Here is a 57,129-nt window from a genome sequence, read left to right as displayed (position 1 = left end):
CCCCGTCGTGTTTCCGGAGAACACCGCCGCCGTTTCCGCCGACGAACAACGGCTCCGCGAACTGGGCTACACCCAGGAACTGGCCCGTTCGATGTCGGGTTTCTCCAACTTCGCCGTCTCCTTCTCCATCGTCTCGATCCTCTCCGGCTGCCTGACCCTCTACGGGACGGGCATGAAGACCGGCGGCCCGGCCCTGATCATCTGGGGCTGGCCGGTGGTCGGCCTGTTCACCCTCTTCGTCGGCCTCGCCATGGCCGAGATCTGTTCCGCCTACCCGACCGCCGGCGGCCTGTACTACTGGGCGGCCAAGCTGAGCCGCAGCCGCGGGCCCGCGTGGAGCTGGTTCACCGGCTGGTTCAACTTCCTCGGCCAGGTCGCGGTGACCGCCGGCGTCGACTTCGGCGCCGCGTTCTTCGCCAACGCCTTCCTGACGCTGCGCTTCGGCGTCGAGGCGAGCCCGGTGCACACCATCGAGATCTTCGCCGTCATCCTGCTGGTGCACGGCCTGCTCAACACCCGGGGGGTGCGCCTGGTCGCCGTCCTCAACAGCGTGTCCGTGTGGTGGCACCTGGTGGGTGTCGCGATCATCGTCGGCGCGCTCGCCGTGCTGCCCGACCAGCACGCCTCGGCCTCCTTCGTGCTCACCGAGTTCGTCAACGGCACGGGCTTCCAGAACCAGTTCTACGTCGCGATGCTCGGCCTGCTGATGGCCCAGTACACCCTCACCGGCTACGACGCCTCCGCGCACATGACCGAGGAGACCCACGACGCCGCCCGCTCCGGCCCCCGCGGCATCGTCAACGCCATCACCGTCTCGCTCGCCGCGGGCTGGATACTCCTGCTCGGCATCACCTTCGCGATCCGCGACTACGACGGCGCGCTCAACAGCGACACCGAGGTCCCGCCCGCGCAGATCTTCATCGACGCGATCGGCTCCGGCGGCGCCCAGGTCCTGCTGCTGATCGTCATCGGCGCCCAGTTCTTCTGCGGCATGGCGTCCGTCACCGCCAACTCCCGCATGATCTACGCCTTCTCCCGGGACGGCGCGCTGCCCGGCTCCCGCCTGTGGCACCGGATCGACCCCCGCACCCAGACCCCGACCAACGCGGTCTGGCTGGCGACCGGCGGCGCGCTGCTGCTCGGCCTGCCCGCGCTCTGGAACAACACCGCCTACACCGCCGTGACCTCCATCTCCGTCATCGGCCTGTACATCTCCTACGTCATCCCGGTGTACCTGCGGCTGCGCCAGGGCGGGGACTTCGACCGCGGCCCCTGGCACCTCGGGCGCTGGAGTCGGCCGATCGGCATCCTCGCGGTCGCCTGGACGGCGCTGATCACCGTCCTGTTCATGCTGCCCACCACCAACCCGATCACCGCCGAGAACTTCAACTACACCCCCGTCGCGGTGGCCGTGGTGGTCGGCTTCGCCGGCGTGTGGTGGCTGGCCTCCGCCCGGCACTGGTTCACCGGGCCGCACGTCCAGGGCCCGCCGACCGCACCCGACGCCCGCGACACCGAACTGGAGATCCGATGACCAGCCCCCGGCTCACCCTCGACGAGCTGCGCGCCCGCGTCGCCGACGGGTCCGTCGACACCGTCGTGCTCGCCATGACGGACATGCAGGGCCGCCTGCAGGGCAAGCGCCTCGCCGCCGACTACTTCCTCTCCGACGTGGTGCCCGGCGCCGCCGAGGGCTGCGGCTACCTGCTGGCCGTCGACGTCGACATGAACACCGTCGACGGGTACGAGGTCTCGTCCTGGGAGAACGGCTACGGCGACCTCGTGCTGCGCCCCGACCTCGCCACCCTGCGGTCGGTGCCCTGGCACCCCGCCACCGCCATGGTCCAGTGCGACGTCGTCCACCACGACGGCACCCCGGTCAGCGTCTCGCCACGGCAGGTCCTGCGGCGCCAGCTGGACCGGCTGGCCGGCTACGGCTGGCACGCCAAGGCCGCCACCGAGCTGGAGTTCATCGTCTTCCGGGACAGCTACGAACAAGCGTGGGACAAGGACTACGCCAAGCTGACCCCCGCCAACCAGTACAACGTGGACTACTCCGTCCTCGGCACCGGCCGGATCGAGCCGCTGCTGCGCCGGATCCGCAACGGCATGGCCGGCGCCGGGCTCACCGTCGAGTCCGCCAAGGGCGAGTGCAACCTCGGCCAGCACGAGATCGCCTTCAAGTACGCCGACGCCCTCACCACCTGCGACGACCATACCGTCTACAAGACCGGCGCCAAGGAGATCGCCGCCCAGGAGGGCTGCAGCCTCACCTTCATGGCGAAGTACGACGAGCGCGAGGGCAACTCCTGCCACATCCACCTCAGCCTGCGCGACGAGCAGGGCGCGCCGGTGTTCGCCGGGGACCGTCCGCACGGCTTCTCCCGCACCATGGAGCACTTCCTCGCCGGACAGCTCGCCTGCCTGGCCGACTTCGCCCTGCTGCTCGCCCCCACCGTCAACTCCTACAAGCGGTACGTGCCCGGCAGCTTCGCGCCCACCGCCATCGCCTGGGGCCGCGACAACCGCACCTGCGCCCTGCGGGTGGTCGGCCACGGCCCGTCGCTGCGCTTCGAGAACCGCGTCCCCGGCGGCGACGTCAACCCGTACCTCGCGGTGGCCGCGCTGATCGCGGCCGGACTGCACGGCGTCGAGCAGCAGCTGGAGCTCGAACCGGAGTTCACCGGCAACGCCTACGCCTCCGACGCTCCCCGGGTGCCCGCCACCCTGCGCGACGCGGTCGACGCCTTCGAGCGCAGCGCCGTCGCCACCGAGGCCTTCGGCAAGGACGTGGTGCGGCACTACACCCACGCCGGACGCACCGAACTCGCGGCCTACGAACGCGCGGTGACCGACTGGGAGCGGCGCCGCGGATTCGAGCGGCTGTGATCCGCGACGACCGCCGCCGACCGCTGATCGGCATCACCAGCTACCAGGACGAGGCCGCCTGGTCCGTCTGGAGGCAGCGGGCCTCCCTGGTGCCGCAGACCTACGTCGACGCCGTGGTCGGCGCGGGCGGCACCCCGGTGCTGCTGCCCCCGCAGCCCGGCGGGGCCGAGCACCTGCTCGACGCCCTGGACGGACTCGTCCTGGCCGGCGGATCGGACATCGACCCGGCGCGCTACGCGGCGGCCCCCGACCCGCGCACCGGTCCGCCCAACCGGGCCCGGGACGACTGGGAGAGCATGCTGCTGCACTGCGCCCTGACCCGGGACCTCCCGGTGCTCGGCATCTGCCGCGGCATGCAGCTGCTCAACGTCGAACTCGGCGGCACCCTCGTCCAGCACCTGCCCGACGGCAGCCACCAGGTCGTCCCGGCCCGCTTCGTCCGGCAGCGGATCGAGCTGGTGGACGGCAGCCGGCTGGCCGGCCTGCTCGGACCGGACACCGAGGTCTCCTGCTACCACCACCAGGCCGTGGACCGGCTCGGCGCCGGGCTGCGGGCCACCGCCCACAGCGCCGACGGCACCGTCGAGGCCCTCGAACTGGACGGCCACCGCTTCGCGCTGGGCGTCCAGTGGCACCCCGAGACCGACCACGACGACCTGCGCCTGTTCCACGCCCTGATCGCCTCCGCCACCCCCTGATCGCCTCCGCCACGCCCTGACCGGCCCGTCCACCGCCCCGACCCCTCGTCCACCGCCCTGACCACCGCCAGCCCCGGGAGAACCGCCCATGACCGAACCGGACCTCTTCGAGGTCGTCAACCCCGCCACCGAGGAGGTGATCACCACCGTCGAACTGGCCGGCCTCGCCGAGACCGACGCCGCCGTCGCCCGCGCCCGCACCGCCTTCGACAGCTGGCGCCGGGTGGCGCCCGCGGACCGGGCCCGGCTGCTGCGCGCCTTCGCCGCCGCCGTCGACGCCGACCGCGAGCACCTCGCCGCCCTGGAGGTCGCCAACGCCGGCCACACCCTCGGCAACGCCCGCTGGGAGGCCGGCAACGCCCGCGACGTCATCGAGTACTACGCCGCCGCCCCCGAGCGGCTGTTCGGCCGGCAGATCCCCGTGGCCGGCGGCATCGACGTGACCTTCCAGGAACCGATCGGCGTGGTCGGGGTGATCGTCCCCTGGAACTTCCCGATGCCGATCGCCGCCTGGGCGCTGGCCCCGGCGCTGGCCGCCGGCAACACCGTGATCGTCAAGCCCGCCGAGCTCACCCCGCTCACCGCGCTGCGCCTGGGCGAACTCGCCCTGCAGGCCGGGATCCCGGAGGGCGTGCTGCAGATCCTGCCCGGCCGCGGCCCGGTGGTCGGGCAGCGCTTCGTCACCCACCCCGACGTGCGCAAGGTGGTGTTCACCGGCTCGACCCGGGTCGGCAAGGAGATCATGGCGGGCTGCGCCGCGCAGGTGAAGCCCGTCACCCTCGAACTCGGCGGCAAGAGCGCCAACATCGTGTTCGCCGACGCCGACCTCGCCAAGGCCGCCGCCACCGCGCCGTACGCCGTCTTCGACAACGCCGGCCAGGACTGCTGCGCCCGCTCCCGGATCCTGGTCGAGGCCTCCGTATTCGAGGACTTCCTGGCGCTGCTGGAGCCCGCCGTCCGCGGGGTGCGGGTCGGCGACCCGAACGACGAGAAGACCGAGATGGGTCCGCTGATCTCGGCCGCCCACCGGGCCCGGGTCGCCTCGTACGTGCCGGACGGCGCGGCCGTCGCCTTCCGCGGCAGCGCGCCCGAGGGGCCCGGCTTCTGGTACCCGCCGACCGTCCTCGCGCCGGTGGCGCACGACGACCGCGCCTTCACCGAGGAGGTCTTCGGCCCGGTCGTCGCGGTCGTCCCGTTCCGCGACGAGGAGGACGCCCTGCGGATCGCCAACGCGACCGAGTACGGCCTCTCCGGCTCCATCTGGACCAGGGACCTCGGGCGGGCCCTGCGGGTCTCCCGCGGGGTCGAGGCCGGCAACCTCTCCGTCAACTCGCACTCCTCGGTGCGCTACACCACGCCCTTCGGCGGCTTCAAGCAGTCCGGGCTCGGCCGCGAGCTCGGCCCGGACGCCCTGGACGCCTTCACCCAGACCAAGAACGTCTTCATCTCCACGGAGGAGTGATCAGCATGACCCAGCGACTCGACGGCCGGGTGGCCGTCATCACCGGCGCGGGCAGCGGCATCGGCCTGGCGACAGCCCGCCGGTTCGCCGCCGAGGGGGCGAAGGTGGTCTGCGTCGACCTCGACGCCGAGACCGGAGCCAAGGCCGCCAACGAGGTCGACGGCCTGTTCATCCAGGCCGACGTCACCGACGAGGCGGCGGTGCGCGACCTCTTCCAGCGCGCCGTCGACGAGTACGGCCGGCTCGACATCACCTTCAACAACGCGGGCATCTCCCCGCCGGACGACGACTCCATCCTGACCACCGGCCTGGACGCCTGGAAGCGGGTCCAGGAGGTCAACCTGACCAGCGTCTACCTGTGCTGCAAGTACGCCATCCCGCACATGCAGCGCCAGGGCAAGGGCTCGATCATCAACACCGCCTCCTTCGTCGCGGTGATGGGCGCGGCCACCTCGCAGATCTCCTACAGCGCCTCCAAGGGCGGGGTGCTGGCGATGTCCCGCGAGCTGGGCGTGCAGTTCGCCCGCGAGGGCATCCGGGTCAACGCCCTGTGCCCCGGCCCGGTGAACACCCCGCTGCTGCAGGAGCTGTTCGCCAAGGACCCGGAGCGGGCCGCCCGCCGCCTGGTCCACATCCCGCTCGGCCGCTTCGCCGAGCCGGAGGAGATCGCCGCGGCGGTGGCCTTCCTGGCCTCCGACGACTCCTCCTTCATGACGGCCAACACCTTCCTGGTGGACGGCGGCATCTCCGGCGCCTACGTGACCCCGCAGTAGCGGGCGGCCGGGGCGGACCGCCGAGGGCGCCGGACGACGCGGACGACGCGAGCCGCCGGGGTGCGATGTCACCCCGGCGGCTCGCGTCGTCGGTACGGCTCAGGCCGCGGGCCTGGCCTCGGCGAGCGCCGGGATGTCGGCGACGCTGTCCAGCACGTAGGTGTGCGGGTGGCCCTCGAAGTCGGCGCGGGAGAGCTCGCCGGTCAGCACGCTGACGACGACCCCGGCCCCGGCGTTGGCGCCGGCCTCGGCGTCGACGACGGTGTCACCGGCGACCAGCACCCGGCGGGTGTCGATGACCCCGGTCTTCTCCATCGCCCGGTGGATCATGTGCGGCGCCGGGCGCCCGCGCGGCACCTCGTCCGAGGTGACGACCGCGTCCAGGTTGCCGCCCTCGCCGACCGACCAGCCCAGCGACTCCAGCAGCGGATAGGCCACGTCGTCGCTGAAGCCGGTGGTCAGCGCCACCTTGATGCCGCGCCGGCGCAGCTCGGCCAGGGCGGCCTCGACGCCCGCGATGGCCTGCGGGGGAGTGGTCCGGTAGGCCTCGCGCAGGTACGCGGCGAACGCCGCGTAGCTCTCCTCGACCAGCTCCGGGGTCGGGGTGCCGCCGCCGAGGCGGACCAGGGCGGCGATGGCCTCGCGCTTGTCGGTGCCCATCCAGGTCTGCAGGTCGGCCTCGGCGACGGTGACGCCGGTCCGCTCGACGGCGGTGCGCAGCGCGCGGTAGACGGCACCGGCCTCGTCGACGGTGGTACCGGCCATGTCCAGGGCGGCGAGCTCGATCACGGTGTCAGTCCTCTTCGGTGCGGTAGCGGCCGATGACGGTACGGCCTTCGATGGTGTTCTCGATGGTGAAGGTGGCCATGGCCGGCAGGTAGCGGTCGTCGGCGTCCTCCAGGGGCACGCCCCGGCTCGACGTGGTGAGCCGGCGCACGCGCAGCAGCGGCGCCCCGGCGGCGACCCGGAGCAGCTCGGCGTCCTGCGGCCCGGCGGCGACGGCGTCGATGGTGTGCCGGGCGTGGTGCAGGTCGACCTCCCGGCGCAGCAGTTCCTGGTAGACGGACCCGGTGTCCGGGTCGAAGTCGAACAGGAAGCGCCCGACCTCGTGGACGAAGGTGGAGCGCTCCAGCATGGCCGGAACGCCGTCCAGCAGCCGCAGCCGGAGCAGTTCGACGACCGCTTCGCCCTCGTCGAGGCCGAGCCGGGCGGCCACCTCCGGGGTCGCCCGGCGGCGGGCCACCTCGATGGTCGTCTGCCCGGGCTCGCGGCCGATGGTGCGGGCCCACTGGGTGAAGGACAGGAAGGTGCCGAACGGCTGGGAGGGGGCCGCGCGGCGGGCGACGGGCGGTTTGCCGCGGCCGCCGGACAGGCTGCCCTCGTTGCGCAGTATGGCCAGGGCCTGGCGGACCGGCCCGCGGGAGGTGCCGAACTCGGCGCAGAGCTGGGACTCGCTGGGCACCGGCTCACCCTCGGGCCATTCGCCGGTCTCGATGCGCCGGCGGAACTCGGCGCCGAGCCGCTGGTGGAGGGGGAGGTCCTCACTTGTCTTCACAAGTTGACTATGGCACCCGCGGATGGGACTTCTCAAGCCGGTCCACCTGGTCTTTTCCCAGGACAACCGGCACCGTCCGGTGGCCGTCGGGGAGATGAACGAACGGTAACTTGTATAGACACGTCTTGACCGGCGAGGTCGACAGTGATCGAATCCGGTGTCATGAGCAGCAGCACCGCACCCACCACCGCCTCCGCCACCCCCCGTACGCCCGCCGGCGACCCCGGCCGCAGCGACGTGGTGATCGTCGGCGCCGGCATCATCGGCCTGGCCCACGCCTTCGAGGCGCTGAGCCGTGGGCTCTCCGTCACCGTCGTCGAGCGCGACCGGCAGCCCGTCGGCGCCTCGATCCGCAACTTCGGACACTGCTGCATCAGCGCCCAGGACGGCCAACTGCTCGCCCTCGCCCAGCGGTCCCGCCCCGGCTGGCTGCGCGCCGCCGAGGCCGCCGGCATCTGGGCCGCCGAGGCCGGCACCCTGGTGGTGGCCCGGTCCGCGACCGAGGCGGCCGTCCTGGAGGAGCTGCGCGCCGAGCGCGGCGGCGACGCCGTCGAGCTGCGCACCGCCGCGCAGACCGCCGACCTGCTCGGCCGGGCCGACGGCACGGCCGACGACCTGGTGGGCGGCGCGCTGCTGCCCGCCGACCTGCGGGTGAACCCGCGCGAGGCGGCGCCCGGCCTGGCCCGCTGGGTGGCCGGGCAGCCGCGCGGCCGCGTCCTGTGGGGCACCGCCGTCACCGGCGTCGAGTCCGGGACGGTCCACACCACGCGCGGCCCGGTGCACGGCGACCGGATCCTGATCTGCGTCGGCCACGACCTGGACTACCTGTTCCCGGACATCGCCGAGGACCACGGGATCCAGCGCTGCCGGCTCACCATGGCCCGGGCCGAAGCCCCGGCCGGCTTCCGCACCGACTCCGCGGTGCTGACCGCCACCTCGATGCTCCGCTACGACGCCTTCACCGCCCGCCCGTCGGCCGCCCGGCTGCGCGAGGAGGTCCTGGGGCACAGCGCCGACCTGCTGGAGATCGGCGCCAACGTGATGTTCACCCGGCTCCCGGACGGCACGGTGCTGGTCGGCGACTCGCACCACTACGACGCCACCACGCCGCCGTTCGTCGACGAGCGCACCCACGAGCTGCTGACCGGCGCGGTCGCGGAGGTCCTGGGCGTCGAGCGGCTGCGGATCCTCGAACGCTGGCAGGGCGTCTACGCCAGCAGCTCCCGCCGCCCCCTGCTGGTGCGCGACCTGGCTCCCGGCGTCCGCGCCCTCTCGGTCACCTCGGGCATCGGCATGACGCTGTCCTTCGGACTCGCGGCCGCCACCTTCGACGACACCCTCGCCCCGACCACCTGAGCCGTCCGCCCGGACCCCGCCCCGACCCCGTCCCGACGCGACCCGATCCCGTTCCGACCCCGTCCCGATCCGTCCCGATCCCGTCCGGGACCGCCCGGCGGCCCCCGCCGCCGGCGCCGGCGCCCCCCGCGGGGAACACCGGCGCCGGCTCGCGGGCTTCACCCCGGCCGACCGATACCGTACGGGCATCACCGCAGACCAGAGCCCCCTTCCCGGCGGGACACCTGGCAGCCGGGCCCTCCGGCGGGCGGTAACCTGGGGTGCCCGGGGAACGGGCGGACCAGACCCGAGGGGGATGAGGAGTGGCGCAGGACAGGCGGCTTCCGAGCCTGGTCGGACGGCAGCGCGAGACGGAGCTGCTGACCGCCGCGCTGGTCCAGGCCGTGGACGGCGGGAGCGGTTCCACGGTGCTGCTGCGCGGCGAGGCCGGCGTCGGCAAGAGCACGCTGCTGGCCTGGGTCGAGCACGCGGCGCGCGAGCGCGGCTTCACCGTGCTGCGCGCCGTCGGCGCGGAGGCCGAGACGGACCTCGCGTTCGGCGCCCTCCACCAGGCCTTCTGGTCCCCGCTCCAGCGTTCCGGCGCCCTGTCCGCCCACCAGCGGGAGGCCCTGGAGAGCGCGCTCGGCGTCCGCTCCGGCACGCCGAGCGGCTTCGCCGTCGGCGCCGCCGCCCTGGTGCTGCTGGAGGAGGCGGCGCGGACCGCACCCGTCCTGCTGCTCCTGGACGACCTGCACTGGTTCGACTCGTCGAGCGCGACCGTCTTCGCCTTCCTGCACCGGCGCTGCGCCGACCTCCCGGTGGTCATCGTCGGCGCCACCCGCCCGGACGGGACCGCCGCCCAGACCTGGTCGGCCGAGGCCGTCGACCTCCAGGCGCTGCCCCGGGCGGACGCCGCGCTGCTGCTGGGCACCAACCACCCCGAACTCGCCCCGCCCGCCCGGGAGCGCGTGCTGACCGAGGCGGCCGGCAACCCGCTCGCCCTGGTCGAGCTGCCGCGCCAGCTGGCGGCCGCCCAGCAGCGGGGAGCCGCCCCGCTGCCCGAGCGGCTGCCGCTGGGGCGCAAGCTGGAGCGGATGTTCGCCGAGCGGCTGGAGGCCGTGACGCCCGAGGTCGGCCGGCTGCTCCTGCTCGGCGCGCTGGCCGCCGGCTCCGAGTCCGGCAGCGGCGAGTGGCTGCGCGCCCTCGCCGACGACAACGCCCGGGAGATCCTGGAGCGGATCGAGGCGGACGGCCTGGCCCGGCTCGACCCGGCCGGGCAGCTGGTGTTCCGTCACCCCCTGGTCCGCACCGCCGTCGTCTCCGCCGCCTCCGACACCGAACGCCGGGAGGCGCACCGCGCGCTGTCCGAAGCCCTGGCGCCGGACGACCCCCGGCGGCTGGTCCACGAGGCGTCCGCCGCCCTGCTCCCCGACGCGGACCTCGCGCACCGCCTCCAGGAGGCCGGCCGCGACCTCGCCGACCGCGGCGGCGACGCCGAGGGCGCCCTGCTGCTCGAACGCGCCGCCGCGCTCAGCCCCGGCTCCTGCGACCGCGTCCGCCGGCTCACCTGGGCCGCCGTCATGTCCGCCCGCGGCGGCCAGCTGCGCCACACCGCCGCGCTGGTGGAGGAACTGAAGAGCAGTACCGTCCCGCCGGACATCGCCCCGCTGTTCTCGTACGCGGTGGTCTACGCCGACCAGAGCCACCACGTCGACTTCGAGTCCTCGGCCGCGCTGCTGCCCGCGGCCCTCGACACCCTGACCGCGCCGGGCGCCGACACCTTCGGCGGGCTGGTCGAGCAGGCCTACTTCAAGCTCCTGCTGGCCGCCACCTACACCGACGACCCGTGGGCCTGGCGCGCCCTGGAACGGCACCGGGAGAACGTCTCGGAGGCGGGCCGGCTCTGCCTGCGGGCCTGGACCGACCCGGGCCCGGACGCGGCCGCCGCGCTGCGGACGGTGGCCGAGGGCATGACGCAGGAACAGGAGGCCGGCGCCGCCTGGCTGCTGCTGTGGACCGCCTCGGCGCTGGACTGCCCGGTGGGCGACCTGTGGCAGCGCTTCACCGGACTGCACGGCTACGCCACCCAGGGCTCGGTGGCCAAGGCCAAGTGCCACCAGGACTACCTGCTCGGGCACTGGGACCGCGCGGCCGTCTGCCTGCGCGAAGCCGAGATCGCGGACGAGCTCGGCTACCACACCAACGCCCTGATGTTCCGCCAGTACCACGCCCACTTCCTGGCCGGGCGCGGGGACGAGGCCGGGCTCCGGGAGGTCGAGCGGACCATCCGACCGGTCGCCACTCGCGCCCGGATGCGGTACGTCCTCGACCGGCTGACCCACCTGCGCGGCCTGGCCGCGCTCGCCCACCGCCGCTACGAGGAGGCGTACGCCCACTTCTGCGAGCTCACCCCGCCCGGCCGCGTGATCGGCGGCCCGCCCTGGCACCACGCGCTGGTCCTCGACCTGGTGACGGCCGCCGTGCACACCGGCCGGCGCGAGGAGGCCCGCGCCCATCTGGCGGCCGGAGCCGCCGCCCGCTCGGCGGAGATCTCCGACCGCCACGCCTTCCTGTACGCGGCCGCCACCGCGCTGGCCGCCGAGGACGACGAGGCCGACGCCGCCTACCGCGCCGCCTACGCGGTGCCGGGCGCCGAGCAGTGGGCCTTCGACCTCGCCCGCCTGCGGCTGGCGCACGGGTCCTGGCTGCGCCGGCGCCACCGGCCCGGCGCCCGGGAGGCGCTGCGCGCGGCCCGCCACGTGTTCCGCCGCCTCCAGGCCGACCCCTGGGCGGCGTGGTGCGAGGAGGAGCTGCGGGCCGCGGGCGACTCGGTGGCCCAGGCGCCGGACGCACCGGCCGAGGGTGCCGCCGAGCTGACCGGCCAGGAACTGCGGATCGCCCGGCTGGCCGCGACCGGTCTGACCAACAAGGAGATCGGGCGCCGGCTGCAGTTGTCGCCGCGCACCGTCGGGGCCCACTTGTACAAGATCTTCCCGAAGCTCGGCATCACCACGAGGGCGGCCCTCGCCCACGCCCTCGACGGCGACTGACCCCCACGCGCCGACTCGGCAGTCCACCCTGCGCCCCCTCCGGCGCACCCGTCAGCCCACCCGCCGCAGCACCCTCCCGACCTGCCGGAACACCCGGCCGGGCGCCCCGTGCCGCCCGCCTCCACCGGGCCCCGCCGTCCGCCGTCCGAACACGACAGTCAGATGACCTACCGGCCCGTCGCGCGGACCCCCCAGGCTGGGACCGTGCGGGAGGTCCGGCGGCGGAAGGACGGTGAGACGGGCGTGCGGGTGACGACGGCGGCGGTCGCGGACGGTGAGAAGGCGGCTTTCTGGAGCGGGGCGGTGTCGCGGACGCTGGTGCCCCTGGAGGTGCGCCCGCACACCGGTCGCCCGTTCGACGGGCTGCTGGAGTCGCACCGGCTCGGGTACGTGCGGATCTCCACCCTGGAGGCGGACGCCGCCCGGCTCACCCGTACGGCCGCGCTGATCGCCCGGGTGCCGCGGAGCGAGCCGCAGGTCGGGGTCGGCGTCCAGGTCTCCGGCCGGGCCGTGCTGGAGCAGGACGGGCGGCGCGCCGAGGTGCCGCCGGGCGGGCTGGTCCTGTACGACACGGCGCGGCCGTACGCCGTGGACTACCCGGAGCGGTTCCGCACCCACCTGTTCCACGTGCCGCGCCGCCTGCTGGGGGTGCCGGAGAGCGAGCTGCGGCACGCCTCGGCCACGGCCGTCGGGCCGGCCGAGGGGTGCGGACCGGTGCTGCTCTCCGTGCTCGGCGTCCTCGCCTCCTCCGCGCCCAGCTACCCCACGCCGGTCGGGGACCGGCTGGCCGGCAGCGTCGCCGACCTGTTCAGCGCGCTCATCGCCCAGCTGGCGTCGGCCCGCACGGCGGACGAGCCGGTCGGCCCCAACGCCCACCTGGTGGACCGGATCCGGGCCCACATCGACCGGCACCTGGGCGACCCGGGCCTCACCCCCGAACGGATCGCGCAGGCCCACCACATCTCGGTGCGCTACCTGCACCGGCTCTTCGAGGGCGAGGGCGTGACGGTGAGCCGCCTCGTCCAGCAGCTCCGCCTGGACGCCTGCGCCCGCGAACTCGCCCGGCGCGGCCGCGCCGTCCCCACCGTGTCGGTGGTCGCCCAGCGGTGGGGCTTCGTCAACCCGGCGCACTTCAGCCGGACCTTCCGGGCCGCGTACGGCGTCTCGCCGCGCGAGTGGCGCGCCCTGCGGCACGACGACGCCGGCTGACGAGCCGCCGACCCGCCCGCCGAAGGGCACGAACAGGCCACCACGGCCGGGGCACACACGGAACCGCGTGCCCGTCGACCGAAGCCAGGAGCGAAGAGTTGTCCGACCCCACCCCCCAGCCCGACCGGCGACCGGTCCTCGACCGGGCGCTCCAGGAGTTCCTGGACGCCGGAGCCGGCCGGTCCGCGACGGAACTGCCGGACCTCTCCTTCCTCACGCCGCCCGATGCGCCGGCCGATGCGCCGCCCGACGGGCGCCCCGGCCGGTGCCCCGACGGCCTGTCCGCCGGGCCTTCCGGCACCCCTTCCGGCGGGCCGGCCGGCCCGCCGGACGACACGCGCGGCGCGGACCCGGACGACGACGACCCCTACGGCACCACCAGCGAATGGCTCGCCCTGCCCTGCGGACCGACCGGTCGGGTGCACGTCCAGGTGACCAGACCCGTCGGCGCCGTCGAGCCCAGCCCGGTGGTGCTGTTCCTGCCCGGCCTCGGCTGGTCGCTCGGCGACGCCGCCTGCTACGCCCGGCTGATCCGGGAGTTCGCGCTGGGCACCGACGCCGCCGTGGTCTACGTGGACTACGCCCGGGCGCCCGAGGCCCGCTACCCGGTCGCCGTCGAGCAGTGTTACGCGGCGGCCCGGTGGATCCACGCGCACGGCCACGAGATCGGACTGGAGGGGCGGCGGATGGCCGCCGTCGGCGACTCCGCGGGGGCCAACCTGGTGGCGGCGCTGACCCTGGTGGCCCGGGAGCGCGGCGGTGTGCCGCTGCTCCACCAGGTGCTGCTGTGCCCGGTGACCGACGCCGACTTCGACACGCCGTCCTACCACCGGTTCGCCACGGGGTACTTCCTGCACCGCGACCACATGCGCCGGTTCTGGGACGACTACCTGCCCGACCTTCGGCGCCGGGCGGAGGCCACCGCCGCGCCGCTGCGCGCCTCCCTGGAGCGGCTCGCCGGACTGCCGCCGGCGCTGGTGGTCACCGCCGAGGCCGACGTGCTGCGGGACGAGGGCGAGGCGTACGCGGCCAGGCTCCGGGCGGCCGGGGTGCCGGTGGTGGCGATGCGCTACCAGGGGGCCGTGCACGGCTTCCTGCTGCTCGGCGCGAGCCGCCCCACCGGCACCGCCCGCGCCGCGCTGGTCCAGGCCGTCGACACCGTGCACGTCGCCCTGCACGACCGCGCCTGGTGACCCGTTCCCACTTGCCCGTTCCCGCTGTTTCCGCCGGCCGTTCCCGCCGGCCCGTTCCCGCTGCTTCCGCCGGCCGTTCCCGCCGGCCCGTCCCCGGTGACCGTTCCCGTGCCCCGCGCTCATGACCGGCTCCGGGGCCCGAGCAGTACGGAGGAGTACCGATGTCCGTCGTTCTCGACACCGCCCGGGTGCCGTCCGCCGACCGCGCCGAGTACTGGCACGCGGCCGTCGCCCGCACCTTCATGCCGCTGGACGTGACCCTGCTCGAACCGGAGCCGGCCCCCGCGACGATCACCAGCCACCGCCTCGGCTCCCTCCAGGTCTCCCGGGTGCAGGCCGGCCCGCAGCGGGCCGAGCGCAGCGCCGGGCTGATCGCCCGCGGCGGCGAGGACCACCTCACCCTCGCGCTGCAGCACCGCGGCACCGCCCGGCTGGTCCAGGACGGCCACCGGGTGGAGCTGCGGCCGGGCACCTTCGCGATCTCCGACGCCGGGCGCCCGTTCACCAAGGAGCTGCCGGATCCGTTCGCCTTCACGGCCTTCCACTGGCCGCGCTCGGCGGTGGGCGTCTCGGAGGAGGACCTGCGGGTGCTCACCGCGACGGCCTTCGACACCCGCGAGGCCACTCCGCGGCTGGTCGCCGCGTACCTGGAGTGCCTGTCCCGCTCGGCCGACACCATGGAACCGAAGCTGGCCTCCTGGCTCGCCGTCACCGCGCTCGACCTGCTCGCGGCGCTCGCGGACGAGCGCCGCGGCCGGTTCGCCCCGGAGGCGCCCGATGCGGCGCTGGCCACGCTGGCCCGGGTGAAGGACCACATCCTGCGCCACCTGGGGGATCCGGAGCTGTCCCCGGAGCGGATCGCCGCCGCCCACTTCGTCTCGGTGCGCCACCTGCACAAGCTGTTCCGCTTCGAGGGGGTGACGGTCGCACGCTGGATCCAGCGCCAGCGGCTGGACATGTGCCGCCGGGACCTCGCCCGGCCCACCTCGGGCCGGCCGACCGTGGCCGCGGTCGCGGGCCGCTGGGGCTTCGTGAGCGCCAGTCACTTCAGCCGGGCGTTCCGGGCCGCTTACGGGGTCACCCCGCGGGAGTGGCAGGCCTGGGCGGGCACCGGCCTCACCCCGGAGGCCGTACGCCCGGCGCCGACGGAGGACGGCCCCGCGCGGGCGGTCACCCCGTCCCGGTACGGCGTCGCGGTCTGAGCCCGGCGCCGGCCGGCCTGCCGTGGCGTCCGCGCGGGCGGGTGGCGGCGCTGCCGGCTCAGGGGGAGTCGAGGGCCGCCAGGAGTTCCGGGCCCGACCAGCGGCGGGCGGTGCCCGGGGCCGCCCGCTCGGCCTCGCGGACCAGCGCAGCCAGCCGGGTGTTGGCCGGTACGGGCAGCCCGTGCCGGGCGGCGAGGGCGATCACCTCGCCCTGGAGCGAGTCGATCTCGGTCGGCCGGCCGCGCTCCAGGTCCTCCCACATCGAGGAGCGGGCGCGGGCGTCGATCCGCAGACTGGCGGCGGCCACCCGGCGGAACAGCGCGTCGGGCAGCCCGAGGACAGGCGGCATCCAGTGCGGCGGCACCGGGCCGAGGCGGGCGGGCGCGATGCCCGCCGCACGTAAGACGGCGAGCGCCTCCCGCTGGCACCGGGCGAGGCAGGCGCGGTAGGCCCGGGCGCCGAGCTGCTCGCGCAGCGGAAGGCCGGAGAGGGCGTTCACCGCGTTGTTCAGGTTCATCAGCAGCTTCGCGGCCTGCACCCCGGGCATGTCCGGGCGGAGCTCCAGCCGGAGCCCTCCGGCCCGGGCCGCCGCGGCGAACGGGCGGGCGACCGGATCCTCCTCGACCATGAGCGCACCGCCACTGCCCTGGTGGACGGCGGCCGGGCCGGTGCGCAGCACGTTGTAGGGGACCATGCCGGCGAGCACCCGCCGGCCCGGCAGCTCGTTGCGCAGCTCCTCGGGGTTGTGCAGGCCGTTCTGGAAGCTGATCACGACCGCGCCGGGTGCCAGCCGCCCGGCCAGCTCGCGGCCGGCCGCCCGGGTGTCGGCGGACTTGACGGTGACCAGCACGTAGTCCGCCGTCGCGGCGGCGGCCGCGTCGGTGGCGACGCGCAGGCCCCGCACCGCCCGCCGGGCGGGGCCGGGCCCGGTGAGCGTCAGCCCGTCCCGCTCGACGGCCGCCATCGCCGCGGGCCGGCCGATCAGCGTGACCTGCGCCGGGCCGGCCAGCATGCCCCCGAGGTGGCAGCCGATGCTGCCCGCGCCGAAGACCGCGATCCGGGGTTCCTCGTTCACTCGTGGCGTCCTTCGTGGCGGGAGAGAGGGGCGGGCGGGCAGGCGGGCGGGTGTGCGGGCGGGCCGGTGCGACCGAGTGGTCAGTCCACCAGGTCAGTCCACCAGGTCCGGATCGCTCGCGGCGATCTGCTCGAACAGCGGCTGGGCCTGGAACCAGCCGGCCAACCCGCTGCCGACCTGCCCGCGGGTGATCAGCGCGGTCTCCCGGTCGATGTGCTTCGGGGTGCCGGCCGCCATCGCGAGCAGCTGGGCCTGGCAGGAGCGCTCCATCGTGACGAACCACCACACCGCCTCGGCGACCGACCCGCCGACGGTCAGCAGCCCGTGGTTCTGCAGGATCACCGCCTTGTACGTGCCGAGCGCCGCCGCGATCCGCTTCCCCTCGTCGACCTCGTTGACCACGCCGCGGTAGTCGCTGTACAGCCCGTGGTCCTCGAAGAAGGCGCAGGCGTCCTGGGTGAGCGGGTCGAGCGCGATGCCCAGGCTGGAGAAGGCCTTGCCATGCAGCGAGTGCGCGTGGGCGGCGGCGACCGCGTCCGGGCGGGCGGCGTGCACCTGGGAGTGGATCACGAACGCGGCCCGGTTCACCGGCCGACTGCCGTGCAGCAGGGTGCCCTCGTGGTCGACCAGGACCAGGTCCGAGGCCTTGATCCTGCCGAAGGGCATCCCGAAGGGGTTCACCCAGAAGCGGTCGGGGTGCTCGGGGTCGCGCACGGTGATGTGCCCGGCCACCCCCTCGGAGAACCCGAACCGGCCGAACAGCCGGAATCCGGCCGCGAGTTGTTCCTTGCGGTACCGGCGTTCGGCGGCCGGTGAGTCGAAGCTCGGCGGCAGCGGCAGGGTGACACCGGCGGGCAGCGGACCGACGGCGGAGGCGAGCGCGGCGGGCAGCGCGGTGCCCGCGCCGGAAGGCGGTGGGGTGCTCATGGCCAGAAGATACAATGATGTATCCGATACGCCAATGGATCCGATCGACCGTTCTCACGGCCGGCGGCACTCCGACCGAACCGGGACGCCACGATGCCCAAGGGTGAGACCAAACGACGCCCGCGCACCCGCGCGGCCCTGCTCCAGGCCGCCCTGGAGACCTTCGCCGAGCACGGCTTCCGCGCCGCCACCATCGAGCAGATCTGCGAGCGGGCCGGCTACACCCGGGGCGCCTTCTACTCCAACTTCAGCAGCAAGGAGGAGCTGTTCCTCGCGCTCTTCGACGCGCACAGCGACCGGATCGTCCGCCGGATGACCGACCTGGTCGACTCGATCGCCACCGAGGACCTCACCGTGCAGGCCCTGGTCGACGTCCTCTGCGAGGTCGAGCCCGCCGAACGCGACTGGTACCTGGTCACCACCGAGTTCACCCTGCACGCCATCCGCGACCCGCAGGCCGCCTGGGTGCTCGCCCGGCACGACGCCCGGCTGCGCGCCGAACTGGCCCGCGCCCTCACCGACCACCTCGCCCGGGCCGGCCGCACCCTCACCGCCGACCCCGACGACGTCGCCCGCCTGCTGATCGCGATCCGCGAGGGCGGCCTCGCCCAGAGCTACGTCGAACCCGAACGGCTGCCGCCGGGCCGGCTCGAACAGCGCTTCCTGGCGCCCCTGCTGACGGCGCTCACCACGGACGCCCGGACGCCTTGAAGCGGGCCCTCGCGGGCGTCGCGCCGCCGTCCGGCGGGAGTCGTGCGGGTGGTCCGTGTCCGCGCCACCGCCGGCCGTCGGGTGGCGGACCGGTGAGCGCCGTGTGAGCGTTTCGCGACCAGCGGGCGGGCTCCCGCCCGCACGCGCGCCCGCTCCGCCCCGACCCGGGCCCGCAACCGTGCCCCGGGCGCATCTGCGCAGGTGGGGGCGGGATACTGGCTGCCATGGCACGGGTACAGCTGATCGAGGACGACGACTCCGCACGCGCGGCGCGGGCACCGGGCCCGCGCCGGCGGGGGGACGTCCGCCCGGCCGGGCGCGGCTCCGACGACCGGTGCGGAGCGCTGTGACCACGGAACCCCTGCCCCCGCGGCGCCTCCCGCGCACGGTCCGGCTGCGCCGCGCCGCGGCCGGCCTGCGGCCGCGGCTGCTGGTCGCCTTCGTCGCCGTCGCCGCGCTGAGCGCACTGGCCACCGCCGCGCTCACCTACCGGGCCGCCACCAACTCCACCCTCGACCTCACCCAGGACACCACCCTGGACGAGCTGCGCCGGCGCATCGACGTGCTCGCCCCGGCCCTGCCGTTCCCGCCGACCCAGGGTGAACTCGACCTCCTGGCGAGCGAGTTGTCCGGCACCGGCGGGTTCCGCGACTGGCGCGTCATGGCCGCCTACGGCACCGAGCGCTCCCAGTGGAGCCAGCCCGTCGCCGTGCCGTCCGCCCTGCAGGCCACCGTCCGCGCCGGCCACGCCGCGTTCCAGCGCTTCAGCGCCGACGGCCACCCCTGGCTCGCCGCCGGCGTCCCGGTCACCGCCGCCGCCGCGCCCGGCGCCCCCTCGGGGCTCACCGTGTACGCCGTCCTCCCGCTCGACCGCGAGCAGAGCGCCGCCGACGCCCTGCTGGCCGGCGCCGCCGGGGCCGGGGCGATCGCCGCGGTCCTCGCCGCCGGGCTCGCCCTGCTCGCCGCCCGCCAGGTCCTGCGGCCGGTGCGGGCCCTGGGCGGCGCCGCCCACGCCCTCGCCCAGGGCAAGCTCGACACCCGCCTCACCGTCACCGGGCACGACGAACTCGCCCAGCTCTCGAAGACCTTCAACCACACCGCCCGCACCCTCCAGGGCACCATCGAGGAACTGCGCGCCGTCGAATCGCAGGGCCGGCAGTTCGCCGCCGACGTCTCCCACGAACTGCGCACCCCCCTCGCCGCCATGCTCGCCGTCACCGACATCCTCGACGAGGACGCCGAACACCTCCCCCCGGACACCGCCACCGCCCTGCGCATGATCAGCACCGAGACCACCCGGCTCACCCGCCTCGTCAACGACCTCATCGAGATCTCCCGCCTCGACGCCGGCGCCGCCCCGCTGCGCACCGAGACCATCGACGCCGCCGTCGCCGTCCGCGAGACCCTCGACCTGCGCGGCTGGAGCGACCGGGTCGACCTCGACCTGCCCGCGGCCCTGCCCGCACGGCTCGACCCGCGCCGCTTCGACGTGATCGTCGCCAACCTGGTCGGCAACGCGCTGCGCCACGGGCGCCCGCCCGTCCGGCTGACCCTGCGGGAGGCCGCGGACGGCGACCTGCTGCTGACCGTCACCGACCGCGGACCGGGCATTCCGACCGCCGAACTGCCCTACCTGTTCGACCGGTTCTACAAGGCCGACAAGGCACGACGGCGCTCCGAGGGCAGCGGGCTCGGCCTCGCCATCGCCCAGGAGAACGCCCGGCTGCACGGCGGGTTCATCGAGGCCGCCAACTCCCCGCGCGGCGGCGCGGTGTTCACCCTCGTCCTGCCGCGCGGCATCCTCACGGAGGAGAAGTGACCAGAGGAGACGTCGCCGGAGGAGCACGGGTGGGCGCGGAGGCGGCCGGCGCCGCGGTGTCCCTCCGAGGCCGCCTGCTCCCCGTCGCCGCGGCCGTGGTGCTGCTGACGGCCTCCGGCTGCTCGATCGCGACCACCGACCCGGTGAAGAGCGGGCGGCCCGCCACCGGCGTCAAGCCCGGCACCCGGCTGTACTTCCTCGACCAGCACGGCATCCGGCTGACCATCCGGCCGGGCGCCCAACGCCAGGGCCTGCAGCAGACCCTGGACACCCTGGTGGCCGGGCCCGACCGGTCCGAGGCGCACTCCGGGCTGTACAGCGAGCTGCCGGCGGGCGGCCGGGTCCAGGCGAGCGCCGTGCCCGGCTCCATCACGCTGCGGCTGTCCTGGCCCGCGGCCTCGCTGTCCGCCGCCGCCATCCAGCAGCTGGTCTGCACCGCCGAGGACGCCCCCGCGCAGAGCGGGGCCGTCCCGAAGGTCGCCATCGTCAGCAGTGACGCGCCGTCCGCGATCCAGCAGCCCTGCGACCTGCACCGCGAGGGCTGACCGGGTCGCCCTCCCCGGTGCCGAGGTCAGGCCGGGCGGCGGCCCCAGGCGGTGACCATGCCGGGGGAGAGCTCGGCCAGCTCGGGTGAGGACAGGTACTCCAGGGCCCGGTCGAGTCCGCCCGGCGCCAGGGCGGGTCCGCCGTCCGGCGCGACGGCGGCCTCCAGGGCTTCGCGCATGCTGAGCCAGGTGGAGCGCCAGAACGCGGTGACGGGCGCGTCGGGGGTCAGCGGCGGCACGTGCAACTCCGCGCCGACCTCCCGCAGCCCCAAGCCCCGCAGGAGGTGCGGGTAGCGCGCCACCCAGCCGGTGTCCGTGCCGATCCGTTCGCGCAGGACCTGCCACATGGCCGCCATGGCCCGCCGGTAGACGGGCTCCGGCGAGTCGGCCGTGGTCAGGTCGACGGCGTCGCCGACCACCAGCCAGCCGCCCGGCGCCACCCAGTCGGCAAGCCGGGCCAGCACCTCGGCGTGCTGCGGGAGGTGCATCAGGACGAACCGGCAGTGGACCAGGTCGAAGCGGCCGGGCGCCAGCGACGGGTCGGTGAGGTCGGCGGCCGTCGTGCGGAGCCGGCCGGTCGGGCGGGCGTTCACGAAACGCGGGTCGCGGTCGAGCGCCAGCACCTCGTCCACCCCGGCCTCCTCGGCCAGCCAGCGGCTGATCGTCCCGGTGCCGGCGCCCACGTCGAGGCAGCGCCAGCCCGGACCGACGCCCAACGCGGTCAGCCGGGCGCGGCTCACCGCGTCGTAGGCCAGGGCGCCGTAGTCGATGCGCTCGCCCTCGCCCGTCCCGTCCGGGGCGAAGAGGTCCGTTCCGTACTGCCCGTCCTCCGGGCCGGACGGCGTCCGGGACGGCGGGGGCGGGGGAGTCGGGGGAGCCGGGGACGTCGGGGGATCAGTGGGAAGTTCGGGCACAGGGGCTCCTCCGGCCGTCGGCGAACCGACAGCAGTCCCCTCCGCGGTGATCGTCAAACGCTCGCCCGGCCGAGCCGACCCGAACGGCTCCGTCAGAGCCGCCATCCGCGCAGGCTGTTCCGGGTGACGGTCGGCAGCCGGCCCTCGCCCGGGTCCCGCACGGCCGCGATCCGGCCGCCCAGCCGCTCTCACCCGGCCACCCGCCGTCGCCGTCCAGGTGGTCTCGGCCACCGGGCGGCTGCTGTTCCCCCGGTGTTCAACCGCCTTCCACCGCGTGCTCCGGACGGCGCCCCGTCAACGCCCTAGCGTCCCGGGGGGACTGGCGGGAAGGGCCTATGAACGACAAGCAACCGGCCGTACGCGCACGCGGGTTGACGAAGTGCTTCGGTGACGTCGTGGCACTCGACGGGGTCGGGCTGGAGGTGGCGCCCGGGCGGATCCACGGGCTGGCCGGGCCGAACGGCGCCGGGAAGACGACGCTGCTCGGGCTGCTGCTGGGGCTGGCCGTCGCCGACGGCGGCGCCGTGGAGGTGCTGGGCCGGCCGGTCGGGCGGGCGTCGGCGCCGGACGGGGTGGCCGGGTTCGTGGACGGCCCCGGGCTGTACCCGTCGCTGACCGCGCGCCGGAACCTGACCGCACTGGCGGCACTGCGCCGCCCGGGCGTGCGACCCGGCCGGATCGACGAGGTGCTGGCCGAGGTCGGGCTGACGGAGGTCGCCGACGACCGGGTGCGCGGCTTCTCGCTGGGCATGCGCCAGCGCCTCGGACTGGCCGCGGCGCTGCTCACGGACCCGCGGCTGCTGGTGCTCGACGAGCCGTCCAACGGGCTGGACCCGGCGGGCAAGCAGCACGTGCACCGCGCGCTGCGCCGGCTCGCGGCCGACGGGGTCTCGGTGGTGCTGTCCAGCCACCGGATGGACGACCTCGAGGCGCTGTGCGACGAGGTGACGATCCTCGCCACCGGACGGGTCCGCTACTCCGGCCCGCTGGGCGGACTGGCGGACGAGCGCCGGGAGTCGGACCACCGCCTGCTGACCTCCGACCCGTCGACCGCCCGCCGGGTGGCCGCCGGATCCGCCGGGGTGCGCACCGTGGCGGAGGCCGCGGCCTGGCGCGGGTCCGAGGCGCTGGTGGTGCGCGCCTCGGGCCCGGCCGTCGAGGAGCTGGTGGCGGCGCTGGTGCGCGCCGGGGTACGGGTGCGCGAAGTCGCCCCCGCGGTCCCGCCGTTGGAGGCCGCCTACCTGGCCCTGACCGGCCGGCAGGAGCACCAGGAGCACGAGGAGCCGCAGGAGCACCAGGACGAGCGGGAGCAGCCGAGGGCGGGGGAGCGATGAGGACGGCCACGCGCGCAGAGACCGGGGCCGCCGACGCGCCCCGGGGGCCGGCCGGCCGGACGCCGGTCGGCCGGGTGTACCGCTTCGAGCTGGTCAAGCTCGTCTCGCAGTGGCGGATCCGCCTCCTGGTCCTGGCCTGCTGGACCGCGCCCGGACTCTTCGTGGCCGCGGTGGCCCAGCAGGGGACGCTGCCGTCCGACACGCTGTTCGGCCGCTGGATGCACACCACCGGCTGGGCCGGCCCGCTGGTGGTGCTGGGCTTCGCGGGCACCTGGGCGCTGCCGCTGCTGACCTCCGTGGTCGCGGGTGACGTCTTCGCCGCCGAGGACCGGCTCGGCACCTGGCGGCACCTGCTGGTGACGGTCCGCTCCCCACGCCGGATCTTCGCGGCGAAGGCGTTGGCCGGCGCCACGGTGATCGTGCTGCTGGTGGCCGGGCTGGTGGCGTCGAGCACGGCCGGCGGGCTGGCCGCGGTCGGCGACGAACCGCTGGTCGGGGTGGACGGGCACCTGCTGGCGCCGTCGGACGCGGCCGGCAGCGTGCTGCTGGCGTGGGGGTGCGCGGTGGCGCCGACGTTGGCGCTGGCAGCGCTCGGGCTGCTCGGCTCCGTCCTGCTGGGGCGCTCGCCGATGGGTCTGCTCGTGCCGGCGCTGGCGGCGGTCGCGATGCAGCTGGCGCAGATGCTGCCGCTGCCGGTGGCGCTGCGCCTGGCGCTGCCCGGCTACGCCTTCGTCTCCTGGAACGGTCTGTTCGCGGATCCGGCGCGGCTCGACGAGCTGCTGATCGCGGTCACGGTCAGCCTGCTCTGGGCCGCAGTGGCGACCGGGGCGGCCTACCGGCTGTTCGTCCGGCGGGACTTCACCACCGGCAGCGAGGACGGCGCGGGCCGCCGCGCGCTCGCCGCCGGGCTGCTGCCGCTGGCCGGACTTCTGGCGCTGACCGCGGGGGCGGTGGCCGCGGCCGCGCCCTCGACGGGCTCGGGGATCTCGCAGGCGAAGGTGCAGCGTTCGGTCGCCACCGCGTTCGCGCACCTCTACCGGCTGCAGACCGAGCAGTTGCACCGCCCAGCCGTCACCGAGGAGCAGCTGCGGGTCTCGGCGGCCTGCGACCGGGGTGCCGGCCGGACCGACCCGGTGGGGCCGGGCAACGACTGGCGCTGCGTCGTCACCTGGCACCTGCCCGGCACGGACGCGCCGGGCACGGCGATCTACCAGCTGGACGTCGCCTCGGACGGACGGCTGACGGCCGACGGCGACGGTCCGAAGGAGGTGAACGGCTACTTCCTGGTGCACACCCCGGCCGGGGACGCCCCCAACCCGCTCTGGCAGTTCGACGGCCAGGTCGACCTGCTCTCCTCCTCCTGAACCGCAAGCCCCGGTCCGAAGCCACAAGCCCAGCTAAGAAAGCCGCGAGCCACGGTCCGAAGCGCAAGCCCCGGTCCGAGCCGGAAACCCCGCCCCTCTCCCGCACGAGCGCAGCCAACCCCCGCAGGCACCCAGCCGCCTCACCGAGGCGGCCTCCACGCAAGGAAGGGATGACGCCATGCAGGTGACGCGTCGTCGACGTCCCCAGCAGGAGCACTTCGTCCTCCTCGGCCGACGGGTGGGCCGTCGCGCCACGCTCGCCACGGCCTGCATCACGGCGGTGGCCGTGGCGACGGGCACCGCCGTCGCGACCACCCAGCCGTTCGGTGCGGACCGGGTCGGCCAGGTCACCGCCGACGGCCAGGTCATCTCCAGCGACCAGTACCTCGCCCCGTACGGCACCCGCTCGGTGATCGACGACGGCAAGCTGATGGGGTCCGCGGTCAGCCCGGACGGCGCGCACCTGGCCGCCTCGGTGGCCGACGGCGACGCCGCGCTGGTCGTGGTGGACCTGAACACCGGCACGGTGCGCCAGCGCGTCGGCACCGCCGCGGTGGACGACCTGCGCATCCCCAGCGGCGCGGTCGGCCAGGAGTCGCCGGTCTACTCCCCGGACGGCAAGCAGCTGTGGCTGGGCCGGCCCGACGGCTACACCAGGTTCACGGTGAACGCCGACGGGACGCTGGCGAACCCGGTGGCGGTGCCGATCGCGGCCGACGGGGACAAGCAGGCGCTGGCCTCCGGCGCGGTGTTCTCGGCGGACGGTTCGACGCTCTACGCGGCGGTCAACGGCCAGAACCGGGTGGTCGCGATCGACACGGCGAGCGGCGCGGTCCGGCACAGCTGGACGGTGGGCAACGCACCGCGCGGGGTCGCGCTGGTCGGCCACAGGCTGTACGTCGGCAACGAGGGCGGGCGCGCGGCCACGGACGAGGACGACACGCTCAACTCCTACGGCACGCAGGTGCCGGCCGACCCGGACACCGGTGCCACGACCACCGGCACGGTCAGCGTGATCGACCTCACCGACCCGGCGGCCGCCGTCGGCTCGATCACCGTCGGCCTGCACCCGACGGCGCTGTACGCCAAGAACGGGACGCTGTTCGTCGCCGACACCGGCGGTGACTCGGTGTCGGTCGTCGACACCCGGCGCGACGAGGTCGTCCAGACCGTCTCCACCAAGCCGTGGCCGGAGGCCTCGGTCGGTTACGAGCCCACCGCGGTGACGCTCACCGACGACGGCCGGCTGCTGGTCACCCTGGGCCGGGCCAACGCGGTGGCCGTCTACCGCTTCGCCGGCGCGCAGGAGCCGGTGAGCTACGTGGGCCTGCTGCCGACGGACTACTTCCCGGCGGAGATCGCCGCCGTCGGCTCGAAGGTGGTGGTCTCCAACACCCGGGGCATCGACGCGCGGCGGCCCGACGCCACCGGCGCGTACAAGACCCACGGCACCACCTCCAGCCTGACCTGGTTCACCCTGCCGAACGACCGGGAGGTGCGCGCCCGGACCGCGACGGTGTTCCGCCAGAACGGCTGGACCGACGGCGCCGTCAGGACGGCGAACGGCCACCGGGCGAAGCCAGTCCCGGTGCCGGACCGGATCGGCGACCCGTCCCCGATCAAGCACGTCTTCCTGATCGTCAAGGAGAACCGGACCTACGACCAGGTCTTCGGTGACGTCCAGAAGGGCAACGGCGATCCGCGGCTGGCCCAGTTCGGCACCAACGTGACGCCCAACCAGCACGCGCTGGCCGAGCAGTTCGGGCTCTACGACAACACCTACGACATCGGCACCAACTCCGCCGAGGGCCACAACTGGCTGATGCAGGCGGACGATCCGGAGTACACCGAGTCCTCGGCCGGCGAGTACGCGCGCAGCTACGACACCGAGGACGACGCCCTGGGCCACCAGCGGACGGGCTTCCTGTGGACGGGCGCGCAGGCGGCGGGCCGCTCGGTGCGCGACTTCGGGGAGTTCCACCAGTTCCTGACCAAGCCCGAGGGCGCGAGCTGGCAGAACCTGTACTGCGACGCCGAGTCGATGGACGCGACGGGTGAGGAGAGCGCCTACACGCTGAGCTCCTCCTCGCCGATCCCCTCGCTGAACAGCGTCTCGGTGCCCGGCTTCCCCAAGTTCGACACCAGCGTGCCGGACCTGTACCGCTACCAGATCTGGAAGCAGGACTTCGAGCGCAACGGCCCGGCCGACCTCAACATGCTGTGGCTGTCCAGCGACCACACCGGTGGGCCGGCGAGCCCGGCCGCGCAGGTCGCCGACAACGACCTGGCGGTCGGGAAGATCGTCGACGAGATCTCGCACAGCGAGTACTGGAAGGACTCGGCGGTCTTCGTCGTCGAGGACGACTCCCAGGCCGGCCTCGACCACGTGGACGGCCACCGCGCCCCGATCCAGATCATCAGCCCCTGGGCGCAGCGCGGGGCCGTCGACAGCCGCTACTACTCGCAGATCACCGTGGTCCGCACCATCGAGCAGATCCTCGGGATCCGCCCGATGAACCAGAAGGACAGCGCGGCCAGCCCGATGGCCACGGCCTTCACCGACCGGCCGGACTACACGCCGTTCACCGCCGTGCCCAACCGGACCTCGCTGACGGACGGCCTGAAGACGCCGCCCGCCTGCGGCGTCGACGTGCCGGCGGCGCAGGACCCGCGCGCGGCCGCGGCGCCGGCCACGACCGCGCCGCCCGCCGCGCAGCAGGCCGTCGCGGCCGCGTGGGAGGCCTGGAAGGCGCAGCAGCGGCTGACCGGCCCGACCGCGGCACCTGACCGTGCGAACCCGGCGCAGATGGACCACCTGGTCTGGTACCAGACGCACAACTGGACCACCCCGTACCCGGGGGAGTCGGTGATCCATGCGCCGGAGGACGTGCCCGGCGCGTACCTGCCCGCCGCCGAGAACGACGGCTGATCGGCGGGCCGACCGCCCGCTGCCCGCTGCCCGCTGCCTGACCGCCGACCGGCGACGGCTGGTCGGCGGCCGGGTCCTGTCGGAAAATCCACGATCGTGCCCCGGGCTGGTGTCAACTCCGGCCCGGGGCGCGATCGTTCGCGCCACTGGCGGCGCCCGGGCCGGAGTCGCGGAGCCCGTCTTGGCGCGATCCTGACATCACATCAGGTTACCCTTGAGTAATCCATTGGTGTCGCCCGGGTGAACACCCCCGGCCTGTCATGAAGGACCCGTACGTGCTCCGTCACCAGCCCCGCCGTTCCGGCCGCCGACTCGCCGGTACGGCGCTGGCCCTCGCCACCGCCGTCTGCGCGCTGCCCGTCGCCCCCGCGTTCGCCGAACCGGCACCCGCGCCCGCCCCGGCCACCGGGACGGCCACCGCCCCGGCCGACGCCACCCCGTACCTGGACGCGGTGGAGCGCACGCTGCGCCAGGTGTCGCCGGGCCTGGAGGGCACGGTGTGGCAGCGCACGGCGGGCAACCGGCTCGACGCGCCGGCCGACGACCCGGGCGGCTGGCTGCTGCAGACTCCCGGCTGCTGGGGCGACCCCTCCTGCACCGAGCGCACCGGCACCCGCCGACTGCTCGACACGATGCGCGAGAACATCTCCCGGGCCACCCGGACCGTGGACATCTCGACCCTCGCACCCTTCCCGGAGGGCGCCTTCCAGGACGCCATCGCGGACGGCCTCAAGGCGTCGGTGGCCGCCGGGCACACTCCCCACGTGCGGGTCCTCGCCGGGGCCGCGCCGCTGTACAACATCACCGCGCTCCCGTCGAAGTACCGGGACGACCTGGTGGCCAAGCTCGGCTCCGCCGCCGACCGCGTCACCATCGAGGTCGCCTCGATGACCACCGCCAAGACCGCGTTCTCCTGGAACCACTCGAAGCTGCTGGTCGTCGACGGGCAGAGCGTCATCACGGGCGGGATCAACGACTGGAAGAACGACTACCTCGACACCGCCCACCCGGTCACCGACGTCGACCTCGCCCTGACCGGCCCGGCCGCCGCCTCCGCCGGCGCCTACCTGGACACCCTCTGGGACTGGACCTGCCGCAACACGGGCGTGCTCTCGGCCGCCTGGTTCGCCTCCACCCACGGCGCCGCCTGCACCCCCGACCTGGAGAAGCGCGCCAACCCGACGGCCGACCAGGCGCCCGCCACCGGCGGACAGCAGGTGATCGCCGTCGGCGGCCTCGGCGTCGGCATCCGCGACAAGGACCGCAGCTCCGCCTACCGCCCGGCGCCGGTGCCCACCGCCGACGACCTCAGGTGCGGCCCGATCGGCCTGCACGACAACACCAACGCCGACCGGGACTACGAGACCGTCAACCCGGAGGAGAGCGCCCTTCGCGCGCTGATCGCCGGCGCGGGCAGCCGCATCGACATCTCCCAGCAGGACGTGACCGGCACCTGCCCGCCGCTGCCCCGCTACGACGCGCGGCTCTTCGACCTGCTCGCGGCCAAGATGGCCGAGGGCGTGAAGGTCCGCATCGTGGTCAGCGACCCGGGCAACCGGGGCACCGTCGGCAGCGGCGGCTACTCGCAGATCAAGTCCCTGAACGAGATCAGCGACACCCTCGCCGCCCGCCTCACCACCCGCCTGGGCGACCCGGCCCGGGCCAAGGCGACCATGTGCCAGAACCTCCAGCTCGCCCCGTTCCGCGCCGCCCCCACCGCGACCTGGGCCGACGGCCACCCGTACGCCCTGCACCACAAGCTGGTCTCGGTCGACGGAGCCGCCTTCTTCATCGGCTCCAAGAACCTCTACCCGGCCTGGCTGCAGGACTTCGGCTACGTGGTCGAGAACCGCACCGCCGCGGCGCAGCTCGACGAGCGGCTGCTCGCCCCGCAGTGGCAGTACTCCCAGGCCGCCGCGACCTACGACTACGCCCGCGGCCTCTGCCAGGGCTGACACCGGCCGCCGGCCCCGCCCGGGGCCGGCACCCCGGATCCAGCGCGCCCGCAGGACCGGATCCGGGGCCCCGGCTGCCGCCGACACCCCGCCCGGCCCTCCAGGCCTCCGGCACGGCACACGCCGTCCGGATGGCCTCCCGGGTGGCCTCCCACGTGGCACACCCGAGCCCGGCCGCGGTCCCGCTCCGCGAGCCCGGGGCCCGGAGGCCGGGCGCCTCGCCGCCGAGGCCTGCGGCGCCCGCCACTCCGGCCTGCTGCCCGCCGCCGGAGCCCGGCCGCGGTCCCGCTCCGCGCCGTCGTCCTAGCCGATCGCGATCACCGGGTGGTCGGCGGGGTCGATCCAGCGCATCGTCCGGGTCATGAAGGCGGCGGGAACGGCGACGCAGCCGCCGGTGGCGTCGGCCCCGGTGCCGAGGTCGTGGAGGAAGATCCCGGCGCCGCGGCCCTTCACCACGGGGGCGGTGTTGAAGTCGATGACCAGGACGTTGTCGTACTGGACCGGGTGGTCCACCAGGTGCTCGCTGCCCAGCGGGCCCTGCTCGGTGAGGTGGAAGCCGCCCTCGGTGTCGGTGCGCATCCGGTTGTAGTAGGCGGAGGAGGGGTCCTGGACCCACCAATCGTGCGTGGTGACGCGGTGGTAGGGCATCCGCGTGCCCGGGTCGGGGGCGATGCCGAAGGCCTGGGTGAGGGTGTAGGTGCCGGTGGGCGTGGTGCCGGTGCCCTGGACGCGGGTGAGGCCGTCGCGGAGTCCGCCGTACCCGATCCGCGCCTCGGACGTGGATTCGACGGGCCGCCAGGCGCCGTCCCGCCGGTCCCACAGCGTCACGGCGGCGCGGGTGCCCTCGGCCTTGACCGTGATGACCTGCCGGGCCGTGCCGGGCGCCACCGGTACCGGGAACGGGCCTCGGGCGGCCTGCGCGCCGTGGGCGGGGGCCGCACCGGCCGCCGTGACGGCGATGCCGAGCGCGACGGCCAGCGCCGCGCAGCGGCCGGCCGGGCCAGGGCGGGTGGCGGGGAGTCTCGGGGAGACGGTCATCGAGGGTCCTTTCCGGTGCGGACGGGGAAGTGGGCGAGGGCGTGGTCTGCGAGGCGGACGCGGAGGCGCACGGCGTGCGGCGGCCGGGGCGCCGCATCCCCCGGACCGGCGGGCCGTCAGAACCGCGGCTCACCGCACTCCGCAGCCGCGCCGCCACCTCCGCGAGGGGATGGTGTCCGGACACCCAGCATGGCGGCACGTGCGCCGCTCCGCTTCCGGCCGACGCCGACGTGGGCCACCCGGGCCACCCGGGCCGCGTTGGCCACGCGGGGCCGGACAACGCACCGACGTCCCGTCCCACCCGGCAACCCCGGGGTGGCCGCTGCACGGCCGGTCCAGCCGGCCGGTGGTCCGCCCCGCTAGCCGGCCGTCCGGGTCCACACCCCCGTACGGGTCTCCAGGCGGGCCATGCCCAGCGCCTCGAAGGCCCGCAGCCACCCCTGCATCGGCCACCACCCCCAGCGCCGGTGGAAGAGGGCGGCGTTGCGGAGGATGCTGTCCAGGTGCCGCACCGGCGGGTCCTCCACGGCGTGGTACTGGTGGAAGGCGGTGGCGCCGCCCGTCCAGTAGAGGGGGACGCCCGACCGGCGCAGGAGCTGGCCGAAGTCGGTGTCCTCGCCGCCGTATCCGGTGTAGTCCTCGCAGAATCCCCCGACCGTGCGCCAGGTCCGTGCGGTGAGGGCGAACGAGAGGGACCAGAACAGCAGGTAGTCCTCGTCCCCGCCGAGGAGCACGTGGCCGGGGCGGGGAGCCGGGCGGGCCGGATGGGGGCGCGCCAGGTCCGCGAGCCCGGTCGCGGGGTAGCCGTCCGCCGGGGCGGGCGGCAGGTAGGCGACCGGCCCGCAGTGCACCCCCGCGCCGCCGGTGAGGGCGAGCGAGCGGGTGTAGCGCTGCAGCAATCCGGCGGACGGGATGCAGTCCACGTCGAGGAACACGAGGACCTCGGCGCCTTCGCGCAGCGCACGGCGGGCGCCCCGGTTGCGGGCCGCGGCGAGCGGAAGGCCCGTCCCGGCCTCCGCCGCCAGGTGAGTGATCAGGGGCTGCGGCGCCGGCGCCGGGAGCCCGTCGGCGATGTGCGGGTCGTTCATGGCGACCACCACGTACGTGTCGGCCGGCAGCGAGCTGTCGGCCAGGGCCTCGTGCTGCCGGCGCAGATGCCGGTGGCGGCCGTGTGCCAGCGTGATGACGGCGGTTCGCACGGTCATGCCGGGGCGGGGGTGCGGTCGGAGGCCAGGCGTTCGATGGCGCGGGCGGCGCGCTCGGCCCCGTCGCCGGGGGCGTACCGGGCCCAGTTGCGCCCGTCGTGGGCAGCGGCCCGGGTCAGCAGGCCGGGCCACCGCTCCGGTGCGGGCCAGCCGTCGGGGACCGCCACGGCGAGTCCGGCGCGCTGGAGCGCTCGTGCGGTGGCGTGCTGTTCGCGGAACGGCCGGTCCTGCGGAAGGACGATGGTGGGGCGGCGGGCGGCGGCGCATTCGGCGATCGCGTTCTGTCCGCCGTGGGTGACGATCACTTCGGCGGAGGTGAGGACGGGCCAGGGATCGGGCGTCCAGCCGGCCGGCCCGCCGAGGATCTGCCAGTGCCAGTCCGGGGTGGCGTCGCGGGCGGCGTCGATCTGCGCCTCGGTGATGTCGTGGCCGCCGGCGCCGAGCATCAGGAGCACGGTGCGGGGTCGGTGCGGGTGGTGCTGCGTGCGGTGGTCGAAGCGGGAGAAGCCGCCGGTCCAGACGGTCTTCTTCGTCCAGTGGTCCGGCCAGCCGGGCTCGGGGAGGGCGGCCGGCCAGGGGGCGAGGAGGGCGTCGGCGATGTCGTAGCCCAGTTCGTGGGCGGGGTCGCGGCGGTCGCCGCGCATGGCGACGGCGACCACGGGGACGCCCAGCAGCCGGGCGAGCAGCGTGATCTCGACCGAGACGTCGCTGACGAGGAGCGTCGGTCGCCGGCGCTCGATCCAGGCGGAGACCGCCGACATCCGGGCGCGGAGTCCGCCGTGGTGGACGGGGACCCAGTGCAGGCGCCCCCGGGCGGTGGCGTCCTCGAAGCACGCCGCCGCGTCGTCGGCACACGCGGGCGCGTCGTCGGCGCGTACGGGCGGGTCGTCGGAGCGCGCGGGCGTGTCGTCGCGCGGCAGCTCCACCCACTCCGCCTCCCAGTGGTCGGGGCGCCCGAGCGAGGAGAGGACGGTGACCGGCGTCGAGCAGTGCTCGGCGACGGCGAGGGCCCGGTGGAGGTGTCCGCGGCCCTGGTGGTGGACGTAGTAGCCGATCATCCGGAGGCCTCCGTGGTGCCGGTCATGGGGTCAGCTCCCGGTACAGCCGTTCGTAGCGGTCGATCATCGCGGTGACGGAGCAGTGCTGTTCGGCCCGCCGCCGGGCTTCGGCCCGGGCGAGTCCGGTGGTGGTGGCGATCGCCCGGGCCATGGCGGTGGTGTCGTCCGCGGGCACGAGGCTGCCGCAGCCGGGGGTGAGGATCTCGGGGAGGGCGCCGCGGGCGAACGCGCAGACGGGGGTCCCGCAGGCCAGTGATTCCGCGACCACCAAGCCGTACGGCTCGTCCCAGCAGGGGGTCACCAGCGTCGCGCTCGCCCGGCCGATCAGGCGGGCGAGCGCGCGTTGGGGCAGGTGGCCGAGGTAGCGCGCGCCGTTGCCCAGGCGGGGGCGGACGGCCTGCTCGAAGTAGCGGCGGTCGCTGATGGGCCCGGCGATGAGCACGCTGCGGTTCGCGGTGTGCGCGGCGTCCAGGGCCAGGTGCGGCCCCTTCTCGGGGACGATCCGCCCCGACCACACCAGCGGGCCGCCGCCGGGCCCCGGTGTCCACCGGGCGGTGTCGACGCCGTTGGGCACCACGGTCGCGCCGTCGACGACGTGGGCCCAGGACCGCGCCGTGTGCTCGCTCACGGCGGTGAACGTGACCGGGCACCGGGCGGGCGCCTCGATCGCGGACTCCAGCCAGGGGGTCGGGGGAGTGTGCAGGGTCGTCACCACGGGCATGGGCAGCGCCGAGGCCATCGCGACCGGGAGGTGGTGCAGGCTGTTGTTGTGGACGAGGTCGAAGCCGTCGACCCCGTCGGCCAGCCGGAGCATCAGCTGCAGGTAGGCGTGGTGCTCGGTCATCCACTCCGCGGACGGCATGCTCCGGTCCGAGCGGGCCGCATCGCTCAGGACCGGCCGGCGGACCGGAAGTTCGTCGACACCGAGCGAGGCGTCCGAACCGGGCGCGGCGAAGAGCGTGACACGGTGGCCGCGCCGGGTCAGCCCGCGGGCCAGGGCCCAGGTCTGCGCCTCCAGACCGCCGGCGAAGGGCTCGCGGATCGGGAAGCGGATCGAGGCGACCAGCGCGATGCGCAGCGCTCTCATGGCATGACGGCCCGGTAGATGCCGTAGTGGCTGCGCGCGAGCTGCTCGCGTTCCGCCGCCCGTCGGGCCGGCGCGGCCCGCCACCGGGGCCGACGGCGATGGGCGGTCGTGACCGCCGCTGCCAGGGATCCGGCGTCAAGACCGCCGCGGTCGTGCCGGTAGGTCAGGCAGGGGCGCTGTTGGGCGTAGTAGCCGCAGCTGGGCGCGCACACCGGAGTGCCCAGGTCGTAGCAGGCCTCCAGCCAGCCCGAGTGCGTGCCGAACCGGTAGGGCAGGACCGACAGGTCGAGGCCGGAGAGGTAGTCCCACAGCTGGTCGTCGTCGAAGTAGTCGTGCACGTGGAGGTCGAGCAGCCGCTGCTCCGCGAGCTCCCGCAGTCGGGGCAGGACGGCGGGGGAGTACCAGTGGCTGCCCGGGTCCTCCACCTCCGGATGGATGTCGACCCGAAGCCGCGCGTCCGGGAGGCCGGCCACCGTCTCGGCCAGCACCTCGACCACGGGCAGGACCGCCATGTTCGGCCGGATGCTCTTGGCGTGGAGGCCGACCGTGAACACCTCGTGCCGCTCCCGCGGAAGCGCCAGCTCGGGCGGGTCGACGACGTGCGGGTGCGGCAGGACGGTGGCCGGGCGCCGCCAGCACCCGGCGACGGCCCGGGCAGCGCCCGGGGTCAGGGTGATGAGGTGGTCGGCGGCGGGGATGAGCACGTCGAGCTGGCGCCGGTGGGGGCCCGGGTCCTCGTGGTGGGGGTTCTCCAGGTCGTGGACCGTGTACACCAGCGGCTTCGCCTGCCGGCCGAGTTCCCCGACCAGATCCGCCAGCTCCTCCGGGGTCTGGGCGTCGAATCCGAAGTGCAGGTGGAAGACGTCGAACTCGTCGGCGTGCGCGCGGATCCAGGCCGGATCGAGCATGACCGGAGGCCACCAGCGCTGCGACCCGCTGGGCGCGCCGCACGGCCGCGGGTCCGTCAACCGCTCCACCGGCCAGCGGCCGTCCACGGACCCGAGGTGCCGGACGTAGACGTGGCCCGCCGGGACGGAGGCCACGCGGATGGTCTCGACTCCGGTTCCGCGGTGCCCGCTACCGGGTGTCTCCGTGCGGCTGGTGGTCGGGGGCAGCACAGCCGTCACCTCTCGTCGGGGATCAGCGGCCGGATGCCCGGCGAGCACCGCGCGGATGCGCTGCAGCCCGCCGAGCGGATCGCTGTGCCCGCGCGCTTGCCCGGCCCCATGGCCGTGAAACCCCGAGCCGTGCCGGGCAGCCGGTGCCCCCGACGGCGCCGTCCCGCGCCACGCGCAGCACCGCCGCCGCGGAGACCAGACATGAGAGCCGACTCCCACAACCATGCGAGAGAGCAACCCGCACACCACGGAGCCGAAGAATCGCCTGGGCGACATCGAGAACACCGACCCGAAGGCCGTGCGACCACCGGCCCATCCCGTGCGCTCGCGATCCCCGAGCGGCTGCAACGGCACGGGCCCGCGACGGCCACGCAGCTGTCACCGGACGTCCCAGCCACCCCCTCCGAGGACACGATCGACAGCCTCCTCGCGCCCTACTCGGGCCCCGCCCGTCCTACGCCGACGCGAACAGCAAACTCAGCGCCAGCCACTCCGCATCCTCCACCGTCGGCCCCACCACCAGCGGCGCCCTCGTCCAGGCCCTCACGGCCCCCATCACCGTCATCGCCGACGCCCTGACCGGCTGAACCCTGCGGTGCGGGGAGGGCCCCGGTCGCCGCGAGCCCGGTGGGGTCGCCTGCTGCTGACCCCCGCGGGTGCGGGGAGGACCTGCGCCTCCTGCACGCGGACTACACCGTCGAGTGCTGACCCCCGCGGGTGCGGGGAGGACACTTCGTGACTTGCGGCGGAGGAGGGGCTTTGCCATTTCTTGACCGTTTGGCGGCCGTGCGAGTCCAGACTTCACCCGGGTGCGCCTGCGAGTTGTCGAGGTGTCAAGGATCGCTCTTGCATGGTTTCACGGTGGCTTGACGCGCAGCCACTGTCACCGGCCATCACCGCAGCGGAGGGGTATTCGCCTGCGGATCGCCTGGCTGGTGGAAACGTCGCCCCCTATCGGTATCGGCCGCGTTGATCGTGCGAGTACACGTACAGGCCGTCCGAGCGGGAGGTCGGCGCGACTCCATGAACGAAGGGCAGCGCTGTGCGTCCGGGCGGGCACGTCAGGGGACGAACTGCGCTCCGAGTAGCCCCTGGCCGGCGTCCGCCGCTGCGCGCCACACCAGCGGTACGGCGTCGAGCAGGGCGTCGATGTCGTCCGGACGGCCTTCGCCGCGGAGGGCGGCGGTGAGCAGGATTTCGGCCTGGTGGCGGCCTTGTGCGGTCCAGCGGTAGACGCGTTCGACGGCGGGGAGGGTCTCGACGACCTGCTCGGGCGTGAGGATGAGGTCGCCGAACCAGCCGGGGAGTTCCGCGTGGCGCCGGGGGCCGAGGGCGAAGGCCACGGCGGCGGCGGGGTAGGCCTTGCGGGCGGAGCCGCTGATGTGCGGCAGAGAGCGGTCGTAGCCCTGCTCCCAGGCCTCGTAGACGGTGCAGATCCGCTCGTCCAGGGCGGACGGGCCCGCCAGGTCGATGAACCGGTCCATCGCCTCCGGGGTGCTGCCCGTGGCTCCCCACCAGCGGAGGAGGTCCGTGGAGGCGGGGAGCGCGGCCTCATCCTCGATGGCCGGAGCGAGTTGCGGCGCGTACCGTGCGATGGCGTCGGGTCTCATGGGGACCAGACACCACAGCCCCAGGAAACTCATCGGCGGCGCCCTCTCGTCGTGGTGCCGTGATGGTGTCACTCGCCTCTGACAACGGGATGGCCGCGCCGCCCGGATCCGGCACGAAGGCCCCGGGCATCCGGTCATCCCGCGGCGGTCAGCCAGGCATGGAGGCGTCGCAGGACGAGTGCTTCCGCCGGACCGGAGGGGGCGATCAGGGCCTGACGCAGTGCCCGGTCGGCCGCGTCGTGGGCCCCTGCGGCGATCAGCGACTGCAGTGCCCGCCACCGGGTCTCGTCGGCGATGCCGGGCGTCGTGCAGATACGGCACCACAGGGGGACGGCCTCCTCGGAGAGGCCTTCATCCGTCAGGAGGGAGGCCAGCGTGGCGACCTGGTCGATCGTGCTGAGGGAAGCCGAGACGCGGGCGAGGACCTCCCGTGCGCCTCCGGCGCCCGCGACGGCCACCCAGGAGCGGACGACGGCCTGGAGCTCCGGCCCGGTCAGCCCGGGGTCGTCGAGCAGGCGGCGTCCCAGCTCCATGACGGCCGCGTCCTGGCCGTGTTCGACCAGGACGGGCAGGAGCTCCGCGCGCAGCGCCGCCCCGCCGTACGGTCGGCTGTCCAGGGCGTCCAGGACCTCCTCGCAGGCGGACACGTCGCCGTCGTGGCGCAGCACGACGCGAGCGGCGCGGGCGAATGCCGTGGTGGTGCTGCCGGGATGGTGGAGCACGTGGCGGGCGAGTGGCTGGAGGGCGGCGGGCGTCGCGCCGGCTTCGATCAGCAGTCCCAGGGCGCTCGCGTGGTCCTTGGGTCCGGCGTTCAGCTTCTCCAGCCATTGCCGTACCTCGTCCGCCGCGTCCGGGCCGAGGCCTCGGACGAGGGCCATGAGTTCCAGGTGGAGGCTGTGCCTCGACCGCGGCGACGATCCGAGGCTCATCCGGACCAGTTCGAGCGCGTGCTCGCTGAATCCTTCTCGCAGCAGGTCGAGGGCGACGCTCGGGCGCTCGTCCGCGTTCCACGCGGACACGTCCCGCATGAACTCGACGATGCGGTCGGCGCCGGCCGCGCCCTCTGTCTCGATCCACGCCGTCACGACGTCGCTGATGTCGTCGTCGCTGAACGATTCGTCGAGCAGGCGCCGGGTGAGCGGCGCCGCTTCCTCGGTGCGTCCGAACCGGAGAAGGGTCAGGATCAGGCCTCGCGCCGACCAGATCTGGGAGTCCTCCCTGGCGCCGATGATCCGGGCGACCTCCTCGGCGGCGTCCGTCCCGTCGACGGCGAACCAGAGTTCTCCCGCCGTCTCCAGACGCTGGTCGTTGTGCTCGGGGGCGGTCAGGACGGACCGGGCGAGGTCCGCGAGGCCCTCGGTGCAGCCGTTTTCCACGAGCAGGTCCCCGGCGGACAGACGGTGCCATAGGGAGGCGCGGGGATCGGTGAGCAGACGCCTCAGGGCCTGGGTGCGGAACGGCGCACCCGACGGGTCCAGTGAGGCCAGTTGGCGACAGGACAGGAGCACGTTCTCCGGCTTCCCGGTCAAGGCCATGTCCTTGAGGGCGGCGACTCCTTCGCGCAGCGAGGCGACGTTCGCGAGTGCCGCGGCGGCCCCAGTGCGCAGGGATGCCGGGAGGCCGTCCGTCGCCGCGATGGTGCGCAGACGGGCGGCGAGCCGGCGGTTTCCACGCAGCTGGGACAGCTCGGCGAGGACCTCGGAGTCGGACGTGGAGTACTGCGGACTCTCGACACCGGCGAAGTCCGTGACACGCTCGATCACCGACTGCTCCAACGCCTCGCCGAGGGGCACCCCCGCCGTGACCAGGCGCAGCGCCATGACCCGGTGCTGCAGATCGCCGGCCAGCAGGTGGCGGACCACCAGGCCGACGTCGTTGCCGGGCCGCCGGGCCCACAGCGCGCAGGTGAACAGCATGCGGTTGCGCGCGCTGGCGCTGGTGGCGCTCGCGAACCAGGGGCCGAGGCCGGGGAAGTCGGAGGCGATTCCGGCGGCTTCCTCCCGGGCGGCGAGGAACTCGGCGAACGACTGGTGGAGGAAGGACAACTCGGCGCCGTCGAAGGAGAGCACCCCGCTCTGCGCCAGGAACTGCCCGAGCTCGCCGTCGGCTCCCTCCGGCCAGCGCATGCCCGGAGGCAGCCGCGACGCCAGCCACGTCCGGGCCTCGTCGATCAGGGACGTCTCCGGCAGCCCCTTGAGCCGTGCCCACGCCAGGTGGGTGACCAGCCGGTCGCGGTGCTCCAGCAGCCATGAGGCCATGCGGCCCAGATCCCGTTGCTCCCAGCGTTCGACGAACCGCTTCCTGACCTCCCGGTTCCCCTCCCTCGCGGTCCTGAGCTGTTCCAGGAACGCCTCGTACAGGTCGACCCGGCCGCGGGGGAGCGGGGCACGCGGGTTGCGGCTGCGGAAGGCGGCCGCGATGGTCGCCAGCAGCGGTACTCGGAGCACCTCCTGCAGCCCGGCCTCGGCGACCTCGTCAAGGAACTGCCGGGCGCGCGCGGCGGCGTCGTCCGCGCCCTGGGCGCGGAACCAGCGTTCGGCGAAGGCGAGTTGCTGGTCGGCGTCGAATCCCTTGAGGGTGTAGAAGCCGATGCCCGGCAGGTCCTTGAACGGGTCGAGCTCGTCCTGGGGGAGGGGGCGGGAGGTGATGACGAACCGGAAGTGCCCGCCGAGGGGCATCTGCTCGGCGAGCCTCCTCAGGGCGTTGTGGCGGATGGCCGGCGAGGACACCTCGTCCAGGCCGTCCACGACGACGAGCCACCGCGCCCCGTGCGGCCGGCTCGCGAACCGGTCGGGCTGCAGGGGCTCGATCTGGGTGCCGCTGCGGTTCACCGCCTCGCTCAACTGCCGGTACCAAGCCTGCGGAAGGTGGAGGTCCGCGGAGGCGATACGGACGGCGACCACGGCGCTCGGGTACCAGGGGAGCGTCCCGTCGTCCTCGTCTTCGCACAGCCAGTACCTGGCCACCTGGCGCACGAGGTGGCGGCCGAGGGTGGTCTTGCCGGTGCCCGGGCCGCCCGTGACGAAGAGGTGGTCGTGCGTCGACAGGGCCTCGGCGAGGGTCGACGCCGGCGGACGGGGCCGCCTCGCGTTGTCCTGCTCGGTGCTCTGCGAGAGGGGCTGGACGTCCTGTTCCACGAAGATGTCGGACAGTGGCGGCTTGACAACGCCGAGCAGGTCGTAGGGGAACTGCTCGGCGGCTGCGGCCTGGCTGCGCAGCAGGTCCTCCAGCCACGGGTCGGGCACGGGGATGTCGGACCAGTCCATCTCCCTGGCGTCCGCCGCCCGCGTCGCGTGGCGTCGGGCGCGCTCCGCCCGCCTCGACTGCCGATCGGCGCGCTTCCACAGGGCGGTGACGGCCTCCGGGGGGTCGCCGAGCGCCATGGCGAGCTGCTCGACGGCCTGCCGTCGGCACAGGCGGCGGGCGCCGGCGATGTCGTAGACGGTGTTCTTGTCGGGAGGCACCGGGGCGCGGGGCGGGCGGGGGGCTTGGAGGAAGGCGTTGACGCTGGGGTGTCCGGCGGCCCGCAGCGCCGAATGGAACCACTCGGCGAGGTCGGCCAGTTCGGGCCTCTCCCGGTGTTCGGTCTTCCTGGGCCGTCCGTTCGCCATCAGCCGCTTTCCATTTCCAGGGGTTTCCGCAGAGTTTCCCCACGCTAGAGGGAAATCCCGCCGCGGGTGGAGGGTTTGTCGCATCAGTCCGGCGAGCGGTGGGGAGAGCGGCGCGATGGTGTTCGATGCGGTGAGCGGAATGGTGGGCGTCCGGGGGGCAGCCGTGACGGCCCCGGTGGTGATCGCGGCGGTGGTGCACCGCTGGCTGCGCTATCTCGAGGCTGTGCGACGGGAGGCGGAGCGTACCCGGCAGGTCGAGACGGCTGTCTCGGGCACGGAGTCCCGGCACCGGGCGGAGGTGATGGCGGCGTGCGCGTGGCTCCGGGAGCCGCCGCGACCCCACGGGTGTGAGGGTGGGGCGTCGGACGAACCCTCGCTCGTCGTTGGGACGGTCGCCGGGCCTTCGGCGCGACGACGCACACGGCCCGCACCGGGCACCGGCGCCGGGAGCGGCCCCGGTACGTCGCAGTGCTGATCGACGACGGGCGGGTCGGCGCTGACGATCCGGCACCTCGACCACGGGGCCGCCGCCGTCGGGCGTCCCCGATGGCCCCCCGGGGGCCGTGAGCGCCGGGCCTGCTCGGCCTGCTCTCGCCTGTGCACGGCGGAATTCCCGTTCACTGCAACTGAATCGGTTTCGTGCGCACTGGTGAGGAGACCTGGCAGGCCGCGTGCCCGCGCCATCGGATGGGAGCGAGCTGGGTGGCTGGCTTACGGGACTGGGAAAGCTGCGCTGCGCCGGGTGGCCGGGGGAGCCTGGGTATCCGGTCCGTACCGGTTGAGTAGCTGCGCCGATGTGCCGTGCCGATCGACGCGGTGGGATCGGGGCATGGACAACCAGCCCTCCGTATCGGCGTCGCGGTCGCATGACCGCGGCGCCTGGAAGTTCCCGCTCGTCGCGACGGTTCTGCTGCCGCTCGGTCAGATCCTCTACGGCTACTGCGCACTGGTGCGTGCGGTCACGGTCGACCAGTGCATGCCGCGGGGTGCCTGCGGGCGGGACTGGGGCCCGCAGTACGGCGTCGCCCACGGCCTGCTGGGCGTCCAGGTCGTGCTCATCGTGGTCGCCTGGGTGCTGCCGCACCGGACGCGGTGTGCGCCTTGGCGCTTCGTCGCCTCCGCCGTGAGCGTGATGTGCGGCTTGGCCTGCAGCGTGGTGATCCAGAACTTCGGGTGAGGGTGACGGGGCTGTCACCCTTTGAGCCGGTAAGTCCGCAGGAGAACCCCTGCGACAGCAGTGGCCGTGACTGCGCCAGGGGCTACGACCCCGTCCGTCATCGATCCCGAACGGATCCGAGCCCTGCGCGGCCGGGCGGCCGTGCCTGGCCGGGCTGTTCCGGGCGACGGCCTGGATGTCTCCGCTGGCTGTCGCAGAGGCCGGGAAGCGGGCTGCCGAGCTGTGTGGCGTCCATCTCGATCGCCACGCTTCTCCGCACCCCCACCCCCGCCTCCCCAGCACCGGCAAACGTCGCTCTCCGAGGCCTGGCTCGAAGACCGACGTTCCGTACCGGGGCCGGTCGGCCGTCCGGCCGGCCGCGCCCACAGTGTCCGGGGCAGGGGCAGCCGCCCCGGGCGGGGGCGGCGGGTGTTCGCCGGGGGTTCAGGCGAGCTTGAAAGTGACCGTGTTGTTGATCTGGCCGACCCAGCTCCCGTACAGGTCGCCGTCCTTGACGCTGACCGTGCCGCCCTGGCGGACGCCGATCCGGGTGGGCGTCAGCTCCAGCTGGTCCACGCCGGTAGTCTCGTTCACCCAGGGGGCCCACAGGTTGCCGTCCTTGACGTTCAACTGTCCGCCCGCCTTGAGGACGCCGATCCGGGTGGGGGTGAGCCGGAAGTCGGTCACCCCGCTGTCCTCGGCGACCCAGCTCGCGGACAGGTCGCCTTCCTTGACGCTGACCGTGCCGGCCTGGCGGACGCCGATCCGGGTGCCGGCCAGCTCCACCTGGTCCACGCCGTTGGTCTCGTTCACCCAGGGCGCGTTGAGGTCGCCGTCCTTGACGGCGAGGGTGCCGTCGGTGTGCAGCGAGGCGATTCGGCTGCCGGAGAGGCGGAAGTCCTTGACGCCGTGGTCCTGAACCGTCCAGGGGGCCCACAGGTTGCCGTCCTTGACCACCAGGGTGCCGTCCGTGGTCAGGACGCCGATCCGGGTGCCGGACAGCTCGGCCCTGGCGACGCCGCCGCCGTACTCGGTGATCCAGCCCGCGTACAGGTCGCCGTCCTTGACCGACAGCACGCCGTTCTGCACGACGCCGATGCGGGTGCCGGTGACCCGCACGTCGCTGGCACCGCCGGTCTGCGGCACCCAGCTCGCGTACGGGTTCCCCTCCTTGACGCTGGCCGTGCCGTCGACGCCGAGCGCGGCGATGCGCTGCGGGGGCGCCGGGGCGGGCTGCTGGGTGCCGGCCTGGCCGCCGGTGATCCCGACGGGCGTGACGAACGCGCTGATGGTCTGCCCGGCGATCTGGCTGCCCACCGCGCCGAAGCCGCGCGAGTACTGGACGGTGGAGGTGGTGTCGTCGAGCCCGAAGTTGCCGTTGATGACCTGGATCGTGCCGTCCGCGTTCACCTGCGTCACCAGGCCGACGTGGTCGGCGTAGCCGTTGCCCGCGTAGTTGAACACCATGGCGTCGCCGACCTGCGGACGGTAGGACGCCGACGTGTGCAGGGTGTTGTTGCTCTGCCCGTACAGGTAGAAGCTGCCCGCCGCCGGGGCGAGGCCGCCGACCGGCAGGCCCGCGGTCTGCCACACCCACGCGGCGAAGTCGGCGCACCAGGCTTCCTTGGTGCAGCTGGAGCGGAAGCCGGTGCCGCCGGCGCTGTTGGCGTCGCAGTAGTGCTTGCCCAGGTTGGCGGCGGCGAGGCCGGCCACGTCCTGCCCGGTGGCGGCGGACGCGGGCGCCGCCCCCATCAGCGTCAGCGCCGACGCGGCGAGCGCGGTTGCTGTGGCGGTACCGAGAGGGCGACGGACGGCCTTGAGCTGCATGAGAGTTCCCCCTTGAGGCGTGGCCCCGGGCTGCTTCCCCGGGGCTGATGCACTCCAGTCAACTCACCGGCGCGGCTCGTCTGAAGGGTCCGGCCCTGAACGGAACCGGCCCCGGCCGCTAGCGGCCAGGGCGGCCCGTCGCCGGGCAGATCCACCCTGCCCCCACGGGATGTGACGGCACGAGACGGGGGCCGGGGCGGCTACGGCAGCCAGCCCGCCTTGGCGGCGCACGCGCCGGCCTGGAAGCGACTCCGTGCGCCCAGACGCTCCATCAGCTCGCCCGCCGTGCGGCGGGCGGTACGAGGCGAGACGCCGAGGCGCTTGGCGATGGCGTCGTCGGTGTGACCGTCGGCGAGCAGGGCGAGGGTGGCCCGCTCCTGGGCAGTGAGTCCGTGTTCGTCGCTCCGGGCCGCGGCGCCCAGTGGCTGGGCACCGGCCCACACGGTCTCGAACAGCGCGCACAGCGCGGTCAGCGTCCCCTGGCCGGTGAGGACGACGGCGCCGGCGGCGGTGTCGTCACTGCGCACCGGGATGACGGCGGTGGAACGGTCGGCCACGATCATCCGGGTCGGCAGCGAGGGGACGGTGCGGACCTGGCCGCCCTGGGAAGCGAGCCAGTTGACGTACTCGACGGTGTGCGGGCTGTTGCGGACGCTGTCGAGGTAGACCGTGCGCATCCGCACGCCGCGCTGCAGCAGGGCGAGGTTGAGCGGTTTGGCGGCCTCGATGTTCTCGGGTTTCTGCCCGCCCTCGGGTGCGAAGGTCATCACCTCCTCCCGCACTTCCTGGGTGAGACGGGCGAGCCGGTCGCGTATCTGGTCCAGGCCGACGAGCTGCTCGACGTCGGGTGTGCTCGCGGTCGGCCGCAGGTCGGCGTAGTCGGCGATGAGCTGGGCGGCGGCCGCGCGGGAGGCTTCGATGCGGGCTTGGGCGGCGGCGAGTTCGGCCTGCTGGCGGGCCATCAGGAGTTCCATCCCGACCTCCGGGGAGACCGCGCACAGTTCGCCGGGGCGCTCCGCCGAGGAACGCAGCAGGGCCAGCTCGCTGAGGGTGCTCAGGGCCTGCCTGACCTGCTGCTCGCCCAGTGCGAGGCGGGCGGCGAGGGCGGCGACGCCGTCGTCCGGGTAGGCGAGCATGGCTCGGTAGACCGATTCCGAGGCGCTGTCCAGCCCCAGTGTCGTCAGCATCTCCACTCCCCCTGTGGTGATCGGGCCTGCGGAGCGATCATTCCATGCGTGGAACAGCGGGCCAAGGCCGCCGTGGACGGTTCCGGACAAGGCCTGAACCGTCCAACTTCCGACCCTTCCCATCGGATTGCCCGCTTCGGCACCCTTGGCCCCATGTACCTGGTGCACGCCGTTCTGCAGCCGCCCGCGCCGACTCGGTCGCTCCCTCCGGACACCGGCGAGCTCCTGCTGGCTTTGGTGCGGGCCGAGGACCGGATCGAGCACGTCGTCCTGCACGCGGACGCCGTTCCCCACCCGGTGCTCGGCGTCTTCCTCCTCGCCGGCTCGCTCGCCGAGGCTGAGGCGAGGGCGGCCGTGTTCTGCTCGTGGGCACTGACGGCGGCACCGTGGCTCGCGGGCTGGACCCTGCTGCGGGCCGCCGTCCCCCTGGTCGCACCCTTCTACGAGGGTCTGCTGTCTTCTTCCGGCCTTGGTGACCGGAACCGTCCAGGGACGTTTCCGTCCACCGGAGAACCCTTCCGTCGGCCCTGACCTGCGACGAAGCTGGTGGTCGTCGGACGGGGGAACCACCCGGACGGCAAGCCGGAGGAGGCGTCACCGCGGGACGCGGCCACCGGGTACCCACCACCGCTGCACATCCGAGAGGACACCGTCATGCTCAGCACCGCTATGACCCGCACCGTCATCGCCCTGGCCACCGCGGTCGCCGCCCTGATTCTCGTCCCCACCGCTGCCCAGGCCGTCCCCACCGCCGCCCAGGCGCCGCAGACCGCCGTCGCGGCCGTCTCCTCCGTGTCCCCCGACGACATGATCTGGGGCTGATCCCCGCCCCCACCCCTGGCCGGGTGCCCCGTCGTCCGGCTGGTCCTGCAGGGGCAGCCATCCGGCGCTCCCGACCGTCGCGCTCCCTCACTCGTCCTCCGCCCCTCCTCCTCCGCTCCTCCGCCCGCCGCGGCGTCCTTTCGTCAGCCGGCGGTGCCCCCGCCGCCCGCGAGGTCCGCGCGCAGGGCGACCACGGCCCGGTCCGCCACGTCGTCGTCGCCGCCGATCAGCTCCACCTGCGCGGCCGTCGGCCCCTCAGCGGGAACGTCCGCGAGGTTCAGGTAGCCGATGCCGTGCCGGGTCAGGATCCTGCCGACCACCGCCGCGTCGGCGCCCTCGGGCAGGTTCACGCGCAGGATCCGCCGGCCCTGTGCTTCTCCCCGGTAGACGACCGTGGGCCACTCGTGTTCGTCCCCGTTCCCCGGTTGACCTGGCATGTCCCGCTCCGATCACGAACAGTCACAGCTGGGAGATCACCGCCGCGAGGACGAGGGAGACCTCGGCCAGCAGCAGAAGGACGGCGCACTGGTAGTACCTGGCCAGCCTCGTGATCTGTGCCTTGTTCTCCTGCAGCGTGTCCACCAGCTGCAGCACCAGCTCCCGGTCCACGGGGGAGGCGTCCGCCCCACCCGGCCGCGGGTCCAACACCCGGAGCACGCTGTGACCGAAGCGGAAGGTCCTCGGCCAGAGCACCATCATGACGAAGCACCCCTGCACCAGGACGACGCAGAGCAGGGAGACGGCCGCCCAGAGCGGGAACTCGTTCGAGCCGCGGCTCCCGACCAGGTGGACGGATGACGAGAAGGTGACCACGAAGGCCGCGGTCGCGAAGATCCCGGTCGCCCGCGTCCGAAGGTTTCCGACCGTGCGGTCCTGGGCGGTGAACAGGTCCATGGCCACTTTGTAGGCCAGCTTTACCCGCTCCTGCTCGGCCGCCTGCGCGGCCTTCCTCGCGCGCTCCCGTGCGGCGATCGAGCCGGCGGCGGCCCTGTCGACCGCGGCCCGGTCCGCTGCCGCGTCCGATTCCGCGGACGTCCGAGCGGCATTCATCCTGCGCAGGCACCACAGCGCGTGCAGGCGGTTCATGTCGCCGCCTCCTGGGTTCGCTCCGACCACGCGAGGAGCGCATTCGGGTGTCCCTGTCCCGGTGTTTTCACGATAGTCGCAGCTCCGCGGGGTGTCGACGGCGGTCGCCCGGCCACGGAAGCGGCGGTCCGGGCACGTCCTCCAGGGCTCGCCCGTTCAACCGAGGCGCCGAGACCGCCATCGGTGTCGGCCGTCGTCGCCCGGGCTTCGGGTGCGCGGTGACGGCGGCGCACCATGGCGACCGCGCCGATCGACGGCGTGCGGGAGAATCCCGGGCCAGGACCTAGCCGTGGTCCGCTGCGGGGACGATGATGTCGCGGTGCCGGCCCCTCGGCCCGGCCCGGACCCCGTCATCGGAAGGCGCCCATGCTGAACCTGTCGGTCCTGCTGGAGGATTCCGCCCGTACGTTCCCGGACCGCGACGCGCTGGTCCTGGGTTCGACGCGGCTCACCTACGCCCAGGTGGACGCCGCCGCGAACCAGGTGGCCAATCTGCTCGTGGAGCGCGGGATACGGCCCGGCGACCGGGTGGCGCTGAGCTGTCCGAACCTGCCGCAGTTCCCGATCGTCTACTACGGGATCCTCAAGGCCGGCGGGGTCGTCGTCCCGCTCAACATTCTGCTGAAGGCGCGCGAGGTGGCCTACCACCTGCGCGACGCCGAGGTGCGGGCGTACTTCTGCTTCGAGGGGACGCCGGCCCTGCCCCTCGGGGAGGAGGGGCGGAAGGCCTTCGACGAGGTGAAGTGCTGCGAGGACTTCTTCCTGATCACCGCCGACCCGGCCGCGCCCGCGTCGATCGAGGGGGCGGAGACCCTGGGTTCGGCGCTCGCCGGCCAGGCGCCGGTCTTCGACCCGGTGGCCACCGAGGCGACCGACACCGCGATCATCCTGTACACCTCGGGCACCACCGGCCAGCCGAAGGGCGCCGAACTGTCCCACGTGAACACGGTGATGAACGTGATGGCGTGCAACCGGATGTTCCGGAGCACGCCGGGCACCGACAGCCACGTGCTCTGTCTGCCGCTGTTCCACACCTTCGGTGCCACCGTCCAGATGCACACCGGATTCTCCACGGCGGCGACCCTCCACCTGGTGCCGCGCTTCGACGCGGAGGAGGTGGTGCGACTGATGGACACCGAGGAGATCACCTTCTTCGCCGGTGTCCCGACCATGTGGTGGGCCCTGCAGGGCGCGCTCACCGAGGGGGTCGACGTGGACCGGATCGCCCGCAACCTGCGGATCGGGGTGTCCGGCGGCGCCCCGCTGCCCGTGGAACTCCTCGGCAGGCTGGAGGAACGGCTGCACATCCGGATCCTGGAGGGCTACGGCCTCTCCGAGACCTCGCCGGTGGTGACCTTCTCCGACCCCGGCCGCGAGCCGCGCCCCGGTTCGATCGGCGTGCCGATCTGGGGCGTCGAGGTGAAGCTGATCGACGAGGACTGGTCGGAGGTGACCGAGCCCGGCGCCGTCGGCGAGATCGCCGTCAAGGGCCACGTCGTCATGAAGGGCTACTACAACCGGCCGGAGGCCACGGCCGCCGCGATCAGGGACGGCTGGTTCCGCACCGGGGACCTCGCCCGCCGCGACGGGGACGGGTTCTACTACATCGTCGACCGCGCCAAGGACATGATCATCCGCGGTGGCTTCAACGTGTACCCGCGCGAGGTCGAGGAGGTGCTGATGACGCACCCCGCGGTCAGCCTGGCCGCGGTCGTCGGGGTGCCGCACGAGAGCCACGGCGAGGAGGTCAAGGCGTTCGTCATCCTGAACCCCGGCGCCGAGGCCACGCCGGACGAACTGGTGGCCTGGGGCCGGGAGGAGATGGCCGGCCACAAGTACCCGCGCATCGTGGAGATCGTCGATGCGCTGCCGATGACGGCCACCGGGAAGATCCTCAAGCGCGAACTCAGCTGACCGGCGGACCCAGCTGACCGGCGGATCGGCGGACCGGCGGACCCGCGGACCGGTGGACCGGCTGACCGGCGGATCGGTGGACCCGGGCGAAGGGGTTGGCGTGGGAACCGGACCCCTCCCACGCCGCCCGCCGGCCCCCTCCCACGCCACCCGCCGGTACGTCCTACACCGGGAAGCTGTCGATGAACGCCTCCCGGCCTCCGGCCAGGTCGAGGGCTTCAAGCTCGGCGTCGTAGTCGACCCACCACACCACCGGGACGGTGGGCGCGAGTTCGTGCAGCACCTGGTAGATGACGGTGAGCGGTGCGGAGTGCGGTGCCCGGTCCTCGAAGGAGAAGGCGCCGTGCCGCAGGTTGTACGAGACCTCCGCCCACCGGCCGGGCTCGACCTCGGCGTGGATCTCCAGGAAGTTCTCGAAGGCGCCGCTCACCGTGGCGTCCGGCCAGTGGCGGCGGACGCAGTCCTTCAGCTGTTCGCCGGTGAAGGTCCACGGTCCGGCCTGCTCGCGGTCGGCGCTGACGTAGAAGGTGGCTCCCACGGGTGTTCTCGCTTCTCTCGGTGGTGCGGTCGGGGACGGGTTGCGGCAACCGTCACCGTCACGGTACGACGCGGACGTTGCCGGTGACGCCCTTGGCGGTCATCAGCGCCTGGAAGTAGGCGCTGGCCTTGCCGTCGTTGGTGATCAGCTCCAGGTGGTTGACCTTGTTGCGCGGGTCGTTCAGCGCCGAGGCGTACTTCTCCAGCTTCTTCGCCTCGCCGTCCATCGTGTTCTCGTACACGAAGTCGAAGACGCCGTCCGCGTTGTCCAGCCGGAACGGGGACTTGCAGCTCTTCTGCTGGCCGATGTACTTGGCGTCGATCGCCGCGCCGTCCTCGGGGCGGACGCCGTCGGCGTCCATGCCCAGCTCGCGGCCGGTCTCCGGGTCCGTCACCGTGGTGTACAGCCGGTACTCCGTCGACCCGGCGACGCGGACCTGGTAGCCCCGGCGCGCGTCGATCTTGGGGTCGCCCTTGGCGGAGGGGCCCAGCGCCGGGAACGTCCGGCCGTCCTGCTCCATCTGCGTCATCCAGGCCCGGACGGCGGCCTGGTCCTGCGGGGACAGCGCCGGGAAGGGGCTGTTCGGGTCGCGGGGCAGCGGCGGCATGCCGGGGGTGACGGTGAACGGCGGGGGCGTGGGCCCGGGCGCCGCGGCGGCGTCGGTCGCGCCGGCCAGGACGACGGCGGTAGTGGCCGCCGCGACCGTCGCGGCGGTGCCGACCGGGATCAGGCTCGCCGCGGCGGTGTCCACCACCGCGGCCGCCTCGGCCAGCACGGCGAGTTCGGCGCTGCCCTCGACGGCGGCGGTCATGGCGGCCGCCGCGGTGCCGGCCTCGGCGGCGATCGCCGCCTCGCCGCCGGCGGCCGCCACGTCGGACCCGCCGAGCGTGAACACGGTCAGCAGGATGCCCGCCCCGGCGACGATGCCGGCCGCGATGGCGAGGTCCTCCAGCTTGTCGCGCAGATCCTCGACGTGCTGGGCGTACGACTCGCAGGCCTGGCCGAGCTTGTACGCGGCGTTGGTGATGCTGTTCAGCAGCGGGCCCTCGGTGGCGCAGCCGTCGTGCACCTTCGCCCAGTTCTGCGCGAAGGAGGTGACGGCGCTGGAGGTGCTGGAGGCGGTGACGCGCAGCACCCGCTTGTCGCCCTCGGCGCCGAGCCTGCTGACGAGTTGCGCGAAGTTCTTCCAGTCGGCGGCCGCCTGCCGGAGCTTGCCCGGATCGCCCTGCGGCCAGAACTTCTTGAGCAGGTCGTGGACGGCCCCGGCGTCGTTGTGGCCGGCCGCGGAGCGGAGTTTGGCCTTCGCGACCTCCTCGTCGCACTGCGGGGAGGCCGACTCCGGGAGCTTCTGCGGGGCCATCAGGGAGGCGGCGATGTCGGCCTCGGTCGTGAGGTAGCTGATCGCCATCGTGTAGAGGCCGTTGGCGGTGCCGCCGAGCTGGCCGACGACCTGGGCCATCGCGTCCACGAGCTTCTGCGCCGCCGGGTCGTAGGCGGCCGCGAACTTCTTGCCCGCCTCGTCGTCGCCCGCCATGCCGGCGGTGCCGTCGGTGGCGAACACCAGGCTCCGGTAGATCTGGGCGGCGGAGTTCTGCAGGTCGGTGAATCCGGCGGACGACAGCAGCATGTCGGCCGGTTTGACGTGAAAGTCCGTCATGGTGCCCCCCGATATGTCCTGACATCACCACGGTAGCAAGCGGCTCCGACAGCGACAGGCCCCGGGAGCGGAGCGGGCACCGGAGCCGGGGAGGGCTCCGGTGCCGCAGGGGTCAGGACCGGTGGACGCGCTCCTCCCAGTGCTCGCATCCTCGGCACGGGTCCTCCGCATCGAGGCCGGCGGGCCGTGGGGGAGCACCGGGGGTCAGCGCAGTCCGGCGAAGAGGTCGGTCTCGGGCAGTGCCGCACCGGTGGAGTCCTGGACCCGGACGAAGGTCTCCACGCCCCACAGGTCGGTGAACCGCTCCTTGCCCATCCGCAGGAAGAAGATGTTCTCCCCCTGGCTGGCGTGCGCGGCCAGGGCGTCGAACTTCTGGTCGCTGAACTGGGTGGTGTCCACCCAGGTGGAGATCTCGTCGTCGGGCAGGCCGATCCCGGGCAGGTCGTCGTCGGCCTCGGCCGGCTCCGCCTCCTCGAAGTCCTCGCCGAACTCGCGCATGACCTCCCCGAACTTCCGCACCATCGAGTGCGGCGCGGTCGTCCAGTAGACCTTGGGCGCCAGGTCGGTCATCGTCAGCGCGGCCATGGTGATGCGGTGCGCCTGGATGTGGTCGGGGTGGCCGTAGAACCCGTTCTCGTCGTAGGTGACGACCACGTCGGGCCGGTAGTGGCGCATCAGTTCGGCGAGCCGGGCGGCGGCCTCCTCGACGGGCGTCTGCCAGAAGGAGCCGGGCGCTTCGTTGGTCGGCCAGCCCATCATCCCGGAGTCGGCGTACTCCAGCAGTTCCAGGTGACTGACCTTCAGCACCTCGCAGCTGGCTTCGAGTTCCTGCCGGCGCATCGCGGCGACGGCCGCCGGGTCGTGCCCCGGGTCGCCGGGCTTGACACCCCCGGGCCCGTCACCGCAACCGCCGTCGGTACACGTCACGAGGACCGTACGGATGCCCTCGGCCGCGTACCGCGCCAGGACACCCCCGGTTCCGCTGGCCTCGTCGTCGGGGTGGGCGTGCACCGCCATCAGCGTCAACGGCCGGTCAACCATGAAAACCATCCTCCGGTCTGTAAGTGCTCGCAACGAGTCTGCGGTACGGCGGTGGACACCGCCCCGCATTATCGGGGTGACCGGGGGTTAACCAGGGGAGGGCCCGGCGAATTCCACCGGATCCCGGGCGTCGGGCGGGGACGGGGGCGTTCAGCCCGTGCCCTCCGCAGTGTCCGGCGGGAAGGGCACGGGGTAGGCCTCGGCGAAGTCGGCCGAGCGGGAGACCTCGCGCCACTTGGTGTCCTCCGCCAGCAGCCGGCGGTCCATCGCGATGGAGCCCTCGGCCGCGTTGACGCCGAGCGGCAGGTGGTGCGGGATGTCCTGCCGCTTGGCCATCCGGACCAGGATCTCGGCGGCGCGGACGGGGTCACCGGCCGTGCCGGCGCCCTCGCTGTTCTGCCGCAGCCGCCGGTGGACGGCGCCGACCGTCTCCTCGTACGCCTCCGGGACGTCCTGGACGGTCATCGAGGACCCGGCCCAGTCGGTGCGGAAGCCGCTGGGCTCGACGACCAGCACCTTCACCCCGAAGGGGGCGGTCTCGGCCCGCAGGACGCGGCTGAACCCGTCGATGGCGAACTTGGCCGCCTGGTAGGAGGCGATGCCCGGCGAGCCGCCGACCCGCCCGCCCATCGAGGAGAACTGCATGACGAGGCCGCCCCTCTGCTCGCGCAGCAGGGGGAGCGCGGCCTTGGTGACGTTGTAGACGCCCCAGAAGTTGGTCTCGAACTGGGCGCGGAAGTCGGCGTCCTCGGTGGTCTCGATGGGCGAGACGTTGGCGTAGCCGGCGTTGTTCACCAGCACGTCGATCCGGCCGAAGTGGGCCTGCGCCTCGGCGAGGGCGGCGCGGGCGGCCGCCGGGTCGGTGACGTCGAGTGCGATCGGGCGGACCCGGTCGCCGAACTCCTCGACGAAGTCGATGAGTTGCTCGGGCCGTCGGGCGGTCGCGGCGACCCGGTCGCCGGCCTCCAGGGCGGCGCGGACGAGGGTGCGGCCGAAGCCGCGGGAGCTGCCGGTGATGAACCACGTCTGTTCCATGCCGTTAGTAAAACACTGTTGCGTTATTAGCGCAACGCTGTTGTGTTAATACCGCAACGGCGTTGCTCTACGATGGCCGGGTGGAAGCAGCAGCGGAGTTCCGGCGGGCTCGCTCGCCCGAGGCCAAGCGGCAGCGCGAGGCCTCGATCCTGGAGGCGGCCCGGGCGCTCGGCCGGGAGCGCGGCATCAGGGACGTCTCCCTGACCGACATCGCCGCCGCCGTCGGGATGCACAAGTCGGCGCTGCTGCGCTACTTCGAGACGCGCGAGGAGATCTTCCTGCGGCTGACCGCGGAGGGCTGGCAGGAGTGGTCGGGCGCGCTGGCCGAGCGGCTGCGGGGCGCCCCGGACCCGGGCCCGGCCGCGGTGGCGCGGGCCTTCGCCGGCACCCTCGCCGCCCGCGGGCTGTTCTGCGACCTGCTCGCCCACGCCCCGCTCAACCTCGAACGCCATGTCTCGCTCGACGCGGTGCGCGACTTCAAGCTCGCCACGCTCGCCGCCCGCGAGCCGATCGCCGAGGCCGTCCGGGAGCAGCTGCCCACGCTGAGTGACGAGGGCGTGATCGACCTGATCGCCACCGCCGTCTCGCTGGCCGGTGCACTGTGGCAGATCGCCAACCCGGGCGCGGAGGTCGCCGCCCTCTACCGCAGCGACCCCCGCCTCGGCCACGCCGTGGTCGAGGTCGAACCCCGCCTGGCCCGCATCCTGACCGCGACGATCACCGGTCTGGTCACGGAGGCGGATCCCGCCCGGAACTGACGGGCCCTCACCACCCGGGCGGCGACGGACCGCCGCCGGTCAGGCCGGTACCTCTCGGGAATCCCCGAGCGGTCGGCCGGACGGCCGGACGGCCCGTGGAGCCGGTCTGCACGATCGCTGGACTCCGCTCGCCGGCCCTTCGGCCGATGCGTTTCCCTGGGCGCGGGCCCGGGACCGCCGACGGGAAGCACGCCGCGGCGCCAGCGCCGTACCACCGCACCTCCCGCAGGCCCGGCCTGCGGTTGCACAGCCTTCCAGGACTTTCCAGGACTTTCCAGGACCTTCCAGGACAGTGGATCAAGGGAGAACGCGCGCGAAGATCAGCCGGCGGCCGCCGGCACCGCCTGGAACTCGACGCGCCGAGCGACCTGATGTCGATCACCCTGCGGGCCGGTACCCGCCTGGGGCGCCGCACCGAAGCCCGGCTGACCGCCCGCCGGCCGCCGCGCCACGGCCTCCGAGGCCACCGCCCGGCCCGCCGTCGCAGCGCCGCGTGGTACCGCGGTACTACGGACGCGTCGATGATCGGCCCCCGGTACCACGGATCGGGCCGCACCCGCCCCTAGCGTGGAGGTCGAGGGCGGCCGGGACGGCCCGGGCCCCGGACCACAGGGATGACCGATGATCGAGGCGCACCAGCTGACCAAGCGGTACGGCGAGAAGACCGCCGTGGACCGGCTGGACTTCACGGTCCGGCCGGGCACGGTGACGGGCTTCCTCGGCCCCAACGGCGCGGGCAAGTCCACCACGATGCGGATGATCGTCGGCCTGGACGCCCCCACCAGCGGCACCGTCCGGGTCAACGGCCGCCGCTACGCCGAGCACGCCGCGCCGCTGCAGGAGGTGGGCGCGTTGCTGGAGGCCAAGTCGATCCACCCGGGCCGATCCGCCTACAACCACCTGATGGTCCAGGCCCACACCCACGGCATCCCGCGCCGCCGCGTCGAGGAGGTCATCGAGCTGACCGGACTGCAGTCGGTGGCCCGCAAGCGCGCCGGGGCGTTCTCGCTCGGCATGGGCCAGCGGCTCGGCATCGCCTCGGCCCTGCTGGGCGACCCGGCCACGGTGATGCTGGACGAGCCGGTCAACGGCCTCGACCCCGAGGGCGTCCTGTGGATCCGCAACCTCCTCACCGGGCTCGCCGCCGAGGGGCGCACCGTCTTCGTCTCCTCGCACCTGATGAGCGAGATGGCCCTGGTCGCCGACCACCTGATCGTGGTCGGACGGGGCCGGCTGCTGGCCGACACCACCGTGCAGGAGCTGGTCCGCCAGGCCGGCGGCGACGTGGTCAAGGTCGCCAGCGCCGATCCGTCCCGGCTGCGCGCCGCGCTGGCCGGCCCCGGCGTCGAGATCACCGGCCGGGCGGGCTCGGAGGAACTCCTGGTCACCGGGCGCAGCGCCCGCGAGATCGGCCTCGCCGCCGCCGAGCAGGGCATCGCCGTCTTCGAACTCACCCCCCGGACGGTCTCCCTGGAGGAGGCGTTCATGGACCTGACCCGCGACGCCGTCGAGTACCACGGCACCACCACCATCACCGCCGACGGCACCGACACCCCGAGGAGCGCGGCATGAGCGTGACCGCACCGAGCCCGACCGCCGCACCCGCCGGCCCCCGGCCCGACCGTCCCGCCTACAAGGTCACGGCGCTGCGCGTGCTGCGCTCCGAGTGGGCCAAGCTGTGGTCGCTGCGCTCCAGCTGGATCACCCTGGGCCTGGCCCTGCTGTTCCTGATCGGCTTCGGCCTGATCGCCGCCTTCCAGTTCAAGTCGCGGCTCTCCGAGGGCCGTCCGATGGACCGCGACTTCGCGGCCGCGAGCACCCTGAGCCTGTCGCTGTTCGGCACCAACTTCGCCCAGCTGGCGCTCGGCGTCCTCGGCGTGCTGGTCGCCGCCGGCGAGTACTCGACCGGCATGATCCGCTCCACGCTGGCCGCCGTCCCCCGCCGACTGCCGGTCCTGTGGTCCAAGGCCGCGGTGTTCGGCCTGATCGCCCTGGTGCTCGGCACTGCCGGCGCGTTCGTCACCTTCCTCGCGGACAGCCGCATCCTGGCCGACACCCGTGCGGCGATGAGCCTGTCCGACACCGGGGTGGTGCGCGGCCTGTTCGGCGCCGGGCTCTACCTCGCGCTGGTCGGCGTGATCGGCGTCGCGCTCGGCGCGCTGCTGCGCTCGGTCGCCGGCGGCATCGCCGTCCTGGTCGCCACGCTGATGCTGATCCCCGGGCTGACCGCCCTGCTGCCCAGTTCCTGGCAGGACCACATTTCGCCCTACCTGCCCAGCCACGCGGGCCAGGCGATGTTCGCGCTCCAGCACGACAGCACCACCCTGTCGCCGACGGCCGGGCTGCTGGTCTTCCTCGGCTGGACGGTGCTCGCCCTGGCCGGAGCCGCCGTACGCCTCACGCGGACCGACGCCTGAGCCCGGCGGGACACCTGCGACACTCGGGGTGCGGCGCCGGGCGGACCGGCGCCGCACGCACGTGATCGGGATACACCGGGGATCCCGGATCGCAGCCGATCGCACCCGGCCGACCAGGGAGGTGCCACCGGTGAGCGACCACACCACCGCCACGGGTCCGTTCACCGGCGCCGAGACGCTGTCCGGCCACCCGCTGTTCGCCCGGCTGGCCCGGCTCGGCCAGCGGATCCGGCAGGCGGACCGCGACCACCCCTGGGTGCTGGACGCCGCCGTGGTCGCCGCCGTCGTCCTGCTGTTCTGCCTGCCCGACGTCCTCCCCGGGCACGGCGAGGGCGGTCCGCGCGAGCACCGGGTCGTCCTCACCCGGCTGCCGCTGCCCGCCACGCTGGCGCTGCAGGCGGGCCTGGTCCTCCCGCTGCTGTGGCGGCGGCGCCGGCCCGCGGCGGCCTTCGCCGCGATCATGGCGGTGTTCGTCCTGCAGTGGTCGATGAACGTCGGCCTGCGCGCCGACGTCGCCCTGCTGGTGGCCCTCTACAGCCTGGCCCTGCACGGCCGGCTGCGGCACCTGGCCTGGTCCTGCGCGGCCATGGTGGGGGCCGTCGCGGTGGTCGCGGCCGCCGTGTCCGGCGGCGGACTGCCGGTCGGGGACGCGCTGTTCTTCCTGTTCAGCGCCGCCACGGCGGCCGTCGCCCTGGGCATCGCGGTGCGCATCCGGCGCGCCCAGCTGGCCGGACTGCGGGAACGCGCGGCCCGGCTGGAGATCGAACGGGACCAGCGCAGCCGACTGGCCGCGGTCACCGAGCGCACCCGGGTCGCCCGCGAGATGCACGACATCATCGGCCACAACCTGTCCGTCATCGTCACCCTCGCCGACGGCGGCGCGTACGCGGCCCAGGCCGCCCCCGAACGCGGACGGGAGGCCCTGCTGCTGATCGGCGACACCAGCCGCCAGGCCCTCGGCGAGCTGCGGCGGATGCTCGGCGTGCTGCGCGAGCAGGGCGACGAGGCCGCCGAGTTCACCCCGCAGCCGGGCATCGCCGACCTCGACGGGCTGTGCGCCCGGTTCCGCGCGGCCGGGCCGCAGGTGGTGTACACGGCCGCGGGAGACCTGGACCGCCTGGACCGCGGCGTGCAGCTGATGGCCTACCGGATCGTCCAGGAGTCGCTCACCAACACCCTCAAGCACGCCGGCCCGGACACCCGCGCGCACGTCACCCTGAGCGCCGGCCCCGGGCGGCTGCGGGTCCGCGTCCGGGACAGCGGCCCGCCCCCCGGCGCCCGGCCGCCCGCCCACCCCGGCGGCGAGGGCCAGGGCCTCACCGGCATCCGCGAACGCGCGGCCCTGTACGGGGGCACCGTGACCGCGGGCCCCGGCCCCGGGGCAGGATGGACTGTGGAGGCCGTACTCGACCTCACCCCCGACCCGACAGGCGGCCCGACGTGACCACCGTCCTCATCGTGGACGACCAGCCACTGCAGCGCTACGGCTTCCGCATGCTGCTGGAGAGCCAGCCCGACACCGAGGTCGTCGGAGAGGCCGCCCACGGGGCGGAGGCCGTCCGGCTGACCGCCGACCTGCGGCCGGACGTCGTGCTGATGGACATCCGGATGCCCGGCATGGACGGCATCGAGGCGACCCGCCGGATCGTCGCCTCCGGCGGCCGCTCCCGGATCCTCGTGCTGACCACCTTCGACCTCGACGAGTACGCCCACGCCGCGCTGCGCGCCGGGGCCAGCGGCTTCCTGCTCAAGGACGCCCGCCCCGAGGACCTGCTCTCCGGCATCCGCTCCGTCGCCGAGGGGGACGCCGTCGTCGCCCCCGCCATCACCCGGCGCCTGCTCGACGCCTACGCCCACCGGCTGCCGGTCCGCCCGCCCGGTGCGGAGGCCGTCGCCGACCCCCGGCTGGAGGCCCTGACCGAACGGGAGCGGGAGATCCTGGTCGCCGTCGCCCGGGGCTGGACCAACGGCGAGATCGCCCAGCGCCTGGTGCTCGCGGAGTCGACCGTCAAGACGCACGTCAGC

Annotated in this window: 47 protein-coding genes (2 of these 47 running past the window's edge); 27 read left to right on the top strand and 20 right to left on the bottom strand. The window is 74.1% G+C overall.

The features are described 5' to 3' along the window. From ACZ6Y7_RS11645 to ACZ6Y7_RS11625, 5 genes are all read left to right on the top strand, one after another. Positions 1–1,534, top strand: the 3' portion of a protein-coding gene (locus ACZ6Y7_RS11645; protein WP_465757698.1) for an amino acid permease. It extends 32 nt beyond the left edge of the window; only the last 1,534 of its 1,566 coding nucleotides appear in the window; the start codon falls outside the window, past its left edge; it ends in the stop codon at positions 1,532–1,534. Beyond that, positions 1,531–2,889 carry a glutamine synthetase family protein gene (locus ACZ6Y7_RS11640; protein WP_465757697.1) on the top strand — a complete coding sequence of 453 codons (1,359 nt, stop codon included), beginning with the start codon at positions 1,531–1,533 and terminating at the stop codon, positions 2,887–2,889. Before ACZ6Y7_RS11645 ends, ACZ6Y7_RS11640 begins: the two co-directional genes overlap by 4 nt. Continuing rightward, positions 2,886–3,587: a gamma-glutamyl-gamma-aminobutyrate hydrolase family protein gene (locus ACZ6Y7_RS11635; RefSeq protein WP_465757696.1), complete on the top strand. Its 702-nt coding sequence runs from the start codon at positions 2,886–2,888 to the stop codon at positions 3,585–3,587. Before ACZ6Y7_RS11640 ends, ACZ6Y7_RS11635 begins: the two co-directional genes overlap by 4 nt. A gap of 88 nt (positions 3,588–3,675) precedes the next feature. Next, on the top strand, positions 3,676–5,049 hold the full coding sequence (locus ACZ6Y7_RS11630; protein ID WP_465757695.1) for an aldehyde dehydrogenase family protein: 1,374 nt from the start codon (positions 3,676–3,678) through the stop codon (positions 5,047–5,049). Positions 5,050–5,054: 5 nt separating this feature from the next. After that, positions 5,055–5,822: a 3-oxoacyl-ACP reductase gene (locus ACZ6Y7_RS11625; protein WP_465757694.1), complete on the top strand. Its 768-nt coding sequence runs from the start codon at positions 5,055–5,057 to the stop codon at positions 5,820–5,822. A gap of 99 nt (positions 5,823–5,921) precedes the next feature. Here ACZ6Y7_RS11625 and ACZ6Y7_RS11620 read toward each other — a convergent pair whose 3' ends face one another. Next, positions 5,922–6,611, bottom strand: coding sequence for a phosphonatase-like hydrolase (locus ACZ6Y7_RS11620; protein ID WP_465757693.1), 690 nt, complete (start codon positions 6,609–6,611; stop codon positions 5,922–5,924). A gap of 4 nt (positions 6,612–6,615) precedes the next feature. Then, entirely contained in the window at positions 6,616–7,377 is a 762-nt protein-coding gene (locus ACZ6Y7_RS11615; protein WP_465757692.1) for a GntR family transcriptional regulator, read from the bottom strand. 162 nt (positions 7,378–7,539) lie between these two features. Between ACZ6Y7_RS11615 and ACZ6Y7_RS11610 the strand changes: the two genes are divergently transcribed. The 5 genes from ACZ6Y7_RS11610 to ACZ6Y7_RS11590 all read left to right on the top strand — a co-directional run bounded on the left by ACZ6Y7_RS11610 (position 7,540) and on the right by ACZ6Y7_RS11590 (position 15,366). After that, positions 7,540–8,733, top strand: a complete 1,194-nt coding sequence (locus ACZ6Y7_RS11610) for a TIGR03364 family FAD-dependent oxidoreductase (protein WP_465757691.1) — start codon at positions 7,540–7,542, stop codon at positions 8,731–8,733. Between the two features lie 302 nt (positions 8,734–9,035). Beyond that, a complete protein-coding gene (locus ACZ6Y7_RS11605) occupies positions 9,036–11,762 on the top strand; it encodes a BREX system ATP-binding domain-containing protein (protein ID WP_465757690.1) in 2,727 nt (908 codons plus the stop codon). 243 nt (positions 11,763–12,005) lie between these two features. Next, a complete protein-coding gene (locus ACZ6Y7_RS11600) occupies positions 12,006–12,971 on the top strand; it encodes an AraC-like ligand-binding domain-containing protein (protein ID WP_465757689.1) in 966 nt (321 codons plus the stop codon). Positions 12,972–13,069: 98 nt separating this feature from the next. After that, on the top strand, positions 13,070–14,164 hold the full coding sequence (locus ACZ6Y7_RS11595; RefSeq protein ID WP_465757688.1) for an alpha/beta hydrolase: 1,095 nt from the start codon (positions 13,070–13,072) through the stop codon (positions 14,162–14,164). Between the two features lie 161 nt (positions 14,165–14,325). Continuing rightward, the gene (locus ACZ6Y7_RS11590; RefSeq protein ID WP_465757687.1) at positions 14,326–15,366 is read left to right on the top strand and encodes an AraC-like ligand-binding domain-containing protein; all 1,041 of its coding nucleotides are present in this window, start codon (positions 14,326–14,328) and stop codon (positions 15,364–15,366) included. Positions 15,367–15,424: 58 nt separating this feature from the next. Here the strand turns inward: ACZ6Y7_RS11590 and ACZ6Y7_RS11585 are convergent, their stop codons facing one another. Together ACZ6Y7_RS11585 and ACZ6Y7_RS11580 are read right to left on the bottom strand one after the other, a co-directional pair. Continuing rightward, on the bottom strand, positions 15,425–16,441 hold the full coding sequence (locus tag ACZ6Y7_RS11585; protein ID WP_465757686.1) for a 2-dehydropantoate 2-reductase: 1,017 nt from the start codon (positions 16,439–16,441) through the stop codon (positions 15,425–15,427). Between the two features lie 93 nt (positions 16,442–16,534). Continuing rightward, positions 16,535–17,368, bottom strand: coding sequence for a class II aldolase/adducin family protein (locus ACZ6Y7_RS11580; protein WP_465757685.1), 834 nt, complete (start codon positions 17,366–17,368; stop codon positions 16,535–16,537). 93 nt (positions 17,369–17,461) lie between these two features. Between ACZ6Y7_RS11580 and ACZ6Y7_RS11575 the strand changes: the two genes are divergently transcribed. The 4 genes from ACZ6Y7_RS11575 to ACZ6Y7_RS11560 all read left to right on the top strand — a co-directional run bounded on the left by ACZ6Y7_RS11575 (position 17,462) and on the right by ACZ6Y7_RS11560 (position 20,443). After that, positions 17,462–18,079, top strand: coding sequence for a TetR/AcrR family transcriptional regulator (locus ACZ6Y7_RS11575; RefSeq protein ID WP_465757684.1), 618 nt, complete (start codon positions 17,462–17,464; stop codon positions 18,077–18,079). Positions 18,080–18,303: 224 nt separating this feature from the next. Beyond that, positions 18,304–18,429 carry a hypothetical protein gene (locus tag ACZ6Y7_RS11570; protein ID WP_465757683.1) on the top strand — a complete coding sequence of 42 codons (126 nt, stop codon included), beginning with the start codon at positions 18,304–18,306 and terminating at the stop codon, positions 18,427–18,429. After that, entirely contained in the window at positions 18,426–19,898 is a 1,473-nt protein-coding gene (locus tag ACZ6Y7_RS11565; protein ID WP_465757682.1) for a sensor histidine kinase, read from the top strand. The genes ACZ6Y7_RS11570 and ACZ6Y7_RS11565 overlap by 4 nt, the downstream gene beginning before the upstream one ends. After that, complete coding sequence (locus ACZ6Y7_RS11560; protein ID WP_465757681.1) at positions 19,895–20,443, top strand: GerMN domain-containing protein; 549 nt, start codon at positions 19,895–19,897, stop codon at positions 20,441–20,443. Before ACZ6Y7_RS11565 ends, ACZ6Y7_RS11560 begins: the two co-directional genes overlap by 4 nt. A 26-nt stretch (positions 20,444–20,469) precedes the next feature. On the opposite strand, the gene ACZ6Y7_RS11555 is transcribed toward ACZ6Y7_RS11560, so the two are convergent. Then, positions 20,470–21,357, bottom strand: a complete 888-nt coding sequence (locus ACZ6Y7_RS11555) for a class I SAM-dependent methyltransferase (protein ID WP_465757680.1) — start codon at positions 21,355–21,357, stop codon at positions 20,470–20,472. Positions 21,358–21,692: 335 nt separating this feature from the next. On the opposite strand from ACZ6Y7_RS11555, the gene ACZ6Y7_RS11550 reads away from it, so the two are divergent. The 4 genes from ACZ6Y7_RS11550 (at position 21,693) to ACZ6Y7_RS11535 (ending at position 28,939) form a co-directional block, all read left to right on the top strand. Continuing rightward, positions 21,693–22,691 (top strand): ABC transporter ATP-binding protein, encoded by a 999-nt coding sequence (locus ACZ6Y7_RS11550; RefSeq protein ID WP_465757679.1) that lies wholly within the window; start codon positions 21,693–21,695, stop codon positions 22,689–22,691. After that, positions 22,688–24,055, top strand: coding sequence for an ABC transporter permease (locus tag ACZ6Y7_RS11545; RefSeq protein WP_465757678.1), 1,368 nt, complete (start codon positions 22,688–22,690; stop codon positions 24,053–24,055). Before ACZ6Y7_RS11550 ends, ACZ6Y7_RS11545 begins: the two co-directional genes overlap by 4 nt. 178 nt (positions 24,056–24,233) lie before the next feature. After that, complete coding sequence (locus tag ACZ6Y7_RS11540; protein ID WP_465757677.1) at positions 24,234–26,984, top strand: bifunctional YncE family protein/alkaline phosphatase family protein; 2,751 nt, start codon at positions 24,234–24,236, stop codon at positions 26,982–26,984. Positions 26,985–27,259: 275 nt separating this feature from the next. Beyond that, positions 27,260–28,939, top strand: a complete 1,680-nt coding sequence (locus ACZ6Y7_RS11535; RefSeq protein WP_465757676.1) for a phospholipase D-like domain-containing protein — start codon at positions 27,260–27,262, stop codon at positions 28,937–28,939. 303 nt (positions 28,940–29,242) lie between these two features. Here the strand turns inward: ACZ6Y7_RS11535 and ACZ6Y7_RS11530 are convergent, their stop codons facing one another. The 7 genes from ACZ6Y7_RS11530 to ACZ6Y7_RS11500 all read right to left on the bottom strand — a co-directional run bounded on the left by ACZ6Y7_RS11530 (position 29,243) and on the right by ACZ6Y7_RS11500 (position 39,666). After that, entirely contained in the window at positions 29,243–29,977 is a 735-nt protein-coding gene (locus ACZ6Y7_RS11530; protein WP_465757675.1) for a L,D-transpeptidase family protein, read from the bottom strand. Positions 29,978–30,336: 359 nt separating this feature from the next. Further along, positions 30,337–31,182 carry a glycosyltransferase family 2 protein gene (locus tag ACZ6Y7_RS11525; protein ID WP_465757674.1) on the bottom strand — a complete coding sequence of 282 codons (846 nt, stop codon included), beginning with the start codon at positions 31,180–31,182 and terminating at the stop codon, positions 30,337–30,339. Further along, positions 31,179–32,240: a glycosyltransferase gene (locus ACZ6Y7_RS11520; protein WP_465757673.1), complete on the bottom strand. Its 1,062-nt coding sequence runs from the start codon at positions 32,238–32,240 to the stop codon at positions 31,179–31,181. The genes ACZ6Y7_RS11525 and ACZ6Y7_RS11520 overlap by 4 nt, the downstream gene beginning before the upstream one ends. A gap of 22 nt (positions 32,241–32,262) precedes the next feature. Next, positions 32,263–33,327, bottom strand: a complete 1,065-nt coding sequence (locus ACZ6Y7_RS11515) for a glycosyltransferase family 4 protein (protein WP_465757672.1) — start codon at positions 33,325–33,327, stop codon at positions 32,263–32,265. After that, positions 33,324–34,370 carry a glycosyltransferase family protein gene (locus ACZ6Y7_RS11510; protein WP_465757671.1) on the bottom strand — a complete coding sequence of 349 codons (1,047 nt, stop codon included), beginning with the start codon at positions 34,368–34,370 and terminating at the stop codon, positions 33,324–33,326. Before ACZ6Y7_RS11510 ends, ACZ6Y7_RS11515 begins: the two co-directional genes overlap by 4 nt. A gap of 1,136 nt (positions 34,371–35,506) precedes the next feature. Beyond that, on the bottom strand, positions 35,507–36,055 hold the full coding sequence (locus tag ACZ6Y7_RS11505; RefSeq protein WP_465757670.1) for a hypothetical protein: 549 nt from the start codon (positions 36,053–36,055) through the stop codon (positions 35,507–35,509). A 134-nt stretch (positions 36,056–36,189) separates the two neighbouring features. After that, positions 36,190–39,666, bottom strand: a complete 3,477-nt coding sequence (locus ACZ6Y7_RS11500) for an NACHT domain-containing protein (protein ID WP_465757669.1) — start codon at positions 39,664–39,666, stop codon at positions 36,190–36,192. 829 nt (positions 39,667–40,495) lie between these two features. Here ACZ6Y7_RS11500 and ACZ6Y7_RS11495 point away from each other — a divergent pair. Then, complete coding sequence (locus ACZ6Y7_RS11495) at positions 40,496–40,843, top strand: hypothetical protein (protein WP_465757668.1); 348 nt, start codon at positions 40,496–40,498, stop codon at positions 40,841–40,843. 423 nt (positions 40,844–41,266) lie between these two features. On the opposite strand, the gene ACZ6Y7_RS11490 is transcribed toward ACZ6Y7_RS11495, so the two are convergent. Further along, complete coding sequence (locus ACZ6Y7_RS11490) at positions 41,267–42,649, bottom strand: CHAP domain-containing protein (protein WP_465757667.1); 1,383 nt, start codon at positions 42,647–42,649, stop codon at positions 41,267–41,269. Between the two features lie 200 nt (positions 42,650–42,849). Next, positions 42,850–43,836 carry a LuxR C-terminal-related transcriptional regulator gene (locus tag ACZ6Y7_RS11485; RefSeq protein WP_465757666.1) on the bottom strand — a complete coding sequence of 329 codons (987 nt, stop codon included), beginning with the start codon at positions 43,834–43,836 and terminating at the stop codon, positions 42,850–42,852. A 48-nt stretch (positions 43,837–43,884) separates the two neighbouring features. On the opposite strand from ACZ6Y7_RS11485, the gene ACZ6Y7_RS11480 reads away from it, so the two are divergent. Together ACZ6Y7_RS11480 and ACZ6Y7_RS11475 are read left to right on the top strand one after the other, a co-directional pair. Then, positions 43,885–44,367: a hypothetical protein gene (locus tag ACZ6Y7_RS11480; protein WP_465757665.1), complete on the top strand. Its 483-nt coding sequence runs from the start codon at positions 43,885–43,887 to the stop codon at positions 44,365–44,367. A 123-nt stretch (positions 44,368–44,490) separates the two neighbouring features. Further along, on the top strand, positions 44,491–44,658 hold the full coding sequence (locus ACZ6Y7_RS11475; RefSeq protein WP_465757664.1) for a hypothetical protein: 168 nt from the start codon (positions 44,491–44,493) through the stop codon (positions 44,656–44,658). Between the two features lie 143 nt (positions 44,659–44,801). Here ACZ6Y7_RS11475 and ACZ6Y7_RS11470 read toward each other — a convergent pair whose 3' ends face one another. Both ACZ6Y7_RS11470 and ACZ6Y7_RS11465 read right to left on the bottom strand, forming a co-directional pair. Beyond that, positions 44,802–45,095 carry a hypothetical protein gene (locus ACZ6Y7_RS11470; protein ID WP_465757663.1) on the bottom strand — a complete coding sequence of 98 codons (294 nt, stop codon included), beginning with the start codon at positions 45,093–45,095 and terminating at the stop codon, positions 44,802–44,804. A 22-nt stretch (positions 45,096–45,117) separates the two neighbouring features. Beyond that, entirely contained in the window at positions 45,118–45,744 is a 627-nt protein-coding gene (locus tag ACZ6Y7_RS11465) for a hypothetical protein (protein WP_465757662.1), read from the bottom strand. 366 nt (positions 45,745–46,110) lie between these two features. Between ACZ6Y7_RS11465 and ACZ6Y7_RS11460 the strand changes: the two genes are divergently transcribed. Further along, positions 46,111–47,658, top strand: coding sequence for a long-chain-fatty-acid--CoA ligase (locus ACZ6Y7_RS11460; protein ID WP_465757661.1), 1,548 nt, complete (start codon positions 46,111–46,113; stop codon positions 47,656–47,658). Positions 47,659–47,821: 163 nt separating this feature from the next. On the opposite strand, the gene ACZ6Y7_RS11455 is transcribed toward ACZ6Y7_RS11460, so the two are convergent. The 4 genes from ACZ6Y7_RS11455 to ACZ6Y7_RS11440 form a co-directional block, all read right to left on the bottom strand. Then, the gene (locus tag ACZ6Y7_RS11455) at positions 47,822–48,196 is read right to left on the bottom strand and encodes a hypothetical protein (RefSeq protein WP_465757660.1); all 375 of its coding nucleotides are present in this window, start codon (positions 48,194–48,196) and stop codon (positions 47,822–47,824) included. A gap of 58 nt (positions 48,197–48,254) precedes the next feature. Continuing rightward, positions 48,255–49,853, bottom strand: a complete 1,599-nt coding sequence (locus ACZ6Y7_RS11450; RefSeq protein WP_465757659.1) for a restriction endonuclease fold toxin-2 domain-containing protein — start codon at positions 49,851–49,853, stop codon at positions 48,255–48,257. Positions 49,854–50,057: 204 nt separating this feature from the next. Beyond that, the gene (locus tag ACZ6Y7_RS11445; RefSeq protein WP_465758019.1) at positions 50,058–50,894 is read right to left on the bottom strand and encodes a PIG-L family deacetylase; all 837 of its coding nucleotides are present in this window, start codon (positions 50,892–50,894) and stop codon (positions 50,058–50,060) included. 150 nt (positions 50,895–51,044) lie between these two features. Beyond that, entirely contained in the window at positions 51,045–51,929 is an 885-nt protein-coding gene (locus tag ACZ6Y7_RS11440) for an SDR family NAD(P)-dependent oxidoreductase (RefSeq protein WP_465757658.1), read from the bottom strand. A gap of 80 nt (positions 51,930–52,009) precedes the next feature. On the opposite strand from ACZ6Y7_RS11440, the gene ACZ6Y7_RS11435 reads away from it, so the two are divergent. The 5 genes from ACZ6Y7_RS11435 to ACZ6Y7_RS11415 form a co-directional block, all read left to right on the top strand. Then, the gene (locus ACZ6Y7_RS11435; RefSeq protein WP_465757657.1) at positions 52,010–52,687 is read left to right on the top strand and encodes a TetR/AcrR family transcriptional regulator; all 678 of its coding nucleotides are present in this window, start codon (positions 52,010–52,012) and stop codon (positions 52,685–52,687) included. 621 nt (positions 52,688–53,308) lie between these two features. After that, a complete protein-coding gene (locus ACZ6Y7_RS11430) occupies positions 53,309–54,259 on the top strand; it encodes an ABC transporter ATP-binding protein (protein ID WP_465757656.1) in 951 nt (316 codons plus the stop codon). Then, on the top strand, positions 54,256–55,104 hold the full coding sequence (locus ACZ6Y7_RS11425; protein WP_465757655.1) for an ABC transporter permease: 849 nt from the start codon (positions 54,256–54,258) through the stop codon (positions 55,102–55,104). Before ACZ6Y7_RS11430 ends, ACZ6Y7_RS11425 begins: the two co-directional genes overlap by 4 nt. A 130-nt stretch (positions 55,105–55,234) precedes the next feature. After that, positions 55,235–56,548, top strand: coding sequence for a sensor histidine kinase (locus ACZ6Y7_RS11420; RefSeq protein WP_465757654.1), 1,314 nt, complete (start codon positions 55,235–55,237; stop codon positions 56,546–56,548). After that, positions 56,545–57,129: the 5' portion of a response regulator gene (locus ACZ6Y7_RS11415; protein ID WP_465757653.1), read on the top strand. Its footprint extends 93 nt past the window's final position; only the first 585 of its 678 coding nucleotides appear in the window; it begins with the start codon at positions 56,545–56,547; its stop codon lies off the right edge, out of view. The genes ACZ6Y7_RS11420 and ACZ6Y7_RS11415 overlap by 4 nt, the downstream gene beginning before the upstream one ends.

It is taken from the genome of Kitasatospora sp. NPDC053308, assembly GCF_055585785.1.
This window is presented reverse-complemented; position numbering and strand designations above follow the sequence as displayed.

Excerpts from the sequence above, each read along its gene's own strand:
- ACZ6Y7_RS11640 (WP_465757697.1), top strand. The coding sequence starts at position 1,531 with ATGACCAGCCCCCGGCTCACCCTCGACGAGCTGCGCGCCCGCGTCGCC.
- ACZ6Y7_RS11630 (WP_465757695.1), top strand. The coding sequence starts at position 3,676 with ATGACCGAACCGGACCTCTTCGAGGTCGTCAACCCCGCCACCGAGGAG.
- ACZ6Y7_RS11625 (WP_465757694.1), top strand. The coding sequence starts at position 5,055 with ATGACCCAGCGACTCGACGGCCGGGTGGCCGTCATCACCGGCGCGGGC.
- ACZ6Y7_RS11610 (WP_465757691.1), top strand. The coding sequence starts at position 7,540 with ATGAGCAGCAGCACCGCACCCACCACCGCCTCCGCCACCCCCCGTACG.
- ACZ6Y7_RS11590 (WP_465757687.1), top strand. The coding sequence starts at position 14,326 with ATGTCCGTCGTTCTCGACACCGCCCGGGTGCCGTCCGCCGACCGCGCC.
- ACZ6Y7_RS11580 (WP_465757685.1), bottom strand. The coding sequence starts at position 17,368 with ATGAGCACCCCACCGCCTTCCGGCGCGGGCACCGCGCTGCCCGCCGCG.
- ACZ6Y7_RS11575 (WP_465757684.1), top strand. The coding sequence starts at position 17,462 with ATGCCCAAGGGTGAGACCAAACGACGCCCGCGCACCCGCGCGGCCCTG.
- ACZ6Y7_RS11570 (WP_465757683.1), top strand. The coding sequence starts at position 18,304 with ATGGCACGGGTACAGCTGATCGAGGACGACGACTCCGCACGCGCGGCG.
- ACZ6Y7_RS11550 (WP_465757679.1), top strand. The coding sequence starts at position 21,693 with ATGAACGACAAGCAACCGGCCGTACGCGCACGCGGGTTGACGAAGTGC.
- ACZ6Y7_RS11545 (WP_465757678.1), top strand. The coding sequence starts at position 22,688 with ATGAGGACGGCCACGCGCGCAGAGACCGGGGCCGCCGACGCGCCCCGG.
- ACZ6Y7_RS11540 (WP_465757677.1), top strand. The coding sequence starts at position 24,234 with ATGCAGGTGACGCGTCGTCGACGTCCCCAGCAGGAGCACTTCGTCCTC.
- ACZ6Y7_RS11530 (WP_465757675.1), bottom strand. The coding sequence starts at position 29,977 with ATGACCGTCTCCCCGAGACTCCCCGCCACCCGCCCTGGCCCGGCCGGC.
- ACZ6Y7_RS11525 (WP_465757674.1), bottom strand. The coding sequence starts at position 31,182 with ATGACCGTGCGAACCGCCGTCATCACGCTGGCACACGGCCGCCACCGG.
- ACZ6Y7_RS11520 (WP_465757673.1), bottom strand. The coding sequence starts at position 32,240 with ATGATCGGCTACTACGTCCACCACCAGGGCCGCGGACACCTCCACCGG.
- ACZ6Y7_RS11515 (WP_465757672.1), bottom strand. The coding sequence starts at position 33,327 with ATGAGAGCGCTGCGCATCGCGCTGGTCGCCTCGATCCGCTTCCCGATC.
- ACZ6Y7_RS11505 (WP_465757670.1), bottom strand. The coding sequence starts at position 36,055 with ATGAGACCCGACGCCATCGCACGGTACGCGCCGCAACTCGCTCCGGCC.
- ACZ6Y7_RS11500 (WP_465757669.1), bottom strand. The coding sequence starts at position 39,666 with ATGGCGAACGGACGGCCCAGGAAGACCGAACACCGGGAGAGGCCCGAA.
- ACZ6Y7_RS11495 (WP_465757668.1), top strand. The coding sequence starts at position 40,496 with ATGGACAACCAGCCCTCCGTATCGGCGTCGCGGTCGCATGACCGCGGC.
- ACZ6Y7_RS11490 (WP_465757667.1), bottom strand. The coding sequence starts at position 42,649 with ATGCAGCTCAAGGCCGTCCGTCGCCCTCTCGGTACCGCCACAGCAACC.
- ACZ6Y7_RS11485 (WP_465757666.1), bottom strand. The coding sequence starts at position 43,836 with ATGCTGACGACACTGGGGCTGGACAGCGCCTCGGAATCGGTCTACCGA.
- ACZ6Y7_RS11475 (WP_465757664.1), top strand. The coding sequence starts at position 44,491 with ATGCTCAGCACCGCTATGACCCGCACCGTCATCGCCCTGGCCACCGCG.
- ACZ6Y7_RS11470 (WP_465757663.1), bottom strand. The coding sequence starts at position 45,095 with ATGCCAGGTCAACCGGGGAACGGGGACGAACACGAGTGGCCCACGGTC.
- ACZ6Y7_RS11465 (WP_465757662.1), bottom strand. The coding sequence starts at position 45,744 with ATGAACCGCCTGCACGCGCTGTGGTGCCTGCGCAGGATGAATGCCGCT.
- ACZ6Y7_RS11460 (WP_465757661.1), top strand. The coding sequence starts at position 46,111 with ATGCTGAACCTGTCGGTCCTGCTGGAGGATTCCGCCCGTACGTTCCCG.
- ACZ6Y7_RS11450 (WP_465757659.1), bottom strand. The coding sequence starts at position 49,853 with ATGACGGACTTTCACGTCAAACCGGCCGACATGCTGCTGTCGTCCGCC.
- ACZ6Y7_RS11445 (WP_465758019.1), bottom strand. The coding sequence starts at position 50,894 with ATGGTTGACCGGCCGTTGACGCTGATGGCGGTGCACGCCCACCCCGAC.
- ACZ6Y7_RS11440 (WP_465757658.1), bottom strand. The coding sequence starts at position 51,929 with ATGGAACAGACGTGGTTCATCACCGGCAGCTCCCGCGGCTTCGGCCGC.
- ACZ6Y7_RS11430 (WP_465757656.1), top strand. The coding sequence starts at position 53,309 with ATGATCGAGGCGCACCAGCTGACCAAGCGGTACGGCGAGAAGACCGCC.
- ACZ6Y7_RS11425 (WP_465757655.1), top strand. The coding sequence starts at position 54,256 with ATGAGCGTGACCGCACCGAGCCCGACCGCCGCACCCGCCGGCCCCCGG.